The sequence below is a fragment of the Mesorhizobium sp. WSM4310 genome (assembly GCF_007003935.1).
Lineage (GTDB): Bacteria > Pseudomonadota > Alphaproteobacteria > Rhizobiales > Rhizobiaceae > Mesorhizobium.
Window position 1 is genome coordinate 57,672 of sequence record NZ_VFTA01000005.1, and the last position, 55,842, is coordinate 113,513.

Genomic DNA, 55,842 nt, shown 5'->3' on the forward strand with positions numbered 1-55,842 from the left:
TCGCCATGTTGCGGACGGCTTCAGCATAAAGTCCCCTCGCCTGGCCTGCCGTCGCATGAATCCTGCGGTCCGGCGCGAGGTCGGCGTGGATCGTGACGCATTTGCGCTCGAGTGCGACCAGGCGCACGAGGTTCAGGAAGAAGGTCTTGCCGGCGCCGTATTCGCCGATCACGAAACGGATCGCAGCTCCGCCTTCGCAGATGCGGTCAATATCCCGTACCAAAGCTCCCACCTCGGCCGCACGGCCGACCTGCACGTGGCGAAGTCCTGTCTTCGGGACGACTCCGGCGGCGAGCGCCTGCAGGATGGCGTCGCGGTCGCGCGTCTTGATAGTCGTCACTGCCGTCATGCTTCCACCCTCGCTTGCTGCAGCTTGTCCCTGAGATGCTCGGCGACTGAAATACGTTCGTCGCCATCGACTATAGGTTCGTCGAACCTGTCGAAACCCCATTCGTTTATCGTTTCGATCGCGCCGTCGGGCAACAGCCGAAGCTTCCGTGCCTCGTCTTCGAAGGCTTGCCGATCAAGTTCGCCGCTCTCGGCCAGAACGCTCAGCAACCTGGCATGAGCGCCGTCGAGACCAGCGAACTTTCCTTCCGCAGCCACAGGTTCCCTGAGTTGAGGCGGAGGGGCCGGCGGCTCCTCCTCGATGAAGATGCCCGCAAGAAGCTCCGACACGGCCGTGGTCTCCGATTTGATCCGCTCCAAACGGCCATGATCTATCCTGACACCGCCAGAGCGGGATGCTTGAGGCTGCGGGGGGATCGGAATGCCGGTCGCCCGCGTCTCCGGAGCGACGGCGACGGGCTCGTCCAGCGCGACCTCCCCTCGATGTAGGGCGGAATACAGGTCCTCTACCGGGTAGCCGAGCGCCTTGTACAGCCGCTCAAGGAATTTCACTTCGTCAGGAGCCGCGTGACCATCAGCCAGGACTGCCGACATGGCAGCCCGGACGGCGCTGGCGCGGGCATCCGCACCGATGTTGCGCAACTTCTTGATGGCGGATTGCTGCGCCGCTGGGTCCCTGAGAAGCGTGCTGGCGTACGCCATCAGCCTCCCGCGCTCGACGCCGCCCACGCCGGGAAACGAACGGATGTCCGCCTTGATCGACTCGAATTCGCTGGGCTCGACCCTTCCGTCGGAAACGGCCGCCAGCGCCGCCACCTCTACCACAGCCCTGGCGGCAGCATAGGCGGAGGACTCGCCGTCCACGGGAGCCCCTTCCTTCGCCTTGAACAAAAGGATGTAGCCGTCGGCTTCCAGGCCGCGCGAGCCGTATCTGCGGTCCGGCTCGAAGCCAACATCCAGCTTGTCCATCAGGGCGCCGATCTGGTTGCATAGGCCAGCGCCGAGTTTTCCCTTGGGCGGGATTTCCATTCCCAAGGCTTGCGCCAGTCGCGTCACCTTGACCCCGGCGATCCTGTGTTCGCCAAAAAGATCGTCAACGCGCTTGAGCGCCGCTGCTCCGGTCCCCGAGCCGGACGTCAGGATCTCCTTAGGCAACAGGAAAGCGGCCTCGACGGTGCCCTTGGCCTCAGGTTTCTTCCCGAGCAGTCGGCTATAAGCCGCAAGTTCGTCGGTGCACGCGTTGAGAAGGTCTCTCAGTCCATCGATTGGCGCGGAAACGGCAGCGACGTCGGGAAGCGGTCCGAGCTCGCTATCCGACAGGTCCACCCTGCCCCCGAAGCCTCCGCTCGCCGCCCGGTATTCGATTTTGATCTTGGTCGTCGGCGAATTGACCTTCAGCCCGTCCGGATAGCGCGACGTGAACCGCACGTGCCAGAGTTCGGCGAGTTCCTCGAAGCATCTGGCTGCGGGCGTGCGGAGCTGCGTATCCGGAAGGGACAGTACCCAAAGAAGCCCATCAGTGCTGTCGAAAGGAAGCTTGGAGCTTAGCTTTCGTCCGAGATGGAGCCTTACGGACAGAGGCATCTCGTAGCCGCTCTTCAGATCTGGAGAGAGTGCCGGGCGGGAGATGTCCGGGTCCGCCATCAAATCCGCCACGTCCAAGAACTTCGATGCGTAGCCCTTGAAAGAATAGTTCTCGCCATGGAGCGCAAGTAGGCGCCGAACCTCCGCGGCCATCGCCGGCGCCTCGTTCCTAGCCTCGTCGATGAAGAGACGACGTTCGAGGCCATAGAAGAATATGAAAACGTAGCCTATGCCGATCGAAGGATCGTTTCTGCCCCCTGCAAGCCATTCGAGGAAGGTTCGGCGCGCTCCAGGGGAGATCGAATGGTATGATGGCCAGTAAGGCAACGTCCTGCCTTCAGGGTCACCTCTTATGGACCCGACCTGACAAGTTGGATCAACCAGCCAGTTCTCGGCTCCGGATTTCCCGGTGAAGGACGCTCCGAGATAGAACATGCCTGAGTTGATCGAGACTCCTGCCACCCGAACGCCTTCTCCAGAAGGTATCCATTTTGCCGGAGCCTTGGGCAGACGACCGCTATCGCCTACGAGTGCGCTTGCCGTAACCGGGCGCCGCTCCCACTGGTTGCTTCCATCTGTGAAGCGCCTGCCAGGACGAGATCGTGGGTCCTGCCAAGGCTGCTGCGGCGACGCAGTCCGTTCGCTCAGCGGCGCAGACCGTTCCTGCATAGTTCGGCGTGAGCGCTGCGGCGCCTCTTCTGCGAGCCTTTGCTTGCGTCCCAGATAGATCAGCCACGCAACCAACGCCGCGCCGATCAGGAACCATTCCATAGTCGTCCCCCCGGACCCTCAGGATATTCCGCTGACATCATGGCATGGTCTGCGGGTATCGGACAGTCTTCGACCAAAGATTGCCGACGACGGCAAACAATTTCGACGTCGAAGAGCGCCTTCTTTGGTGATCACCGCCAAAGAGAACCAGCCAATAGCGTTGCGTGGCGACCACGCGATTACCACGCATCCCATTATCTTGCGGCTTCCGTGTACCGTTACGCGGCGAAAGTTTCTCCCGCTAGGGTTTATTAACGGCAGGGAATGGAAATAGGCTCCGTGGCAGCAATGGGGGACACGGTTATGCAGCTGGTTGCAGGCGAACTTCGGCTTAGCGCGAGTGACTTGGTAGGCCATCTAAGTTGCCACCATCTGAGCGTTCTTGATCGGGCCGTTGCGCAGGGACAGCTCACAAAGCCAACCTACTGGGACCCGCAGCTGGAGGTTCTGCGCGAGCGCGGCGCCGTGCACGAACAGAACTTCGTGCAGCATTTGATCGACAGCGGATTGGGATCAGCGCGGATCGACGGCATCGACGTCTCTGACGCAGCCGTTGAGGCGACCCTCCAGTTGATGGCAGCAGGCACCGAGGTCATCGTCCAGGGAGCGCTGCGTCACGGCCGTTGGGGCGGTCGGGCCGATATCCTGCGGCGTGTGGAGAAGCCAAGCAAGCTGGGCGCTTGGTCGTACGAGGTGCTCGATACGAAGCTTGCACGGGAAACGAAGGCCGGCACGGTACTTCAGCTCTGTCTCTATTCCGATCTGCTGGAACGAGCGCAGGGCCTTGCGCCGGATCACATGCATGTGGTCGCCCCGTGGTCCGATTTCGTGCCGCAGACGTTCCGCTTCGCCGACTATGCGGCCTATTATCGCCAAGCGAAGCGTCGGTTCGAGCAGTCACTCGAGCAGGAGAATGCTCCAGCCACGTATCCCGACCCGACCGCTCACTGCGACATTTGCCGCTGGCACGACACCTGCGATGGCAAGAGGCGGGAGGACGATCACCCCTCGCTGATCGCCAGCGTCACGAAAGTCCAAACCAGTGAGTTCGGGCTACACGGCGCCTCGACGATGGCTGGCATCGCAGCGCTTCCCCTGCCCCTTCCCTGGGGTCCCGAACGCGGGTCAGTCGGCTCCTACCAGCGCGTGCGGGAACAGGCGCGCGTGCAGGTGGAGGCGCGGGAAACGGGGCAGCGCAAATTCGAGATGCTTGAGATTGAGCCGGGGTTCGGACTGGCGCGCCTTCCTGAACCGTCCGACGGCGACATCTTCCTGGACCTCGAAGGTGATCCGTTTGTGGGAGAGCACGGTCTCGAATATCTCTTTGGCTACCTGTCCAGCGACGATCAAGGCGAAAACGTTTATCGCGGCGAATGGGCTCTCAGCCGATCCGAAGAGCGACAGGCTTTCGAGCGGTTCGTCGATTTCGTCATGGCGCGCTGGGAGGCGTACCCGCACTTGCACATCTACCACTACGCCCCCTATGAGCCAGCGGCCCTCAAGCGTCTGATGGGAAGGTACGGCACTCGAGAAGACGAAATCGACCGGATGCTGCGCGCGGAGCTCTTCGTCGACCTTTATTCGGTAGTTCGCCACGCCGTTCGTGCCAGTGTCGAGAGCTACTCCATCAAGCGTCTCGAACCCTTCTATGGCTTCGCAAGGCAGGTGCCGCTCCCGGAGGCGAACAGCGCGCTCACGAATTTCCAGGCCAATCTCGAGCTCGGCGATGTCGCGTCCATCAGCGAGGAAACCCGCGCGACCGTGCGCGGCTACAATGAAGACGATTGCCTCTCAACGGCTGCCCTACGCTCATGGCTCGAAGATCGACGAACCGAATTCATCGCCGCCGGCGTGGAGGTGCCGCGGCCTGCAGAGGGCGATGATGGTGCACCGAACGAGAACGTCACGGCCTGGCTCGCACGTATTGCTCCCGTCATCGAGGGTCTTCTGCATGGCATTCCCGACGATCCCGCAGTTCGCTCGGACGAGCAGAAGGGGCGCTGGTTGCTGGCCAATCTGCTGGACTGGCATCGGCGGGAACTCAAGGCTGCATGGTGGGAGCTCTTCCGCCTTGCTGCAGTGTCGGCCGAAGAGTTGCTCGACGAGCGGGCGGGGTTGTCAGGCCTTGTGTTTGTCGGGGAAATCGGCGGAACAGCTCGCGCCCCTATTCACCGCTACAGCTACGCTCGGCAGGAGACATCCCTGCGCGGTGGCGAAGACCTCCGCAATTGCGGCGGCGACAAGTTCGGAAAAGTGGAGGCGATTTCGCTCGAGGAACGAACCGTCGATATCAAGAAGCGTCAGGACACCGCCAGCCTTCATCCTGAAGCCATTTTTGCCCACAAGGTCGTCGGCGCCGAGGTCATCGCGGAAGCTCTCCTCCGCATTGGGGAATATGTTGCGGCGAACGGCGTCGAAGGCCCAGGCCCGTTCCAGGCCGCAAGAGATTTGCTGTTAAGGCGTCCACCTCCCATCGGCGAGCATCCTGTGAGGGACGCCGGCGAGAGCACACTGGATGCCGCGCTACGGTTGGCGGAGCATCTCGGCGAAGGCGTTCTGCCCGTGCAGGGACCGCCGGGGGCGGGAAAGACCTTTACGGCAGCGCAGATGATCTGCGCCCTCGTCCGGCAGGGCAAGACGGTCGGGATCACCGCAAATAGCCACAAAGTCATCCGAAACCTCATAGACAAGGTCATCGACGAAGCCGACGATCTCGGAATCGACCTCCAGTGCGGCCATAAAGCTGATGAAGTTGAGGACGGCCAACATCGCTTGACATTCGCCCGTCGGAGCGAAGATCTGATCGCGGCGATCGGCCAAGACGTGAACGTCGGCGGCGGGACGGCTTGGCTCTGGTCTCGTCCTGACGCATTTGAAGCGGTCGATGTGCTGTTCGTAGACGAGGCGGCACAGATGGCCCTCCCCAACGTGCTCGCCGTCTCGCAGGCAGCGAAGACGCTTGTCCTCGTCGGTGATCCTCAGCAGCTCGACCAGCCGATCCAGGGCAGCCACCCTGACGGGTGTGACGTGTCCGCCCTCCACCACATCCTCGATGGCGCCCAAACCATCCCGCCGGACCGCGGCCTGTTCCTCGACGAAACATGGCGGCTGCACCCCGACATCTGCGGGTTCACATCCGAGCTATTCTACGCGGGGGAGCTCCGTCCTCGCCAAGGGCTGGCGGGCCAGTCGATTGGTGGCTCGACACGCCTGTCCGGTGCGGGCTTGCGGTGGCTGCCTGTCGTGCATAGCAGCAATCAGAGCAATTCGCCGGAAGAGGCGGAAGCCATTGCGGACTTGGTGAAGGAAGTAACCGCCGTCGGCACTGATTGGACGGATCGCCTTGGGAACGTCCGTCCGTTGACGCTCGACGACTTCCTCATAATCGCGCCTTTCAATGCCCAGGTGTTCGAGATTCAGAAGCGCTTGCCGGGCGCGCGGGTCGGTACGGTGGACAAGTTTCAGGGTCAGGAGGCGCCGATCGCTATCTATTCGACAGCAACATCGAGCCCCGCCGATGCCCCGCGTGGGATGGAGTTCCTCTACAGCCTCAACCGCTTGAACGTAGCGACGTCCCGGGCGAAATGCGTGTGCGTCCTGGTGTCGTCCCCGGTACTCTTCCAAGCTGAGTGCAGAACGCCGCGCCAGATGCAGCTAGCAAATGCACTTTGCCGCTACTTGGAGCTCGCGAGGCCAATTTGACCTCGTCGCAACCGGTCGGGTGAGAGATAGGTTGCAACGGACATTATTAGCATTAGCTTTGCGAGGCCGAGACGGTTTCGCCAAAGAAAAGCCGGACCGACGAAGTCAATCTGAAGGACGTTACCAGACGGTTGTCCGCCACGCAGAGCGACAACCCATTCGACGCTAGCCGCAGCCGCGCCAGGACGGCCGGGAAAACATTTCCCGGCCCCGCGTTCCGCCCCAAGCGAACGTCTATCTCAATCGCAAAACGACCGAGATGGCCGCGAGTGAACTGTCTGCTAATACAGTGTTTTGTGCGCAAGCTGCCGTCTGCCCTAACCGAAATTCTCGTGCAACCGCGCTCCGGTTCTTGAATTTGGCATGTCAGAAAAGCGACAACGCGTCGCTCGTTGCAGAGCTTTGTTTCTACGAATTGTCACAAGACTGCTAGTGCTTCAGAACGCGCGCTAAAAACGCCCGCGCGCGGTCGTTTTTCGGATGGTCGAAGAACGCCTCCGGCTTGCCGATTTCCATAATGGTGCCCTGGTCGATATAGACGACCCGGTCAGCTACCTCGCGGGCGAAGCCCATTTCATGGGTGACGATCATCATTGTCATGCCGTCTGCGGCGAGTTCGCGCATCACGTCGAGCACTTCGCCGATCATCTCCGGATCCAGCGCCGACGTCGGCTCATCGAACAGCATCAGGTGCGGCTCCATGGCGAGCGACCGCGCGATGGCGACCCGCTGCTGCTGTCCCCCGGATAGCTGACCCGGATACTTGTGGGCATGCGCCGACAAGCCGACCCGTTCGAGCAGCTTGAATGCGGTGGCTTCGGCCTCGGCCTTCGGCTTCTTGCGCACACGCATCGGCGCTATCGTGATGTTCTCGACGACGGTTTTGTGCGGGAACAGGTTGAATTGCTGGAACACCATGCCCACGCCCTTGCGTATGGCAGCTAGTTCGCGCTCCCCGCCCAGCAGGCGGTCCTGTGCGACCGGCATGTCGTAACCGTCTACGCGAAGCCGACCCTTCTGGTACACTTCCAGACCGTTCACGCAACGGATCAGCGTCGATTTCCCAGAGCCGCTGGCGCCGATCACCACGACAACCTCGCCCCGCGTAACCGAGAGCTCGATGTCTTTCAGGACATGGTGCTGACCGTAGAACTTGTTCAGGCCCGACATTTCAACGATTGCGTTCATCGCGAGGCTCCTAGGGAATTGCGGCCGTCATCGGCTGCCGCGGGCAAGATGTGCTTCGAGTTTGCGGGCGAGGAAGGTAATGATCGAGCCGACCAGGAAGTAGGTCAGGAACAGGAACGAGTAGACCTCATAGGTGCGATCGCCGTAAGCCGGATTGGCGAGAATCATCTGCCCCGCGCGCAGAAAATCCGTAAGGCCGATGATGAACACCAGCGGCGCCGCGTTGAAGATGTCCAGCACGTTGCCGACCAATGCCGGCACCACCACGCGCAACGCCTGCGGGAGTACGATCGAGCGGTTGATGTCGAACTCACTCATGCCGACCGAGCGCGCAGCCTCGACCTGGCCGCGCGGAACCGCCTGCAGCCCGCTGCGGACATACTCGGCGACATAGGCGGAATAGAAGATCGTAAACCCGATCATGCCACGTGCGACGTCTGCCAGGCTGAGTTGAGGGGTCAGCACGGGCACGAGAATCCAGATCCAGTAGACGACCAGGATCAGCGGCACCGAGCGCATCACCTCAACGTAGCCGGTGCAGATCAGCCTTACGCTCGAGAACCGGCTTCGACGGCCGAAGGCCAGCAGGATACCGATCGGCAAGGTTACGATCGACGTAACCAGCGTCAAGAGCATGCTGAGCAGAAGGCCACCCCAGAGGCCGACGCCCGGGGGCGCCATGACCGCGAAGATTGCGATGATTACCACACCGGCGCCGGGGATCAAAAACTGCCGTGCGGCGACGAAAGTGGACATCGCATACCAGGCCGCACCAAAGGCTGCCAGAACGGCTGCAACATATCCGCCGGATGCGAACCCAAACGCGGCGCTCAAAACAACGCAAATCGCGGCCAGGGATGCAAAGAGCAGACCGTGTCGGCGCTGGAAAGCAAAAATGCAGCCAAGACCGGCGCCAAGAAGCAGCGCTATCAGCAGGACCGCTGTCCAGGCACGCCAGATCTGGTCCGCTGGAAAAATACCCGTCATGAGGACGCGGAAGCTGATAGGGATGATGTCCCACTGCGCGGTGGTGAGAGCCCATCTGACGGCGCTGAAAATCAACCAGATTACAGTCGGAATCACAGTCAACGACAGCAGAGCGTCAAAGGGCCTGCCGAAGAGGTTGTGCCGCGACCATCTGAGCGAATAAGCGATCATCGCACGGCTCCCAAGCGGTTGAGGCGGCGGTCCACCAGCCCGACGAGCGCGCTGACGATCCAGCTCAGGATCAGGTAGGTAAGCATCACGATGATGATGCCTTCCAAGCTGTGGCCGGTCTGGTTGGCGATGGTCCCGTAGATGTTGAAGAGGTCCGGGTAGCCGATCGCGATGCCGAGCGCGGTGTTCTTGGTCAGGCTGATATACTGGTTGCCAAACGACGGCAGGACCACGCGGAACACCTGCGGCAAAACGATGTCATTCACGGTGTTCTTGCGGCTCAAGCCTAGCGCGGCCGAGGCCTCCCACTGTCCCTTTGGCAAGGCGTCGATGGCGCCGCGGACGATTTCCGCGATATAGGAGGCACTGTTGAAGACGATGCCGAGAAGCAGCGCGGCCATCTCCGGGCTCACGTTCATACCGCCGCTAGCCTTGAACTTGTTGGCGACGGGGAAATCCACGGCCACAAAGCCACTGACCAGCAGGGCAACCGCCGACGCGACTGCCACGGCAGCGCAGATCCAACGGGCGCGGTGGTCGAAAAGAAGGCCGAGCAGGGCCACGAACAAAGCCGTCAACAAAGCCAGCGGCAGCATGCCCTCTCCGCCTTGCCAGGCCAGGGCGGGTAGATACAAACCCTGTTGGCTGAGGACGACGCCATAAAATTTGGCGGCGTTGGCAATAGGCGGAAATTGAAGGACCACCGCGAAATACCAGAATACGATCTGGATCAGCAGGGGGGTGTTCCGAATGAATTCAACAACCCAGAAGCAGAGGTTGCGGACAACCCAGTTGGTTGACAGCCGCCCGACCCCCAGCAGGGTGCCAAGAATCGTGCTGAGAACAATGCCAAGGATCGCGACCTTTAAGGTGTTGATCAGGCCGGTTACGAACGCCTGGGCAACGCTCAGGTCCGGTGTGAAGTCCATAAACCCAAACGGATTCAGCACCAGGGTCTTGCCCTCGCTGATGTCAAAACCGGCTGCATTCCACAGAAAGGCATAGGTAAAACGGATGCCGCGGGCGGCAAGGCCGTTGTTAACGGTAAAGCCGAACAGGACCACCAAAGCGATGGCCGCGATGACCACCGCCCATTGAGTAGCCTCATAGCGAATGCGATTGCGGCGGCGACGTGCGGCGAGCGAAACTTCGTCCGCGGCCGGTGTGCCCGCCTCTGTCTGATGCAGCGTCATCGTCATGTCCCGGGCCGCCTGTGATGGAGGTCGGGGCGAACCATCCGCCCCGACCGGTTCGGCAGGTTAGTTCCAGAGCGGGGAGTAAATCGCGCCACCCTGGGTCCAAAGGGCGTTCGCGGTGCCTTTGCGATCCAGGTACATCTTGGTTTTGGGGCCGAGATTCCGGTCGTAGATCTCGCCGTAGTTGCCGACAGCCTTGACCGCCTGCGCATTGAAATCGTCCGGCAGGCCAAAATCCTTGCCGAAGCCGCCGCCTGCGCCCAGGAACTTCTGGACGAATGGGTCGTCGCTTTTCAGCTTCTCCGCAAGGTTGGCCTGAGTGATGCCCGACTCCTCGGACTGGAACAGGCCGAAGCTGATCCAACGCAGCGCGTTGCGCCACTTGGAATCATTCGCGGCGACGAAGCCCGCAAAAGGCGATTTGTCGAGAATGTCCGGCAGGATTACGAAGTCCGCCGGACTGGCTGAGTTGCCTGCCCAAGCGGCAAGCGCCGAGCGGTCCGTGCTCATGGCGTTACAGCGTCCTGAGTTCAGGGCCGCGAAGAGCTTCTCGAGGTTTTCGTAGGTCAGGACCTTCGAGCCAGTCCAGCCGCGCGCTTTGAAAGCGGCACTGAGGACGGTCTCGGTGGCCGAGCCTTGGGTGGTGCAGAAGGTAGCGCCGTTAAGCTCGTCGAACTTCGCTATTCCGGCCTCCTTCTTCACCATAACGCCCATGCCGTCGTAGAAATTGATCGGCAGGAAGTCGATCGCGATGGCCGATTCACGCGCAGGCTTCATGGTCGTGTGGGCGAATACGACGTCGACCTGGTTAGTGGTTACAGCGTCGAAGCGGCTCTTGTCTGTCACGGTGACGAATTTGACCTTCGAGGCATCACCCAGAACGGCGGCGGCGACCGCCTTGCAGAAATCGACGTCCAGGCCTTCCATCTGACCGGTTGCTGTATTGAGGTAGCCGAAGCCTGGCGCAGTGTTGTCGGTGCCGCAGTTTAGTGTTCCGCGTTCCTTGACGGTATCAAGTATCGACGCAGCCGACGCCTGGGTGGCACCGATTGCCAGACCGGCCAGCGCTGTTGCCGTGAACAGTGTCAGAAATTTCATCGCATTCCCCTGTGGTATATGCTCCACCGATCGCGGAGCTCCCATGTTCGTACCGATGCGACGGGTGGAAGCCGGGGCTTTCTTTGAACCGATGTATCTGCCAGGCTCCGGTGTTCGGGAGCTGCAGGGCTCTGCCCATCTCACTCGGTCCTGAAACCGTAGGAATGCGCTTCATTCAGGTCTACTTAATTCTCCTGTACTATTAGATTAGCAGAAGTGGCGGATAGCCAAAATGCTTCGGCCTTTCGCGATCACGATGCTGCCGGCGGCGACAAGGGCCAGTTCGTCGCGACCTGCGCCTGGACCTGGCTTATGAAAGCCTGCAGGGTCGGACTCCGCTTTTCACCCTGACGGAAAGCAAGGAAAATGCGGCGCCGGATCTCAGGAGCAAGCCTGCACACCCAGACATCCTCAAGGTCATGGCTCGCGCGCAAACCAGGCAGAATCGAGATAGCGCACCCCTCGCGGATAAGGGCCACGGTGACCTCAAATCCCTTGCAGCGCGCCGTGATCTGCGGGGTGAAGCCCACCGCAAGGCAGGCGTCGGTGAGCATCTTGGTGTAATGGCTGGACGCCGTGTCGATCACCCACCGCTCCTCCTTCAGATCCTCTAGCGTGACGGTCGGCCGATCGGCCAGACGATGCTTCTGCGGCACCATGACGTTGAAGACATCCTCGATGAGCGGGACGGTTTCGACATTAGGGTCGAGCGCTCCGGCCGGAACGTTCAGGTCGTCGATGATCGCGACGTCCGTCTGCCAGCTCCTCAGCGCGGCCAGGCTCTCCTCCGGCTCCATCTCATCGAACTGGATGGTCAGCCGCGGATAAAGACGCGAAAGCTCCCTGATGGTGGAGGGCATCAAAGCCGCTGCAACCGAAGGGAACGCGGCCACGCGTAGCTCGCCAGCGATGATTTTTTTGATCTCCGCGATATCGGCGCGGGCGGCTTCGAGCTCGGCGAAAATGCGGTTCGCGCGCTGGACCAGTTGCTCGCCGGCAACGGTGAGGCTGACACCACGCCCCCGGCGCTCGATCAGGGTTGCCTCGAGCTCCTGCTCCAGCAAGGCAATCTGCTGCGACACCGCGGACGGCGACACCAAAAGGGCTTCGGCTACCGCCGCCATGGTTTTGCGTACCGATAGCTCACGAAGCGCGCGCAGGCGGCTGAGGTCCATGGATAACTCCCGTCGACACTAATACGTTAGCTGCCCTAATGATATATGCAAGGAGTATTCACTTTATCTGAATGAAAGCTGCAGCTACCGTCTTGGGTAGCCGCCTATGGAGGATCTCGATGACGATGCCGCAGCGCACTCACCAATACTTCCACGCCAGCCTCGCCGAGCGCGACCCGCTGGTGTTCAACGCGCTGGAGGGCGAGAAAAAGCGCCAGCAGGGGCAGATCGAACTGATCGCCTCCGAAAATTCGGTCAGCGCTGCCGCCCTCGAGGCTCTCGGCTCGACGATCACAAACAAGACCGTCGAAGGCTATCCTGCCAATCGCTTCCACGGCGGTGCGGACTTCGCAGACGTCGTTGAAAACGCGGCCATCGATCGCGCCAAGAAGCTCTTTGGCTGTGCTTTCGCCAACGTCCAGCCACATTCAGGCACCCAGGCCAATCAGGCCGTCTTCTTCGCTCTTTTGCAACCCGGTGACGTCGTCCTGAGCCTGGATTTGGCCGCCGGCGGCCACCTTAGCCATGGCGCGAAACCGAACCAGTCCGGTCGCTGGTTCAACATCGTATCTTATGGTGTGGATCGCGACACCGGCCGGATCAACTACGACGATGTCCAGAGACTTGCCGAAGAGAACAAGCCGAAACTCATCATCTCTGGCGGCTCGTCTTATCCGCGTGAATACGATTTCGCCCGCATGCGCGCCATCGCAGACAGCGTGGGCGCCGTCTACCTGGTGGACATGGCCCATTTCGCTGGTCTGGTCGCCGGCGGCGTGCACCCCTCGCCCATTCCAATTGCCGACATCGTCACCTGCACTACCACCAAGACTCTGCGGGGCGCACGCGGCGGTCTGGTGCTCACCAATCGTGAAGACCTCGCCAAAAAGATACAGTCGGCCGTGTTTCCGGGTGTTCAGGGCAGCGCCCACCTCAACGTCATCGCAGGCAAAGCGGTCAGCCTGGGCGAGGCGCTCACGGACGAGTTCAAGACCTATGCTGCAAACGTCAAGGCCAACGCTCAGTTGCTGGCGGCAACGCTCCAAAAGCGTGGGGTGGCGATCATCAGCGGTGGAACCGACACGCACCTGGTCCTAGTAGACGTATCGTCGAAGGGCCTTACCGGACAGCAGGCGCAGGACCTGCTGGGAGCGGTCAGCATTACGTCGAACAAGAACCCAATCCCGTTCGACAGTGCACGGCCATCCGAATGGAAGGGCCTCCGCCTCGGCTCGTCGGCAGGCACGACCCGTGGCTTCGGTCCGGCAGAATTCGAGGCCATCGGCAACATGATCGCCGATCTCTTCGACGCCGAGGCAGCAGACACGAGGGAGGCCACGGCCGCGAAGGTTCGGCACACCGTCGCCGAACTGTGCAAGGCCTTCCCGACCTACAGCTGAAGCCAGTCCTTCGCTCCACACGATCAATCAGAGGCATGGGTATGAATATCCGACTCCCTGATGACCCCGCTAGGTCCGACGTCCTGGCAGCCCGCCCTACTCTATGGCTCAATCCGAACCTGGTAGCGGACGGTATTGCGTCGTCCGCATTGCCTGTTCGGCAGTGGCAGGTGACCGAGGCGCAGGGGAATTGGGAACGCCTGGCGCCCGTGCTGCAGAGGCTTTTCCCCGAACTCAAGCAAAGTCAGGGCCGGATTCGCTCCGACCTGATCGATGCCAGAGAGCTGGCTGACGCCTTGGGTGATGACGAGGCAACGTTGGGGCGTCTGTTGATCAAGGCCGACAACAATCTGCCGGTCGCGGGGTCGATCAAGGCCCGCGGCGGAATCTACGAGGTGGCGATGCATGCCGAACATCTCGCCCGTGAGCACGGCGTCGTCCGAGGTGACGGGCTAGACTCTCTGACTGGGGAAAAGGCGCGCGCCTTGTTCGCCTGGCATACAATTGCCGTCGGTAGCACCGGCAATCTGGGCCTAAGCGTCGGCATCGCCGCCCGCGCGCTAGGTTTCCAGGCGGTGGTGCACATGTCGTCGGATGCCAAGGCATGGAAAGTCGAACGGCTACGACGCCTTGGCGTCCAGGTTGTCCAGCATCCCTCAGACTATACCCAAGCTGTCGAGCGCGCACGCGCGGAGGCCGAGGCAGACCCGCTTGTCTATTTCGTCGACGACGAGCGGTCGCAGCATCTGTTTTTCGGATACAGCGCCGCCGCCCACGAGCTCGCCGACCAGCTTGCTGCACGCGGCGTCGACGTAGATGCTGAGCATCCGCTTTTTCTGTATCTGCCGTGCGGCATTGGCGGCGCGCCGGGTGGCGTGACTTACGGCGCCAAAGCGGTATTCGGCGACAATGTCCACTGTTTCTTCGTCGAACCGGTTCAATCACCCTGCGCGCTGGTGCACATGATGAGCGGGTCAGACAAGCTGGTATCCGTCTACGATGTTGGCCTGACCAACAAGACCGAAGCAGACGGCATGGCGGTGGCTCGTATGTCGGCTTTCGTTGCCGAGGTCATGCGGCCGCTGCTTTCGGGTATTTTTACAGTCGACGACGACGACCTGTTTCGTTGGCTGTATCTCGCGAAGACCAGGCTGGCTATCCAGCTCGAGCCCTCGGCGACCGCGAGCTTCGCCGGTCCGGGTTTCATCGCCAATTCGCCGGCCGGCCGGACATACCTGAGCAAGCACGTGCTGGAGGCCAGCCTGCCGAACGCGACCCATGTCCTTTGGACCACGGGCGGTGCGTTCGTTCCTGCCGAGCAGTTCGAGATGTTTCTCGAGCGTGGCGCGCAGCTGACCCAGAACCCCTAACCCATCTCGGATATAACGATGCACCAGTCCTTCGGCGCCGCACTTATTGACGGCAAGGGTTTTGCCGCCAGGCTCCTGGCCCGGCTGAACCACGATGTACAGCTGCTTGAGAAAGAGACCGGCACCGTGCCGGGCTTGGCGGTGGTGCTGGTGGGGGAGGATCCGGCCAGCACCATTTATGTGGCTTCAAAACGCCGCCAGACCGTTGCGGCCGGTATGCGATCGTTCGAGCACCGGTTGCCGACCACCGTGACTGAGAGCGAGCTCCTCGCCCTTATCGCAAGCCTGAATGAAAACCCAAGCGTCCACGGCATTCTCGTGCAGCTGCCGCTCCCTGCCCACCTCAGCGCCGGCGTCGTCATCGACGCTATTGATCCGGACAAAGACGTCGACGGCTTCCATGTCGCGAACGCCGGACGGCTCGCCACCGGTCAAGAAGGGCTGGTTCCCTGTACCCCGCTCGGCTGCTTGATGCTCTTGAAGGAGCAGCTCCTTGATCTGGCCGGCCTCAACGCGGTCGTGATCGGCAAGTCCAACATCGTCGGCAAGCCGATGGCTCAGCTACTGATGGCTGAGAACTGCACGGTCACCGTGGCGCACTCGCGAACCCGGGACTTGGCGCAGCTTTGCAGGATGGCGGACATCTTGGTCGTGGCCGCAGGCCGGCCCGGCCTGGTGCGCGGTGACTGGATCAAACCCGGCGCCACCGTCATCGACGTCGGCATCAACCGTGTTGAAGAGACCGCTGGCCGGCCCGTCATCGTCGGAGACGTGGCGATCGAGGAGGCCGGCCATGCCCGTGCCATCACGCCTGTGCCGGGGGGTGTGGGACCCATGACCATTGCCTGCCTGCTTGCCAACACCGTGACCGCGTTCCGCCGTCAGCAGCAGATAGGGAGCTAGGAAAATCCCGATGGACAAGTTCCCCAAAATCACACTCCGCGTGACCTGTCATTCGGTACGCGGCATCTTTGCGGCCATCGGCGCGTTCCTCAGCGAAAACGGTTGCAATATCCGCGATTGCGCGCAGTTCGACGACTCCGAAACCGGCCGCTTCTGCATGCGCCTAAGTTTCCGATCTGAATTGGGGCGCACACTCGAGGAGTTGCGCGAAGCTTTCGAGCCGGTCGCTGCTAAATACAGCATGGAGGCGGAATTCCTGGATGAAGCCGCCAAACGCAACGTTCTCATTCTGGTGTCACGCTTCGGCCATTGCCTGAATGACCTGCTCTACCGGACGCGGATTGGCGCGCTGCCGATGAATATTGTAGGCGTGATCTCGAACCATCTCGACTACCAGAAGGTGGTGGCCAACAACGACATTCCCTTCCACCACATTCGCGTGACAAAGGAGAATAAACGTGAGGCGGAGGCGGCACAGATGCGCATCGCGGCCGAGTCAGGGGCTGAGTTGATCGTCCTCGCCCGCTACATGCAGGTTCTGTCCGATGAGATGTGTCAGAGGTATTCGGGCAGGATCATCAACATCCACCATTCCTTCCTGCCCAGTTTCAAGGGTGCGAATCCCTATAAGCAGGCGTTCGAGCGCGGGGTGAAGCTGATCGGCGCCACCTCCCACTATGTCACCGCGGATCTCGACGAGGGTCCGATCATCGAACAGGACATTATCCGCGTCACTCATGCCCAAAATGGCGAAGACTACGTCAGTCTGGGTCGCGACGTGGAAGCTCAAGTGCTGTCCCGGGCCATCCATGCGCACATCCACGGCCGTGTATTCCTGGATGGCAACAAGACGATCGTGTTCCCCCCGTCGCCCGGATCCTATGCATCAGAACGTATGGGTTAACGGCGCTGACCTTAGGGGCCAAGAGGAGATCAAAATGCCCTCACTTGCAAAGAGACCATGGGTACCCGTAGCGAGCGAGGAGTACGTCCAGCGTCTTGGGCGCGAGGTCAGTTCGCAGCGCGCCGATGCGATTGCCTCTGCCATCCAGGCTGCGATCGATGAGAACCGGACCATACATGTCCACGACTGTATCAATCTGAACCCGGCCACCAACATCATGAATCCGAAAGCCGAGGCCGCATTGAGTGCGGGGCTCGGCTCGCGGCCTTCGCTTGGCTATCCCGGAGCCAAGTACGAGATGGGGCTGGAGGGTGTCGAGAAGATCGAAGTCATCGCGGCCGAACTAGCTGCAGAGGTTTTCGGCGCTCGCTATGCGGAGATCCGGGTCGCGTCGGGTGCCATCGCCAACCTCTACGCCTTTATGGTGGCCGCCAAGGCGGGCGACAGCATCATCGCGCCGCCCCCGTCGATCGGCGGACACGTCACCCATCACGCGGCCGGCAGCGCCGGCATGTATGGCTTGATCACACACCCCGCACCGGTGGACGCCAAAAATTACACGGTTGATGTGGAGGCTCTGCGCGATCTGGCACGCAAGGTGAAGCCGAAGATGATCACCGTCGGCGCCAGCCTGAACCTCCAGCCGCACCCCGTCCGGGAGATCCGTGCCATAGCCGACGAGATCGGTGCGCTCGTGCTGTTCGACGCCGCGCACCTCTGCGGCCTGATCGCCGGGAAAGTCTGGCCACAGCCGCTGGAGGAAGGCGCACATCTGATGACGATGTCGACCTACAAGAGCCTGGGTGGACCTCCCTCCGGTCTGATCGTGACCAACGACGCGGCTATCGCGGAAAAGCTGGACAAGATCGCATTCCCCGGGATGACGGCCAACTTCGACGCTGCGAAATCGGCATCGCTCGCACTCACCCTGCTGGACTGGAAAACCCATGGTGTGGCTTACGCCACGAAAATGGTATCGACCGCGAAAGCCCTCGCCGCAGCACTGATAGAGCGGAACGTTCCGGTGTTCCAGGCAGCGAACGGTCCGACACAGTCCCACCAGCTGGCGATTGAGGCAGCGGGGTTCGGCGGTGGCCAGACCGCGGCAAGGCGGCTGCGCCGTTCTAATATGCTGGCATGTGGGATCGGACTGCCGGTGGGTTTGATCGCGGGCGACATGAACGGGTTGCGGCTGGGAACACCGGAAATAGTGCGCTGGGGGATGACCGAAGCTGACATGCCAGCGCTGGCGTCACTAATTGCTCGCAGCCTGCTCGGCAACGGGCTACCCGAAGACATCGCACACGATGCAACTGCGTTCCGCCGACGTTTCGTGCAACTGCATTACGTCAATTGAGCGGCTCCATCGCTGTGCGCCAGGCCGTGGGCTAGCCAGCTCCGGCAGATCGCTACCGCGTGGTTTCGACCGTGCGGACAATGTCTGCTTAGAGCCGACGCAAATCTGACCTCAAGGTCCGATATTAGGCGCGGAGCTGCCATTCGCGCCAAAAATTGCCGAACTCAGCCTTCAGAGGCCAGTCAGCGCTCCATCTGATGCTGCGCGGCGAGATCTCGGCCCTCGCTGCGCTCCGCGAGCGGCTCGGCACGAATCGCAGCGAGTGGTGAGCGGGCCGGCGCAGCAGCAGCCTTCCCGCTACGGTACAACGGAGCAAAGGTGCCGAAGCGTCAGTGTGATGGGTACAGCGGAAATCGCGGCTAGACTGCTCGCGAATGCGCTGCTGGAGCGCCTGCAAATCTGCGATTAGGAAACGCGGGTAAGTGCGATCAGATGGCCTTCGGCCACGAACCGCTGCAAGCCCGCTAGCCTGAACCTGAGCAATCCACACGCTATCGCCTTTTCTTCCGCGGGTCGCAGCCGCAGTCAAGTGCGTCCTGGTCCCGCTCGGAAACATACGGCTCAACCGACCTCTAAGCCGAGGAGAGACAGAGACGTGGCTTCCGCGGCGGAACGCCGTCCATCCAAGGATCGGAAACTGCCCCCGAAAACCTTCGCGGGACACTCAAGGTTACAACTTTGCGTCTGGGAGAGTCACAACTTTGGGTGTGGATTTTCTTCCTAAAAAATTCCCCAGGGATTTCAATAAGATCCAAAGGGGCAGAGTCACAACTTTGCCTCTCGTATCAATTGAGCCCAAAAGTCGTAAATGCAACGACGCCGACAATCCTAGATTTCGGCGTCGTTGAAAGCGGCATACGGGAACGTGAGAGCGCCAGCGTCTCGCGCAGCGATGCATTCACTAGACTTACGTTAGAAACTGTCTTTGGGCTACCTCAACCAGAAGTCGATGAGTATATCGTTGACGGCTTTGATGACCGTGGCATCGACATTGTCTATATCGACCACGACAATCGTGTAATAAATATCGGGTCATGCAAGACGGTTGTCTCATATAAAAATTCCCGTAAGAATTTCCCCGGCGATGAAATTGATAAAATAATCTCTTTTGTTGAAGACGTCGTTCTTAATCGCGAGGATATGCTCAAAACATGCAACGGCCCTCTAGCTGCAAAAGTTAGGGAAATATGGGATATTTTTGCAGAAGAGAGTTATCGGATTTCGGTTCATCTCTTTTCAAACCAGGCCACGCTTCAAAGAGATGCTCACAACCGACTAGTTGAAGCTCTGAGCCGTCACGAAATTTCCCTGTTCGAATATGGATTATTCGAGCTATCTCATGGTGTCGTAAAGGCCACTAAGCCTCGGTTCAAGAAGAAGATCGTTCCGTCAGATGATGCCGCGTTCAGCGTAAAAGAGGCCAACAAGCGGGCTGTCATGCTGAAGGTCTCGTTGAAGGAACTGACTCAGTTTCTCAGCGCAGAAAATCAAACATTCGACGAGCGATTAATCTGGCAAAACGTTAGATATTTCCTTGGCTTGGATAATGAGGTCAATAGGGAAATCCGCGAAACATTACTGTCCGGACAGGCAAGCGATTTTTGGTTCTTGAACTCCGGTCTTACAATCGTTTGCGAACAGATTGTTTCAGTAGCGAACGGCCGACACCCTATCACGATGGTAAACCCTCAGATCGTGAATGGCTGCCAAACAGCGACTGTAGTTCATGCGGTTTCGACCGGAACCATGGCCGACCTAGACGACGGCTATGTTCACGTGAAAATCATCGAAACGAACGATAGTACATTTATCGAGCGGGTTGCCCTCGCAAGCAACACGCAGAGCCGCATCTTGAATCGCGACTTGCGAGCAAACGACAACATACAGCGCCAACTTGTTGAGTGTCTTCGGCCTCACAACTATTTCTATATTAGAAAGCGCGGAGAGAACGCACCTCGTCCAGGAATGAGGATGATCGATGCGGCGAGAGCAGGCCAGCTCGTCCTGGCGTACCTTTGCGGCGAACCGACGAAGAGCAAAACTAATTCGAATGATATATTTGGCGACCTATATGAGGAGGCATTCAATCCTCATGCGGTAACGCCCGAGATAATTATCGCGGCGCACGAATGTTATTCCGTGATCGAGCGTCGCAGAAAAGAAATCCTGGCCTGGCAGGCATCGGTTACTCGAAATTCTTTTGAAGAATCATGGCTGATCGAAGGCCATTTTCATTTGCTATTCGTCATTGGGGAACTCATGCGCCGGGCTTCCATTCCGTTGTCAGAGACGACAATAGCCATTGGCTTGATTGAGAAGGCAAGCAGCATCTTGAGGACCTTTGTCGAGCGGAATCAAAAAGTTGCAAACTATCGACTCTTCCGTTTGGCTAGATCTCGGGAGGAAATCCTGAAGATCATCGACAATAACTCCAAGCCGGATGAGGCTAACCCAGTTCAGATCGAGCTGTTCTAACATTTAGGATCGGCTCAGCGCCTACTGCACCCGCAGCGTCTGCTCGTCGAACAACGGTTCGTCCTGCCCGACCCGGACAAGCAGCATCCTTCCGCCCCTCACCCTCCGGCACCTCGAAATACTGGATGCCGTCGGCCATCCCGCCCCAGTCGCCGCAGGGTGGCTCCGGGACCTGATCGGGGTTGGCAAGCGCTTCAGTTCTTTCGCATAGGCGGCATCGGGGCTGGATGTGCAGCGCTTGACGCCGGCAGGCATGGTGCCTTCCGTGTAGGGCGCCGGTACGCAGCGGGCGCTGACGGTCTTATCGGTCTTCTCCAGGAACAGGCGCTGCACGGCGGCCTCGGCGGTTTCGCCTGACTTGATGTCGAACACCTCGACCAGCGGGTCGGCCGCGCCGCCATCGCTGTATTTGATAGAGAGCGCGTTGCCGGCGAATTCGAAATGGATCTGGCGGAAGCCGAAGTCGCAGCGGTGCGCCCAAGCGGCAAGGCCGATCGTCTTGTCGCCCATATTTTCCCAGACCACGCGCATTTTATTGTGAGAGCGTTGTGAACCTTCGGTCCCGTTCTGGCGAGGCTGAACTCATGCAAACGCACGATGATTTAGCCCGAAGCGACAAGCACTATCGATAGGCGCTCGATAGACCTCTCTGTGACGCCGAAGCCTTGGGATCAGGCTTTTGGTCAGGGTCAAAGGGCCCTGTATGACGAGGAGGGGCAATGGAAATGGTTGGCAACACCAACTCATCGCGCCTGGCATCACTCGACCTTCTACGATTGATCGCAGCCTTGGCGGTTGTGTGCTTTCACTACCTTTATCGGGGACCGATTGCCGGAGATGTCGACGCTGGATATCCTGTGGCTGCCCCGTTTGCCATCTATGGCTATCTCGGTGTCAATCTGTTTTTCCTGATCAGCGGTTTTGTCATCACGTGGTCGGCTGAGGGGCGAAAGTGGCAGGATTTCGCCGTCGCGCGCTTCGTGCGGCTTTATCCTGGATTTCTGCTCTGCATGACCTTGACGTTTGTCGTTCTCTCGATCGCCGACAACCCTAGATTTCCGACAGATTTTTCGACCTATGTCGCCAATCTTTCCATGTTCGCCCGGGCATTCGGCAGGCCGTCCATGGACGGTGTCTACTGGTCGATCATGCTCGAGATCGTATTCTATGGCTGGGTTGCGATGCTTATTTTTGCGGGTGCCTTCCAGCGTTGGAAGTTGGCGATCGTTGCCATCTGGCTCGTGATTTCGGCAGGAAATGAGCTCTTCTTCGGGAACACGGCGATACGAATTTTGCTTATCACAAGCTACGCGCCTTTTTTTGCCGTCGGCATTTTGGCCCAACAGGTTGTCGCAAAAGGTCGTTCGCCGGCAGCGCTCATCCTTCTTGTCGCAGCGTTCCTGTTGTCGTGCCAGACGATCACATTCAATCAGGGCTGGATGCAGGAACATTACGGAACGGCCATTCCCTATCCCGCTCTCCTGGTCGCCAATGGATTTGTCTTTGGGATTTTCGCAGGTGCACTCCTGATCCGCTCCCGCGTGGCCCCTTCGAAGACCGTTCTGATGCTCGGCGGATTGACTTACCCACTTTATCTTCTGCACCAGTACATAGGTTATCTCTCTCTCAACGCGCTGGCCCCGTTTATCGGCAAGAACGCTGCGTTCTTTGTCGTTTTGCTCGCGGTGCTCCTTGCCTCCTTCTTGATCTGGCGCTTTGTCGAAACGCCGCTACGCAAGCCGCTTATCCGCGGTTTGACGTCCGCCATCGATCACATCGCATCGGCAGGATCCGCGCACGCCAGAAGGAACCGCCCAGTGGCGCGGACTTAGCGTAACCTTCGCAGGCGAGACAGGAGGTGGGTCGCCAGCGGCAGGAGCACTGGTCTAGGCGCCTGCACGCAACGCAACCTGATCGATCTCACGACGCTAGTCATCGCTGCACCCTGTCAGAATGAAGGCATCCCAGGCCGAGCCGTCCGGATTGGCGTTGGCGAAATCGGCCCATTCGGTGAAAGCCACACCGAAATCGGGCAACAGCAGCCCTTTCGGCGCCGGCGTCGCTTCGCGCGAATTCAACTGTTCGGCCCCGCCGCCGGTCAAGGCATAGACCTGACCGTCCCATATCCTGCACAGTCCGCTGCTATCCTGCAGGCCCGCTTCGCGATCATCGTCGGTGCAGGCGTGGCGGATGGTGCCGAGCGGAAAGGAATTCTTGCCGTTGGTCCAAGTGATATCGGCCGGCAGGTTTTTATCGGTGTTTGGCACGCTCAGCGAGAACACCTGCGCCGTCAGCGCCGCCGGCTCACTGTCCAGCGGCCGGAATTGCAGAACCGCGCCTGAGCGCGGCTCGCGGTAGGTGGCGTGGCTCAGCAGGCATTCCTTGGCATTCGTCACCTGGATCGGGCCGAGCAGGCCCAAGAAAACGCAAGCCAGTTTGCGAACGATCACTGGATGTCTCCGGGAAAGCGTTGTCGAAGCCAAAAATTCGCCCTCACACCAGCCCGACCAGAAAGGCGGCGCCGCCGAGAAATCCTGCCGAACAGACCCACAGCAGCCAGAGCCCGCGCACCCGGCATTCGAGCACCGCCGAGCCAGGGTTGGCGGGATCATAGTGCACGTCGACCTTGCTGCCCTCGGCATAGCTTCGTGCCTGGCCGCTGACGAGGCCGGGCAGCGAAGCCGTGACCGTGGCGCCGAAGGTGACGCGGTCGGCGCTGTAGCGCTGGCCAGCGACGCCATAGCTGTAGACGATGCGGGATTTGAAAACCGAGCGCCAGGGTTGATAGCTTGAATGGGTCCGCAGCGCCTGCAGGCCTGAGGCATCGATGCGGCCGGCGGCGACCGGCCATTTTGCCGCCTGCTCGGCAAGCGACTTCTGGGCAAAGCCCATGCGCAGAGCGAACAGGCCCATGAACAGCAGCAATGCGCCGGCGCCGAGGTTTTGCGGCTTGGGCAGATGCGGCCGGATCGCCTCAAGCACGCCGCCGATGGAAAACACCAGAACCGCCGTGCCGATCGCCAACCCGGCCGAGAGCTGGAACATGAACTTGAAGGCGCCGTCCGGCATGGTGCGCTCGATCACGGCCTTGCTCGGATCGGCCGGATTGTAAAAGACGGTCACCTCCGCATCGCGGGGAAACTGCGCAAGGGTTTCGCGGACTTCAAAGTTCCCCAAATTTTCCTTCACGCTGTAGCGCGAGCTTTGAAATTTCTTGCCGCCGACCTTGTATTCGAAGGTGATGGCCGGGAAATTGCGCATCTCCGTGGTATCGATGCTGTCCGAGCCAGCGCCCGAGCTTCTGACCTCACGCGCCTCGACGCGCGACGAGATGATCTTTCCCGGCGTCGGCAACCAGCGGCTCAGCGCCTGCACCTCCCGCCATTTCACGATAGTGATGAGCGACAGCATGCCGGAGACCGCGCAGGCAAAGCCGACAAGCAGAAATTTGAGTTCCAGCTCCACCCTGATCCCCCCCGGAGTGCAGGAACAGGCACTAGACAGCACTGCGGCGGCAATGTCTCGCTTATTCGCAAAGTCGAGAGATGAGCGGCCGGGCGTAACGCGCGCCCTCTCCTTCTCCCCTTGCAGGAGATGGAAGAAGATCCCTTCACGACGGCCTGACAGCCAGGAAGGTGTTCCATTCCTCGCTGTTGCGGCCCACGTTGAAATCGTCCCTGAGAAGGACCAGCCCGGCGGCTTCGAGACGGGCCGCGAAGTCGTCCCGACGCCACAAGACCGTATGATAGCTGCTGTCCGTCTCGCCATCGCCGTTGCGCATCGATACGAGGAAGGCGCCGCCTGGCCGCAGCGACCGAGCTATCCTGGCAAGCACCTGGTCGGTCTGGTCGCGCGGCACATGGATCAGGACGGCGAGCGCCAGGACGGCGTCATAGGGGCCGCCGAGATCGTCGGTGAGGAGATCGAGAAGCTCACCATGCTTGCCGCGCGTGGCCTGCAGCTCGAGAAACCGTTTTGTCGCGTCGGTGCGGCGAACCTTGACACCCAGGCCCTCCAGAAAGTCCGCATCGTAGCCCGCTCCCGACCCGACTTCCAGAATCCGGCCTGACGTGCCAGCAATCGCCGCAAGGCGCTTCAGCGATGCCTGCTCTCTGTCGTTGGGAACATGCCGCACGATGGCATCGTAGTGATCCGCATAATCCTCGTAGGCACTAATCGTTTGACGGCTCTTCGCCAGGGCCTGCGACAACACATCCATCTTGCCCTTCCTTGTATCCATGTGCGCCAAAAAAGCTTCTTCAGCGAATGGTGCCGGGAGGCTCGTGTCCGTCGAGGACGCCGATGTCGCGCAGGAAATGATCCGACAGCGAACGCTGGTCAAGCAGGCCGCGCCTGCGGGGCCTGAACGGAGCGGTGAAGAGATCGAGCATCGGGCGACGAAGCGTGTCGTAGAGGGTGGTGGTCATTGCCCTGTCCTTTCGTGTTGGAGTTGATGACCAGAGCATGCCTGTTCGCGGCCTTGGCTTCCAATCGAACGTCGCGTACCATGCATCAGGAGGACTGATGCGTCATGAGTTGGGAACTACCACCATTGGGGGCTATCAGGGTGTTTGAAGCCGCCGCGCGGCTGGGCAGTTTCACCAAGGCGGCCGAAGAACTCGGCATGACCCAATCGGCGGCCAGCTATCAGATCAAGGTTCTGGAGGAGCGCGCCGGAACGCCACTTTTCATAAGAAAAACAAGGCAGATTGCCTTGACCGTGGCCGGACAACAGCTGGCGCCGCATGCATCCGGGGCGTTCTCGGCCCTGGCCGATGCATGGGTCGCCACAAAGGGCGGAGCGACCGGAGTGCTGTCGGTGACGACCATGGAAACCTTCGCGACGAACTGGCTGGCCGTGTGGCTTGGAACATTCCAGCTGATGCATCCAGACCTTGCCGTGAAGGTCAATACATCGCCCCGGCTGGTCGATTTCACACGCGAGGACATGGACATCGGGATCCGGACCGGCGCCGGAAATTGGCCCGGTCTGACCGCGCACTATCTGTTCAAGGCCGACTACACGCCCATGCTCAGCCCAAGACTGGCCGAAAGCGTGGGCGGCATCCGCCAGCCCGAGGATCTCTACAAGGTGCCGCTGTGCTGCGCCGACGATCCTTGGTGGAAGATCTGGTTCGAAGCCGCCGGCCTACCCTTCGAGCCCGATCGCGTCATCGCAGGTCCGATGCTGGGGTCGCAGGCCTACGACGCAATGGCGGCTTTGACCGATCGGGGCGCGGCCATCCTCACCCGCAATATCTACAGCGCCCTGCTGGCGAAGGGCCAGTTGATACAGCCCTTCGAAGTCGTCGGATCCGACGGCGACGGTTATTGGCTGGTGCACCTGGAAAGCCGACGCAACGTGCCGAAGATCAAGGTGTTCCGGGATTGGGTGCTGGCCCAGACCGCCGAGATTCGGGCGCAGGAAGAGCGCCAGACTTAGCTTACAAGGTTCACGCGCAACAGAGGACCAGATGATCGATCACATAACCATCGAAGTGTCCGACCTGGAGAAGAGCAAGCTCTTCTACGAACGCGCTTTCGCGCCCCTGGGCTATTGCCTGTCCTTCGGCAAGGAGGGCGTGTTCTGGGCTTTCGACGTCGGCAGTGGCTGCCTGTTCGAGATCCAGCGAACAGGCGAGGCGCCGCCGCTCACCCATCTGCATGTTGCCTTCCGCGTCCGCAGCAAGGCAGAGGTCGATGCGTTCCACCAGTCGGCGCTGGCAGCCGGCGCCCAAGACAATGGCGCGCCCGGCCCGCGTCCCGATTATGCGGAGAATTACTACGCCTGCTTCGTACTCGACCCCGATGGCTACAACATCGAGGCAATGATCAACGAGACCGCGGCTTCATCCAAGGGCGCCAATACGAGTCGAGGATGACGGGCATAATGAATCTCGCCTCTCTGCGCCCTCGGCCACGGTCACCTGCGCACGGCATCTGCCGATCGGTTGATCCAGATCAACGCGGATGCATCGCCCGTGCGGTCTCCTTGCTCCTTGGCCATCGTCCCAGGGAGAACGAACGTGTCGACTTACGACCTCATGGTTATCGCCGCAGTCCTGTTCAGCTTCGCATCATTTTCCGCGGTTCTGGCTTTTGCCACCTTCGACGAATCGCGTCGCCGTCGTCCAAAATAAGGCGGTCGGACCGGTTGGATGGGCGACCATTCACACGACGAAGTGATATAGGTGCAATTTGACGACGGATCGGATCGAATGAGAACGTCTGGAAGATAGCAACCGGAAAACGGACATGAGCGACGAAAACGAGGACGACACCGACATCGTCAACCAGCTCGCCTATGTCAGAGCGGATCCCACCCAGCACGATACGATTACGCTTCTCACCATGATCGATGCCGCGATTGCCGAGATCATGGCGTTGCGGAGAAAGCTGCGGCTGAGCGAGGACAGGAATGGCGGGAGCAACCAGCTCCAATAGGCGGCAGGACCTGAACGGATGGCGACGCGAACCCTAATCCGCGTCGGCCATCATCTGACGGCCGCCGCCGCCGGCCCAGGCGCGCCATTGCCGCTCGTCGCCATGGAAGACGTTGAGGTCGACGCGGCCGGTCACGCCGTGCGACAGGCCAGATCCGGAATACTGCCAGAACAGCCATTTGCGGCCGGGATAGACCTTTGACGGGTGCCGCGCCACCGCGCGCAGCCAGAACGGGTAGTCGAGGAAAGCGCCCTGGAGGTTGTCGCGATAGAAATCGGGGGCGGTGTATATGATCGGGCGCTGACCGTAGTGACGTTCAAGCTTGTCCATGAACACCTGCATCTTCTCCAGCACCTTTTCACGTGACGGGCGCCGCTTGCAGCTGGAGTCGCCGTTCCATTCGACGTCGATCACCGGCGGCAGGGCGCCATCGACCTTCGGCACGTTGCGGATGAACCAGTCGGCCTGCTCGCCGGCGGTGCGGCACCAGTAGAAGAAATGATAGGCGCCGCGCTTCAGCCCGGCGGCATCGGCATTGCGCCAGTTCCTCATGAACATCGGATCGAGATGGTCGCCGCCGTCGGTTGCCTTGATGTAGGCGAAGTTGGCGCCCTGGGCGCGCAGCTTTTCCCAGTTCACGTCGCCTTGCCAGCGCGACACGTCAACCCCGTGCACGGCAAGGTGCCGGGGCGAGGCCCGGCCGAAATTGATGGGCTTGGCATCGCGAAAACCGTAGCGCGTGACGGGGCCGGCAAGCATCGCCGGTGCGGCACGCGACAAAAGTTTCGGTGGCGAGACCAGGGCCGCGGGCTCGACGGGCGGATCGACATTGTCCGGCAATTCGGGCGCCGAAAGCGCCACGGTTTCTTCCTCCGCCAGCCCAAAGGGCCGATCAGGAGCGTCCTCAGGCGCGGCCTCGGCCAGCTTGCGAGCATTGCTGGCCTTGCTCACTGGAACGGATGTGATCGGTGCGCTTGGCCGCACCACCGAACTGGTGGTTTCATTCGACGGCTTCTGCATGTCGAGCGCGTCCATGCCCGATGTCGAAGAGCAGCCGGCGAGGCACAGCGATGCGATCACGAAACTGATGGCGCCTGGTAACCGCATCTGGACCTGTACTCAAAACACAACAGACCGAAGGCAACGACCGACGGACAACAGCGCCAGTTATGAACGAGAAATTACCAATAAAGTTTGAATCAAGTTTTTTACCATGACTATGACCCGTTTCAGACATTCCCCGGCGACGCGGCCGGGCCAGCCTTGACAGTGCCATGATGTGGCTGTTGAGACGGGAGGCTGCGTTTGCCGCAGGCATTTCCCACGATTTCTTCAAAGGCGTCCGATGGCAAGGGCCGCAAGTTGCCGGTCGAGAATTATTACGGCTGGCTCGTCGACGACAAGCTCGACGAACTCAGAAGCCTGCTCGACAGCGGCAGCTGAGAAACGCTTTTAAACAGGAGCTTGCGTGCAGGCGTTCATCGACCAGAGCGTTTGTTTCATCGAGAACCATCAGGCGTGGGCCGGGATCGTGGTCGGGCTGCTGGCCTTCGGCGAGTCGCTCGTGCTGGTCGGCATCCTCTTGCCCGGCACCACGGTGCTCATAATCGTCGGCGGCCTGGTCGGGGCCGGCATCGTACAGCCTTTGCCCGTCCTTCTGGCCGCGATGATCGGGGCGGCGCTCGGCGATACCATCTCCTACTTTCTCGGCAGATGGCTGGGGCGCGGTGTCGTCCATAAATGGCCGCTGAACCGTTACGGCCGCGAGGTCGCCAGGGCGCGGCTGTTCTTCCATCGTTATGGCTTCGCAGCGGTTTTCGTCGGCCGTTTCTTCGGCCCCGTCCGCGCCACCGTGCCGCTGGTCGCCGGCATGATGGGCATGCACCGGCGCCGCTTCCAGGTCGCCAACATCCTGTCAGCGATCATCTGGGCGCCGGTCGTGCTGTCGCCGGGTTGGCTGGTGGCCAAGGGCGCCGGCAGCATCCCCGAGCTCGACGTGACCAGCCTGTTCGGGCTGGCGGCGATCGGTGTGGCAGCCCTGATCATCGTAACAGTGATCGCGCTCAAGCTCCGGAGCAGGCGAGCCGCCCGCGTCTAGCCGCGCTTCCTGAACACGCCGATCATCGGCCCCAAATTCCAGTAATCTTCGTTGCGGCCGATGGCAGGCGCGAACAGGCTCGATATCGTGCCGTCGAGAAACAGCGCATTGTCGCAGCCGAGCGCATCGCGGAACAGCCGGGCAAATGCATGGAAATTCACCGTGCCGTTCGAAATGGCAAAGACCGCGACGCCGTCCTTGCGCACCCCGACGCCATCGCGGGTCTTGCGTGAGGTGCCGTCGGACTGGAATTTCGGATGAAGCTGGCCGTCGACCACCAGCATCGGTCCCGATTGCGTGGCATAGTCGGTGGACGGCCGGTTCCGGACGAAGTCCCAGGTCGCGCGGACCGCTGCCTTGCCGCCGCTGATGTAGAAGATGCCATTCGGCTGCAGCGAAAAATTGCCGCTTCCCGATCCCGTCTTCACACCGGCCATTTCCTGGCCACGCTCGACATAGAGGCCGACCGGCCTGAGGTCCGGATGATACATGCCGGCGTTGACGGCGAACAGCATGGTGCGGCCGGCCGCGCGCTGGGCAGCGTCGAGATTGTGCAGCGACTGAAATGGCTTGCCGGCCGGATCCTTCCAGAACAGCTCGATCGAATACAGTTTCGGATCGACCTCGCAGATGAGATAACTGGTCGCCTCGAAAGCAAAGTCGCGGCATGGCGGCAGCGACACGAACCATTGGCTGAATGCCATCGTGCCGGCGACGGCCTGTGGCAGCGTGGCTTTGACCAGGCCCAGCAGCAGGGGCGCCGAGTTCAGAAGTGTCAGAAAGTCCATGTGCCCTGCGGATGCCAGCTTCAATCAGTTGTGGTGGTTATCACCACTTGCCGGCACCATGGAAGACCGGCACGAAAGGATCGGATCGAAGAGGTTCATGCTCGGACGCGGCGGAGCCGACCCGACTATTTGACGGCGCTGACCAGCTGTTCGTCGCCACCCAGAATCGAGACCCAGTGACCGGTGTTGTCGCTCGCCTGCCGCTTCAGGTAGCGATAGCTCGTCTGGTTCCAGAGGCGGACCTTGTCGGTCAGATTGTCGAGGATGAAGTCGCCCTTGTCGGTGCGCACCGTCAGCACGGCGTGACCCTCGCCATCAGGCTTGCGAACCACCGTCATCAAAAGATTGGCTATGGCAATGCCCAGGCTGTTGAGCTCACGCCGCTTTTCCAGCGCGTAATCCTCGCAGTCGCCAAGACCGTTTTCCGGATAGGCCCACCACTCGTCCTTGCCGTAATTATCCATGTCGCTCATCGGCTTGACGCGCGTGTTGACGGAGAGGTTCACAGCCGAGATATCGTGCAGCAGCTTGCTGGTCAGGCGTTCCGGCACGCTGTCGGGCGAGCGGATCGAACATTCGGCGACATGGATCCTGCAAAAATCATAGTGGCCGATCGGCTGGGAGGTCGAGCCGCCGACAACCATGGAGGCAGGCGCGGCAAAGGCCGACCCCACCACCGAACCGAAGACGGTCACGGCAACCGCCAGCCCCTTCGCCTTGCGGCGCCAACCCATCGAGGATGCCATCCGGCCCCACCCACCTGTTTTGTTAACAGAATGTTAAGGGCGGTTACATTCCGAAGTCAATCAACCCTAGCGATCACATCTCCTAGGGAGCGACTCATGCGCCCAACTGGTGCCGACAGGCAACACTGGGCCCGCTAAGCCAGCCATCCCATCGCAAGGCCGAGCAACAGGACGACGCCGAGCAGGCCGCGATAGATGACGAAAGGCCAGGCGGAGAAGCGTTCCAGCACCCGCATCAAGCCCCAAATGGCAAAAAAGGCGGAGATCGAGGCGACGACCAGTCCGGTGGCAAGAACCGACCAGCCATGGGCGTCAAGATGAACCTTGTGTAGTTCCCACAGTTCCTTGAGGCCGGCAAGCGCGATCGCAGGCAGCCCGAGCAGGAACGAGAAGCGCGCCGCCTCGGCCCGCTTGAAGCCGAGCCCCAGCGCCGCCGTCAGGGTCGAGCCCGAGCGCGAGACGCCGGGGATCAGCGCGCCGATCTGGGCGACGCCGACAAGCAGCGCATCGGCGAGCGACGCTTCTGCGATGGTGCGCTTGTGGCGGGCGAAAATCTCGGCCAGAGCCAGCAGGATCGCCATGGCGATGCACGACCAGCCGATCACGCTCAGGCTGCGCAGCGGCGAATTGCAGGCATTGAGAACGCCCGATAGCGCGACGCCTGCAATGACGATCGGGATCGTCGCCAGCACGATCCAGGACGCCAGCCGGAAATGCCGGTCGGAAAAATCGCGGCGCGCGAGCGCGTCTAGCGAGCCGAACAGGAGATCTCTGACATCGCCCCAGAAATAGCTGATCACGGCCGCAAGCGCGGCAAGCTGCATGGCGGCGGAGAAGGCGGAGCCCGGGTCTTGCCAGCCGAGTACCGCCGGCACGATGCGCATATGGGCGGTCGAGGAAATCGGCAGCAACTCGGTGATGCCTTGCACCAAGCCGAGAAAAGCGACCTTGGCATATCCCAGGCCGACAAAGCCCGTATCCACGCCCTGGGTGCAGATGTCAGCCATGTCGAGCCTTTCCGTCGGAGAATCTTGAAGAGCGATCCGCGCGAGCAATAGACGCGCGATGCGCGGAATCCAATTTACCGATTTGTAAGGCGTCTCCCCGGTTGACAAGTCGCGCATCAACATTATGATCTGCTAACCTTACATTGTAAGTTTGGTGATGGAGGAGCGCCATGCAGACCGCCCTGTCAGAATTGCAAGCGCCAGCCGAACCCCGCCCGCCAGCCATCGCGATCGAGAATGTCTCGCGCGACCTCAGCCGTATCATCGAGCGCGCCGAGGTGAACGCCTGGCTCGACCTCTATGCCGCAGCACCCGCCGATTTCGCCGCAAGGCAAGGCCTTTCAATAGCGGGAGAAGGCGACCTCGCATGGACCACCTGCACGACGATCCCGTTCGTCCATTTCAATTGCGTGAAGAATTTCGGCGTCGACAGCCCGGCCTCGGAAAGCCAGCTCGACGCACTGCTGGCGCACTACCGCGCCGCCGGCATTTCGCGGCCATGGTTCTATGTCAATCCACACACCGAACCATCTCGCCTCAGATGCTGGCTCGAGGCGCGCGGCCTGCAGCGCCAGGGCGGCTGGGAGCGGATTTATCGCGAGGCCGACCCGCTGTCGTCGGAGCTGCTTTTCACGATTGATGGGGTTTCGGTCGAACGCGTGACGAAGGCATCGGCAAGCGAATGGGCCGGCTTCATCGACAAAAGCTACCGGCTGCCCACCTCACCCTGGCTACTGGCTCTGGTCGGCCGACAGGGCTGGCATCACTATATGGCCAAGCGGGACGGCGCCGTGGCGGCGGTGCGCTCGTTGTTCATCGGTGCCGACGGCGCGGCCTGGAGCGGCATCGAAGCACCGGTGCCGGGCATCATGGCGCCGAGCTTCGATCTCGACGCGGTGCTTGGCGAAGCGTTGGTGCGCGACGGGATTGCGGCCGGCGCCAAACTGTTTGTCGCCGACATCGAGGCGCCGCACGAGCAGCGCGACGGCCCGGCCTATCGCAACTATGCGCGTCTCGGCTTCAAGATTGCCTATTTCCGCAGCCACTACAGCTATCTGCCGGCCAGTTCCAACTGACCGCGCCTAACTGCGCAGCCATTGCTGGAAACAACTTCTGGCCACTATATGGGCCGGCGGAACGACCGGCTGATCGGCGCGTGCGTCATCGGGCGCGCGGCTGCGAACCCGTTCGAGCAGCATGCGCACCTGTTCCGGGCGCACACGGTCGCGCTCCATGACAAGCAGGACCATCGGATCGCTCAAAAGCTCGTCCAGGGTGCTGATGCTGTCGTTCATCCGTCGTCTCCTCGAATGCCGGCCCGCGCAGCATAGATAGGAGGACAATGATGGCCCGCCAATGACGTTTTGCCGGCTATCGCGTGATGATTTGGATTAATTTTTGGTCATGGTCGCGCGCTTCCCTTCTCCCTTGTGGGGAAGGAAGACCTAGCCCGGCGGCGGAGCGCCTTCATGTTGCGGCAGGCCGTCATCGAGCACCACCCAAGGCTGTTTCGAGGCGGTGAAGATATGCATCTGCGGCCTGAAGACCGTGGGATCGTCAAGCGAGCCGGTGGTGATGCCGATGATGCCGGCGGAGTCGCGGCGCGAAAACATCGTCGTGCCACAGCTCGGGCAAAAGCCGCGCTTGAGATCGGGCGACGTGTTCACGGCCGCCAGCGGCCCCTCGATGGTCACATCATCGATGCGAAACAGCATGCGCGCGTTGAAGGCGGCGCCGATCGCCTTCTGGCAAAGCCGGCAGTGGCAGATGCGTTCGTTGATGGGCGCCGCGTCGGCGCTATAGCGCACCGCCCCGCACAGGCACCCGCCCTGATGTTTAGCCATATCACCGTGATCCATGATGAGAGTGTGCGGCCGAGGTAAATGGCAGGACTGATTGGGTCAATTGAAAAGCTTTGATACTGTTTCATCGATTACCGTGATGGGGGGAGCCGTGACGCAAGACATCGAAACCATCGGCATCGCGGACCTGTTCGGGCCGCCCTCGCCCGGCCGCGACCGCGCCGACGCCCGCATCATGGCCGCCGCGTCGGGAATAGGCTTCATGGCGGTTCGGGATTTTCCCGGAGACGCTTGGCTGACGCCGGAAAGCCGGGCGCAATTGCTGCGCATCTTCGCCCTTCCCGACACCGAGAAGCAGAAATTGCTGCGCTGGAATTTCGACCGGACCAGGAAGAATGTCTATCGCGGCTGGTTTCCGCTGCAGCCGACGGCCGTTTCCTATAAGGAAGGCATCGACATGGGGCCGGATATCGCCGCGGCGGCGCGTGCTTTGCCATCGGACGATCCGCTGTGTGAGCCGACGCCTTTGCCGACCGAAGGCGCCCTGCCCGGCTGGCGCGCGGCAGCGGCGAACTACTACCGCGCGATGGAGACGATCGGCAACGCGCTGATGCGGTCGATCGCGCGCGGGCTTGGCCTGCCGGAAACGATCTTCGATCCCTATTTCGATCACGGCATCTCCACCTTGCGCCTGATCCGCTATCCCCTGCGCGACGCCAATGCCGGCATCGATATCAGCGGGCCTGACTTCTCGGTCCTCCACAAGGGAGAGACGCGCACCATCATCGGTCGCGAGCATGCCGATTCCGGTTTCGTAACCTTGCTGGCGCAGGACGGCGTCGCGGGCTTGCAGGCCAAGAACCTCGCCGGCGAATGGATCGACGTGCCGCCCGCCGACGGCACGCTGGCGGTCAATTTCGGCCAGTTGCTGGAGCGCTGGACCGGCGGGCGTGTGCGGGCGACGCGGCATCGGGTGATCGCACCGAAGACGGCGCGGTTCTCGATCCCTTTTTTCTATGAACCGCGTGTCGACGCCGAGATCGCGCCGCTGTCCCTAAGCGGCGCCGAGCCTTTCGAGCCGTTTTTCTATGGCGACTATCTCTGGGAGGCGGCGACGAATTTCGTCGAGATGAGCGGCATCAAGCATCTCAGGCAGCCGCGCCGCGCCAACGCTTCCTGAGCCTGGACGCGACCGTCGGCGGAGCTGTCCTGTATCAAAGCGTCCTGGCAATCTCTTCGAGCTGGTCGGTGCACTGGCCCCAGCCCGCATCAAAACCCATCTGTTCATGCTGTTCGCGGCCGGCGACACTCCAGTGGCGGACGCGCGCGATGTAGCGGGTCCGGCCCTCGCCTTCGTCCTCAAAGGTCAGCACGACGGTCATGAACGGCTTTTCGGATGGCTCCCACGCCTGCGTGTAGGCATCGGTGAAGACGATCTTCTTGCCGGGAATGACTTCCAGGAAGACGCCCGGGTTGGGGAATTCATTGCCGTCGGGGTCGGCCATGATCACAAGGCTCGACCCGCCCGTGCGCGCATCCATTTCGGCACGCGGCGTCGTCCAAGGTTTCGGAGAGAACCATTGGGTCAAAAGCCTGGTGTCGGTCCAGCAGCGATAGACGTTCTCGCGCGGCGCATCGATGATGCGGGCGAGAACCAGTTCGCGGTCATTGGCGGGGGCGATGTCGAGCTTGGTGGTCAAGGTGGTCTCCTCGGTTTGATCTGGCTTCCGTCCCAAGGACGAGCCGACAGAACGCAACTCGACAAGACCAGTGAAAAAAATACCGGCAGGCTTTCAATAACGCGAGGACGAAGGAGGTGTCAGTGACGCTTGGCTTGCACCAGATAGGCGTCGATCTCGGTCTCGCCGAGCCACTTGGCCGCTTCCAGCCGGTGCAGGCCTTCGACAAGGATATGGCGCTTGCCGTCGTGGCGGACCTGGATCGGCATCTTCATGCCGTTCTCCAATATGTCCTCGGCCAGATGGCGGACGGTCTCAGGGTGCAACGTCTTCTTGCGCGCCGTCGGCACGTAAATCTCGTCGACCTTGACCTTTTGCACTCTCAGCATACTGGCTCCCCAGGCGGAACATACCGCCTCGCCTGAAATAGTCGCTTTGCCGGGTGCGGCCAAGGGCGGCTAAGCAATTGCTGGCCCGATCGTTTCCATTTGACGCTTGGCCGGCAGATGGCCGAAATGGCGGCCTTCGATCCTTTCCGGTGCTCATGACCCATCTGCCGACCGAATTCCCCGATTTCGGGCTGACGCCCGAGCAGCGCCGCCACGCGGTGCGTGGCCATTACTATGAGTGGCCAGGCATGGATGGCGAGCGTGGCGAAATCTGGTGCTACTCGGATCGCTTTTGCTATCGCGCCGGCGAGATGGTGACGCTGCGTGTCAGCTCGACAGCGCCGTCCTTCAGCATGGCAATCATCCGGGACGGTGGAACCGAGACGAAAGTGTTCGAGAAATCCGGCATTGCGGCGTGCTGGCAGGACACGCCCGACCAATGTTCCGCCGAGGGTTGCGGCTGGGAAGCGTCTTTTGAATTCCGTGTCGGGAGCGACTGGCCGTCCGGTGCATATCGGGTAACGCTGACTTCCGTTGGCCATGACGGTAGGCCGATCCATGGCTACCACCTCTTCATCGTCTCGCCCCAAACCGGCAAGAAGCCAGGCCGTGTGCTGCAGGTGGCGGCGACGGGCACCTGGCTTGCCTACAACACTTGGGGCGGCTCCAACCACTATCAGGGCATCACCGGGCCGGACCGCAACCAGTATTCGCCTGTTGTGTCGACGCAACGCCCCTGGTGCCGCGGCTTCGTCGTGCTGCCAAAAGATGCGCCACGCGTGCCGCTCGAGGTCGCCGTGCCGCCGAAGACGGTACCACGTTACCCCCACATGGAATGGGCGCTCGCCACCGGTCATTCGAAGAAATACGCCTCGTCCGGCTGGGCGAGCTATGACAGCCACTTCTTCCGCTTCGCCGAGCGGGCCGGCTATCATGTCGATCTTGCCAGCCAGCACGATCTGCATGTCTCGCCCGACATTCTCGACGGCTACGACTGCGCCGTCTTCGTCGGCCATGACGAGTACTGGACATGGGAAATGCGCGATGCGGTCGACAATTATGTTGAGCGCGGCGGGCATGCGGCGCGTTTCGCCGGCAATTTCATGTGGCAGACGCGGCTCGAGGACGAAGGCCGGCGGCAGGTCTGCTACAAATACCGCGCTCGCGCCGAGGACCCTGCCTATCGCGGCGGCGACGTCACCCGTGCCACCAATTCCTGGGAAGCGCCGGAAATCGGCCGGCCGGGTTCGGCGACCTTTGGCCTCAACGCGACGCGCGGCGTCTATGCCGGCTGGGGCGGCTGCGCGCCGCGTGGTGTACGCGGTTTTCCGGTCTACCGGCCGGAACACTGGGCCTTCGCCGGCACCGGCATCTACTATGGCGACCTGCTCGGCGCCGACAGCCATGTCTATGGCTATGAGGTCGACGGGCTCGACTTCGAGATCCGCGGCGGCCTGCCCTACCCAACAGCGACCAGCGGCGCGCCGGATGGGCTGCAGGTCCTCGCCGTCGGAATGGCATCCCAGGTCGAGGAAAGCGCTGATATCCCGATCGAGGACCAGTTCCTCACCGACGAGGATGGCCGCTTCACCGCCGAGACTTTGTTCGGCGAGGCGAGCGACGCCAATCTGGAAAAAGTCAAACGCGGCAATGGCATGATCGTCAATTTCCCGCGCGGCAAGGGCGAAGTCTTTCATGCCGGAAGCTGCGAATGGGTGGCCGGCCTGCTAAGGCAAGACCCGATGGTCGAACGCGTCACCCGCAATGTCCTCGATCGCTATCTCGGAAAGTCCTGACATGTCGAAAGTCCAGCCTGCCGCTCCAGAGGCCGAAGCCCGCCGCCAGTCGCACCTGTTCTATCTCTCCAGCCTGCGTCGGCCGCTGATCGACCGCGCCGAGGGCATCTATATGTGGACACAGGACGGCCGCCGCTTCATCGATGGCTCGAGCGGACCGATGGTCGCCAATATCGGCCACTCCAACCGCAATGTGCTGGATGCCATGAAGCGGCAGATGGATCGCGCCACCTTCGCCTATCGGCTGCATTTCGAAAACGAACCAGCGGAGGAACTGGCGCGGGAACTGGCAGGCAAACTGCCGGAAGGCATGGACCGCATCTTCTTCGTCTCGGGCGGCTCGGAGGCGACGGAATCCTGCATTAAATTGGCGCGGCAATGGGCCGTTGCCACCGGCCAGGCCAGCCGCTGGAAGGTGATCACGCGCTTCCCCTCCTATCATGGCGGTACGCTGGGTTCGCTCTCGGTCACCGGCGACGACGCCCTGGCAGAGACCTTTGAGCCGATGATGCGGGTGATGCCGACGGTGCCCGCGCCCACCGCCTGGCGCGACCGCGACAATCTTTCAATGGAGCAGCGCGGCGTCCGCTATGCCGACATGCTGGAGGACAAGATCGTGGCCGAAGGGCCGGAAAGTGTCGTTGCCTTCATCATGGAGCCGATCGGCGGCGCCGCGACCTCTGCGCTTGTCGCGCCGGACAGCTACTATGCGCGCATCCGCGAGATCTGCGACCGCTACGGCATCCTGCTGATCCATGACGAAGTGATGAGTGGTGCCGGCCGCACCGGCAAATTTCTCGGCGGCGATCACTGGAACTGCAAGCCCGACATCGTCGCGCTGTCGAAGGGGCTGGGCTCGGGCTATGCGCCGCTCGGTGCACTGGCGGCACCGATGCGGCTGGTGCAGCCGCTGCTGGCCTCCGGGGGCTTCCAGCATGGCCATACCTATGCCGGCAATCCGCTCGCCTGCGCCGCCGGCCTTGCCGTGCTCGGTGAAATGGACCGGCTCGACCTGATCGCCAATGCCGCCGCCATGGGCGACGTGCTGATGGACGGGCTGAAGGGGCTGGCGAAGCGCTTTCCCTTCATCGCCGACGTGCGCGGCAAGGGCCTGCTCACCGGCGCCGAGATGGTCGCCGATCCGGAGACACTGCGGCCGATCGACCAGAACAAGAAAGCCACGCAGCGCCTGCTGGACCTCGCCTATGAGCGCGGGCTGATCATCTATGGCCGCCGGGTCAAGGGTGGCATCGACGGCGACAATTTCATGGTCGCGCCGCCGATGATCGTCACCAGCGAACAGGTCGGCGAGATCGTCTCCATCATCGGCGACTCGCTGGAGGTTCTGGCATCGGAGCTCGACCTTCCGGTCGAAGGCCGGGGGTAAAGAATGGCGCCGCGAAAAGTCATCATCACCTGCGCCGTCACCGGCTCGGTGCATACGCCGTCCATGTCGCCCTACCTGCCGGTGACGCCGGACCAGATCGCGACCGATGCCATTGCAGCCGCTGAGGCCGGCGCGTCGATCCTGCATCTGCATGCCCGCGACCCCAAAGACGGCCGGCCGACGGCCGATCCGGAGGTGTTCATGCAGTTCCTGCCGCGCATCAAGCAGGCAACCGACGCGGTGATCAACATCACCACCGGCGGTTCTTCGCTGATGACGCTGGACCAGCGATTGGCAGCGCCGCTGCGCGCCGAGCCCGAAATGTGCTCGCTCAACATGGGCTCGATGAATTTCGCGCTGTTCCCGATGCTCGACAAGCCACGCGAATGGCAGCACGAATGGGAGCCGAAGCTGCTGGAAGCCACGCGCGACACCATCTTCAAGAACACCTTCGCCGATATGGAAGGCGTGCTTGAGAGGCTGGGCAAGGGCTGCGGCACGCGCTTCGAATTCGAATGCTACGATGTCGGCCATCTCTACTCGCTGGCGCATTTCCGCGACCGCGGACTGGTGTCGGGGCCGCTGTTCATCCAGTTCGTGCTGGGTATTCTGGGCGGCATCGGCGCCGATCCGGACAATCTTATCCACATGAACCGCATCGCCGACAAATTGTTCGGCGACAGCTACCAGTTCTCGGTGCTGGCTGCCGGCCGTCAGCAGATGCCGCTGATCTCGATCGCCGCGGCGATGGGCGGCAATGTCCGCGTCGGGCTGGAAGACAGTCTCTACGATGGCCGCCAGTTGGCGAAATCCAACGCCGACCAGGTGCGCCGCATCCGGGGCATTCTCGACGGCCTGTCGCTGGAGGTTGCCACACCTGCCGAGGCACGTGAGATGCTGGCGCTGAAAGGTGGCGACCGGGTGGCGTTTTGAGGCAAGACCGTGACCAAATCCAGTGACGTCCTGATCCGCCCCGGTCGCATCGATGACGCTGAAACGATCCACGCCGCGCTTCTCAAACTCGGCACCCATATCGGCGCGCATCAGGAGATCACCTCAACATCAGATGATCTCCGCCGCTACGGTTTTGGCGAAAAGCCCGCCTTCTCCACCCTGATCGCCGAGGTCGACGGCGGATTCGCCGGGCTGTGCCTGCATTTTCCGATCTTTTCGACGTGGATGGGGCGGCCCGGCGTCTATGTGCAGGACCTCTATGTCGAGGACCGGTTCCGTGGCCGCAAGATCGGCGAGCGGCTGTTGCGGCGAGTCGCTGCGGAATGCCGCAAAGAAGGTGGCGTCTATCTCAGGCTGTCGGTCGACACCGACAATGAAGGCGCCAAGGCCTTCTATGAAAGGCTGGGTATCGCCTGGTCGAGTTACGAACAGACGCAGAAAATCGTCGGCGAAGCCTTTTTTGCCTTCGCCGACGCGCCGGTCAATGGGGAGCAGGAATGAAGGCCTTTTACGCCGAAGAGCAGAAGCGCCACGACCCGAAGGCCTTTCTTTCCAGCGGTGCCGCGCAGCCCAATCCGGAAAAGCCCGAGCGGATCGAAAGATTGTTAGCCGGCGCAAAATCTGCCGGCTGCACGATCGAGCGGCCACGCAATCACGGGCTTGGCCCGGTCTCGGCGGTGCACACGCCCGAATATCTCGACTTCCTCGAACATATTTTCGAGCGCTGGCAGCGCATCGAGGGCGCCTCGGCGGAAGTGATCCCCAACATCCACCCGATCGCGCGCAACGGCTCCTATCCAGCCTCGGCCGTCGGCCAGGCTGGTTATCATATGGCCGATACCGCTTGCCCGATCTCGGGCGAAACCTGGCAAAGCGCGCTGTGGAGTGCCTGGAGTGCGGTCGAGGCGGCGGAAACGGTGATGGCTGGCGCGCCGGCAGCCTATGCGCTGTGCCGTCCACCCGGCCACCATGCCTTTGCCGACGTCGCCGGCGGCTTCTGCTTCATCAACAATTCGGCGGTCGCTGCGCAGGTGCTGCGCAAGCAGGCGGCGCGCGTGGCCATTCTCGATGTCGACCTGCACCACGGCAACGGCAAGCAAGGCATCTTCTATGCCCGTCCTGACGTACTCACCGTTTCGCTGCATGCCGACCCGGTGCGCTTCTATCCGTTCTTCTGGGGTCACGCCGACGAGCGCGGCGAAGGCCCCGGCCTCGGCTATAATTTCAACCTGCCGCTGCCGCGCAAATCGGCCGACGCGGCGTTTCTGGAGGCGCTCGAAGTGGCGTTCCAGCGTATCGGCGCCTTTTCGCCGGACGCGCTGGTGGTCGCGCTCGGCCTCGACGCCTTCGAGGGCGATCCGTTCGGCGGGCTTTCGGTGACGACGCCCGGCTTCTCACGTATTGGCGAGGCGATTGCCAAACTCGGCCTGCCGAGCGTCATCGTCCAGGAGGGCGGCTATCTCTGCGACGCACTCGGCGACAATCTCACCGCCTTCCTCACCGGCTTCGACGGCAGGATGCGGTGACGGTTTCTCCTGGCGTCAGGAGCGCTGCTGCCTGAGCATCGCGATGACCCGGTGCACGCTCTCCAGCGTCTCTTCGATTTCGGCCCCAGTGTTGTAATGCGCGATGCCGATGCGCACGACCCCCTGCTCGGCCGGAATGCCGAGCTGGTGGACGATTTCCCAGGCGTAGTTGTGGCCGGACCACAGGAAGATGTTTTCGGCGTTCATCTGCCGCACGATCGTCTCCGGCACGATGCCCTCGACAGTAAAGGAGACCGTCGGCACGCGATCGGCGAGCCGCTTGCGATCGGTGATGCCATGGATGGTCAGGCCCGGAATGTCGGACAGGCCATCGATCAGCCTCTCCGCCAGCGGGTTTTCATAGGCGATCGAAACCTCGAAGGCCCTGGCGATCTTCTGCCTGCGCGAACCACTCACACCCGCTGCCGCACCCAGCCCGGCAAAGTAGTCGACGGCCGCCGTGAGGCCGGCCATCAGCTCGATCTGCGGCGTGCCAAGCTCGAACCGCTCCGGCAGGCCATTGGACGAACAGCGGCATTTGTAGGGTTTCAGGTCATTGATGATTTCGCGCCGTCCCCACAAAACGCCCATATGTGGACCGAAGAACTTGTAGGCCGAGCAGATCAGGAAATCGCAGCCGAGCTCTTGCACGTCGATCAGGCCATGCGGTGCGAACTGCACGGCATCGACATAGACCAGGGCGCCGGCCCGTTTAGCGATGGCAGTCAGGGACCTGACCCGGTTGATCGAACCCGTCAGGTTCGAGGCATAATTCAACGCGACCAGCCGTGTCTTGTCGGACAGCAGCCCGGCCAGCGCCTCCCCTTCGACCCGCCAGCTCTTTTCATCGAATGGCAGCCAGCGCACCACGAGGCCAAGATCCTCGGCCAGTTGCAGCCAGGGCGACACATTGCCCTCATGGTCCATGCGGGTGAGGATGATCTCGTCACCTGGCTTCAGCGTGCGGCCGAGCGTGCGTGACATGTGATAGGTCAGCGTCGTCATGTTGGCGCCGATGATGATTTCCTCGGGGCTCGCCGCACCAAGGAAATCGGCCATCGCCTGATGCGCCTCGTCGACGACGGATTGAGCCGCGATCGTCGTTTCGAAATAGCCCCCGAGATTGGCGTTGGTCGTGAGCAGGCAGCGCGACACCGCATCGACGACGGCCTGCGGCACCTGCGTGCCTGCGGGATTGTCGAGATAAATGCGACGGCGGCCCTTGTCGGTCAGGGAAAGCGCTGGAAATTGTCCGCGCACGGCCTCGATCGAAAAATCCGCCATTCTCTCCACCCCTTTGTTATTCCATGATAATTCTATCCCCGCCGATCAGGGACAGGGATTGCCGACCCTCTGATGGATCGCGTCCACCGCCTTCTGCATCTCCTCGGTCCAGACGACGTCCACCGAAGACAACGCCATTTCGAGCTGCGGAATGGTCGTCGCGCCGATGATATTGGAGGTGACGAAGGGCCGGCTCGACACATAGGCATTGGCAAACAACGCCGGCTCTATGCCGAAGGAGCGCGCCAGTTCATTATATTCGAGCAGCGCTTCGGCTGCATTCGGCGTCTCGTAACGCTGGCCGCGATTGAACAATTGCGAGCGCGAGCCCTGCGGTCGGGCGCCATGGTCGTATTTGCCGGTCAAATAGCCCTGCGCCAGCGGCGAATAAGGCAGCAGCGACACCTGTTCGCGCTCGCAGACCTCGGCAAGGTTCACCTCGAAGGTGCGGTTGACGAGATTGTAGGCGTTCTGGATCGACGCCACGCGCGGGCCAACGCCTTTGTCGGACTCGGCAAGAAACCGCATGAGGCCCCAGGAGCTTTCGTTCGACAGGCCGAAATGGCGGATCTTTCCCGCCTTCACCAGCTCATCGAAGACGCCGAGCGTCTCGGCGATCGGCGTTTCGTCGGCCGGTGCGCCGTCGGCATCGGCCCGCCGCCCCACGGCGCCGATGCGCGTCGGGTTGGCACCCCAGGGGATATCCCGTTCCGGCCAATGGATCTGGTAGAGGTCGAGATAGTCCGTGCCGAGCTTGGCCAGGGATTTGTCGATGGCGTCAAAAATATCGGCGCGCACCAATTGCGACGGCCTGTCGCCGCGAAACCAGGTGTTGGCGGTGCGGCCGACGACCTTGGAGGCAAGGATCACCTTGTCGCGGTTGCCCTTGGCCTTCATCCAGCTGCCGATGATCTTTTCCGTCCGCCCCTGCGTCTCCGCCTTTGGCGGGATCGGGTAGAGCTCGGCGGTGTCGATGAAATTGACGCCGCGCGAAAAAGCCAGATCCAGCTGCGCGTGGCCTTCGGCCTCGGTGTTCTGCTGGCCCCAGGTCATCGAACCAAGGCAGATCTGGGTAACAAGAAGATCGGTCCGACCGAGACGGCGTTTGTGCATGGAATTCTGCTCCGGAGGGAAAGTCTGCGCGGGAGGGAGGCTGCATGTATAGGCAAAGCCATGCCGCACTCCAAGCCTCGCCAGGCCGACTTTTGCGTGAACCAGCGATGTTGAGCTAGCGGCGGGCGCCGGCCACGGCGCGGCGCTTGGCCTCGTCGATCAGCATGTTGGCCACCTGCATGCGGATCATGGCGCGCTGGCGCAGATGCGGGGCGACGCGATCGGGATGGTTGGTGAAGGCAAAGCTGCGGCGCATGCGACCGAAATCGGCGGCGCTCTTGGGCTGGTTCAGTCCCAGTTCGGCCGCGATCGATTCCGGATCGATCGGCGGCAGCTTTTCCTCGGGCTTCGGGTCCTCGGCAGCCAGCGCCAGCTTGGCATGTTCGAGTAAGGCGGCGAATTCGCTCGCCAGGTCGGCACCGGCCTCGCGATATTCGGCGGCGGATACCTTGATGCGGCCGGAATGGAGCTCATCGGCGACCGAGAGATAATCGAACGGAATCGACGGACGCGCGCCGGCCTCGTCGCCCCCGCTACCGTCACCCTTGTCGGAGGCAACGAAGAGGTCGTCGAGCAGCGAAGCGAAATCACGCTTGGCGCTGGTAGCGATGTCAGCCTCCCTTGCCTGACTGTCAGGTTTCCGGACCATAGAACCGGCTCGTTAAAAATACATACCACCGATCTTAATGAATTTAGCCATTCGAGGATCGTGGCCGGTCCCTCAAAACAAAAGCCGGACTGCACTTTCATGCAGTCCGGAAATTCGCCAGGAGTGGCGAGGAAAAACTGGCCACGGGCCAGTGTCGAAGCCTACGGTTCGTGCGGCGCGGAAGTTTCAGCGGGCCGCAAAAAAATTCTAGGAAACTTATCCGGACATGGCAGGCATGCAAATGCTGCACTGCACAATTGTCACGATTCGCCTATATTGGCTGGCGTGGAGGACCAACCAGGAGCCTGATTCATGGGTTTCTTCACGGAAATGTTTGCCCGGCCGCGCCCGCAGGAACATCTGCGATATCGCGCGGCGCTCGCATTGCTTCATTCGATGAGCAATGCCGACCGTGCCGATATCGGCATCAAGCCCGCCGATTTTCCGCGCGTCGCCCGCGAAATGTCCATTCGCTAGATGCGTCTCGCGAGATGTCCCGGACGGATCCGGGACATCTCGGAATGCTTGCGCCTTAACGCGATCCCAGGAATGTCGCCTTGCCGAGTGGCACGCCATTGTGGCGAAGAATGTCGTAAGCGGTGGTGAGGTGGAAATAGAAATTGGGCATGGCCACATGCAGCAGATACTGCATGCCAGCCAAAGTCGTTTCGCGTCCGCCGAGTTTCAGTTCGATCACCTTGTTGTCGGAGCCGTCGATCTCGGCGGGCGAGAACGTCGCCAGAAGCGCGAGCGTCTTGGCGATCCGCGCCTCGAGTTCGGCAAAGCTTGCTTCATTGTCCTCGTATTTTGGCACCTCTCGGCCGGCCAGCCGCGACGGCGCGCCCTTGGCGTGGTCGGTGGCGATCTGCACCTGCCGGGTCAAAGCGAACATGTCGGGTGCGAGCCGCGCCGTCAAAAACACCTGCGGGTCGATCTTGCGGTCAAGCGCGTTCTGTTCGGCAGCAGCCAGCACATTGGAAAGTGCTTTCAGCCTGGTTGAAAACACGGGCACGGATGCCTCATACATCGATATCGTCACGTCAAATCTCCTGTCCGGTCGGAACGCCGGCGCAGCGAGGTAGCGCCTGCGCAAACGATTCTTCAAGCGCCGTCGGCTCCGCGTCACCACGCCGCCGCAATCGCCATGGTAGAATTTGCGTTATCGAGCGGAGATTCCCGATGAGATGCGTCCTTCTCGCAGCGACTGCCCTTCTCTCCCTTGCCACATCCGGCCAAGCGGCGCTGGCCGCCGATGACGCGCCCGAAGCACCCTATGTCGACGACCGATCGAGCGCCGAGGCGGTCATTCGCTCGCTCTACAGCGCCATCAACCGGCACGAATTCGCCCGCGCCTGGGGTTACTTCGGCGACACAAAGCCGGCTAAGGATTTCGACAGTTTCGTCAAGGGTTATGACGGCACCGACAAGGTCGAGGTCGCGACCGGTGCCATTTCGGACGACGGTGCCGCCGGCAGCATCTTCTACAATGTCCCGGTCGCCATCCGTGCCACCGACAAGAGCGGCAGCGAAAAGGTCTTTGCCGGCTGCTACACGCTGCGACAGGTCAATGCCCAGATCCAGGCGGCGCCGCCCTTCGATCCGATCCATATCGAAAAAGGCGCGCTGAAACCCTCCACCGCCGATTTCGAAGAGGCGCTGCCGCCAAGCTGCGGCGACGGCCCGCCGCCGCCGAAGAAGGATACGGCACTCGAGCAGGCCAAGAAAGCCTTCCTGGCGACCTATGGCGACCAGTGCGACAAGCAGTTCCTGGCTAATGAGCCGGAGGTGTTTTCGATCAAGTACAAGGACAAGGATGCGCAGCCCGGCGATCCCGACAAGGAAACACTGCTGTTCCATTTCTCCTGTTCGGCCGCGGCCTACAATGAAAGTTCGGTCTACTACATGACCGACGAATTGTCGGCCGTGAAGCAATTGCAGTTCGCCGAACCCAAGATGGACATCCGCTATGAGAACAACAACAGCGACGGCAAATTGCTGGGCATGAGCATCGTCGGCTTCGAGACGACCGGTTGGGCGGTCAATTCCGACTATGACGCGGAAACCCATACGATCACCACCTTCGACAAGTGGCGTGGCGTCGGCGATGCCTCCGATTCGGGAACCTATCTGTTCCGGAACGGCGATTTCTCCCTGGTCCAGTATGACGTCGATGCGTCCTATGACGGCGAGGAGAACCCTCAGACGGTCGTCGACTACAACACCGCGCCCTGAGGGACGTCGGGGCAGCGCCGATCAAGGCGCCTTCGACAGCATCCAGTTCAGCGTGCCACGCCAGTCGACCATGCGGATTGGCGTGCCGTGCGTGCCGGTCTCGAAGCGGACGAAGCGGGTCGGATAGGGATAGGCCTTCGACCTGGCGATGATGGAGCGGAAGAAGGCTTCCTGGTTCGCTACGGGAAATACCACGTCATGGCTGCCCTGGCCGAAGAAGACGGGGACATGGCGCCTGAAGGCGGGACTTGCGAGGAAACTCTCGTCCCATAGCGATCCGAGCAGCAGCAGCCCGTTGATGCGCCGGCCGGTATCGTTGCGCGCGGCAAGCTTCCAGCACAGCGCGCCGCCCATCGAGCCGCAGGCGACGAAGATTTTCGCGCCTGGGGACTGTTCGGCATAATGATCGATCAATGCCGCGACCTGTGCGGCCCCCTTGTCACCGAAATCCGGGAAATCCGGCGAGAGATAAAGCCCGCCATTGCCGGCCATCAGGTTCTTGAGCCGGTTGAAATTGCCGCCGAAAGTGAAATCGTCGACGCCCTGCTTGCGACTGCCGCCCTGCCCGTGCAGGTAGAGCACGATGAGGGCAGCTCCTTGCGTCTTGCCGACGGCGACGTGCCTGACATCGCCGGCGTCCGTCTTCAGCATCAGATCCTGCTGCACCTGGCGCACGCTGGTGTCGGTGTATTGCGGATGCACGCGCTTTTCGGGCACTTCGTCGCGCTTGTTGATATCGCGCATCTCGCGGTAGTCGATGACGGTGTAAGCGCCGCCGTCGCCCGTCGACAAGGTCGCCGGATAGGCGAAGAGATCGTCCTTGAAGGGTTTCAGTTCGAGGGCATCGGCCTGGCCGGCAAGGCCAAGAACAAATAAAGCAGCCAGAAAGGCATGGAGTGGGGAAAGAAAACGAAAGGCCATACCGCAGGCTTGCGTAATTCGGCCCGGGTTTGTCAATCCTGCAGCACGCCGCCTGCACCTTCGAGCGCCTCGCGGGTGTCGACATCGACAGACGCGCCCTCGCCGATCTCGACATCGATGACATCGAGCCCCTCGGCCTCGACCAGATGGCGTGCGCCGGTATCGCCTTCGAGATGGGCGATGGCCGGGAACAGCGCGCGCGGCAGGAGCACCGGGTTGCCGCGCTTGCCCTGATGCGAGGCGCGGACCACGGAATTGCCTCCGGCCTTGCGGAAGGCATCGATCAGCCGGTCGAGATCGCCTGATACGACGCCAGGCATATCTCCCAGAACGATCATCACGCCGGCGGTGTCCTCGGGCAGATAGGCAATGCCGGCCTTCAGCGAGGTCGACAGGCCATCGGCGAAATCGGGATTGTCGGCGAAGGTCACATCCAGCCCCGCCAGCGCCGCACGCACGCGCTCGCGCTGATGGCCGGTGACGACGATCGTGCCCGAAGCCTTCGAGCCGAGCGCGCGCTCCGCGGTGCGGCGCACCAGCGGCTTGCCGTCGAACAGCGCCATGAGCTTGTTCGGGCCGCCCATGCGGCTTGACCGGCCAGCCGCCAGAAGCACTATGGCGACCTTGAGCCGGCTCTTGGCCGGCAGCGGTTCGCGCGGCTGCGGCCGCGTCGGGATTTCCATCAGCAGCCCGCCGACCCCCATGCCGGCGATATCCTTCGCGGTGACGTCGAGGCCGGCAACCAGGCGGTCGAGCACCCAGTCGAAGCCGTTTTCCTTGGGACTGCGGGCGCAGCCGGGCGCGCCGATGACTCGCTTGCCGCCGAGTGTACCGAGCACCAGCAGATTGCCGGGATCGACCGGCATGCCGGCGCGGACAACGGTTCCGCCGGCCCTCTCGATCGCCGCGGGAACGACATCGGCGAAATCGCTCATTGCCGAGGCGCCAAAGATCACCACCAGGTCATTGTCGCGCGCCAGCGAGGCGGCGGCCTCCGCCACGGGCGCGATCTCGTGCGGCGTGCGGCGTTCCGCCGTCAACCTGCCGCCCGAACGCGCCAGCCGCGCTTCGGTGACGCGCAGCGTCTTGTCGAGCACGCTGGGCTTGATGCCCGGCAGGACCGTCTGGATGACGCCGACGCGCACCGGCTGATAGGCGTTGACGGCAAAGATCTCGCCGCCGGCGCAGATCTTCATCACGGTGTCGACCAAGGTCGAAGCGACCGCGAAGGGGATGATCTTCACAGTCGCCACCATCTGGCCTTTTTCGACCGGAGCATGCTGCGCCAGCGTGGCAATGGTGATGGCGGGATCGACGGCGTTGATGGCGTCGATCATTGCCGCGCTGACCGTGAAGATGCCGGATGCCTTGGCGTGGAGATTGACCCGGCCAGTGGCCGCCGGCCTCACCTCGATGCCGCTGAACCTCATGCTCTCGGCAATTCTTTGCGCCGCGGCGTCCTCGCCGAGATCATCCGAGGCCAGCACCGCCGCAACGACCTGCGAGACGCCAGCCCGCTTGAGTACGGAAACATCTTCGGCGCTCAGCCTGTGCGCCTTGCGAAAGCGCTTTTCACCAGCGGTGGTGGCATGCGCCAGCACCGCGCCTTCTGCCTCTTCAATCGCAATCGGACCGAATTTCACGCTACCGCGCCTTTGGCATCGAGGCCGCGCGAGCGGAAGGCGTGGATGGTCTGCGCGAGAACGGCCACGGCGATCTCGGCGGGGCTCGCGGCACCGATATCGAGCCCGATCGGCGCATGGATACGGGCGATCTGGTCGGCAGTTGCGCCCAGCGCCAGCAGGCGCTCGACGCGCTTGGCGTGCGTCTTGCGGCTGCCAAGCGCACCGACATAGAAGCAATTGGCGTCTAGCGCGGCCTTCAGCGCGAAATCGTCGATCTTCGGGTCATGGGTGACGGCAGCAAGTGCGGTATAGCTGTCGAGCGGCTGGCGTTTCAGTACATCTTCCGGCCACTCGGCATGCAGAGCGACATCGGGAAAGCGGTCCGGCGTGGCAAAAGCGGTGCGCGGATCGATGATCTCGACGGGATAGCCGGCGATTTTCGCCATCGGCGCCAGCGCCTGGCTGATATGAACGGCGCCGATCACCACGAGGCGCGGCTGCGGCAGATGCGCGTTGAGAAAGAAGGTCCGCCCTTCGGCCTCGACCGAACCGGAATTGCCCGATCGAAAGGCCTTGGCGATCGCGGCTCCGAGATCCCCGGCGACCTGATCGCCCTCACGCACGATGCGGTCGCGGGCATCACCGAGATCGGTGACGAGGATCGCCGCACGGCGGGCGCGGCGCTCGGCATTCAAGGCTTTCAGCGCGTATGGATCCATCTGAGATCAGCCCAACCGCTCGACATACACCTTGATGCGGCCGCCGCAGGACAGGCCGACCTGCCAGGCGGTTTCGTCGGCGACGCCGAATTCGAGCATCCTGGCCTTGCCGGAGCCGATGACATCGATCGCCTCGGTCACCACCGCGCCCTCGACGCAGCCGCCCGAGACCGAGCCGTGAAAATTGCCTTCGGCGTCGATGACCAGATGGCTGCCGACAGGCCTCGGCGCCGAACCCCAGGTCTCGACCACGGTGGCAATGGCGACATCCTTGCCATCCTTCATCCAACCTTCCGCGATGATCAGCGGATCGCGGGCCTCATCGAGATAATGACTGTCGTTCATCGTTGCTTCTCTCAGGGTCTGTTTTTCCAGGGGGCCGGGAAACATATGGCTATGCGGCGTGCCTCGCGCCAGCTTCCATCCATCGCCGCGGATCGACGGACTGTGCCGACTTCTTGTCCAGCGACGCGCAGAGGTCGGCGAGCGCATCGAGATTGTGTACCGAGCGGAATTCATCGACATGCGGCAGCATCGCCTTGACGCCGCGAGCACGTGCCTGAAAACCGTCGAAGCGCAGCAACGGGTTCAACCAGATCAGCCGCCGGCAGGATTTATGCAGCCGCTCCATCTCCTGCGAAAGGCCGGCGACGTCGTCGCGCTCCAGCCCGTCGGTGATCAGAAGCACGACCGCGCCCTGTCCCAGCACGCGCCGCGACCATATCAGGTTGAACTCGGCCAGTGTGTCGCCAATGCGTGTGCCGCCGGACCAGTCCTTGACCGCCGCCGAACAATCGGCAAGGGCGGCATCGGGATCGCGGTGGCGCATCTGCCGGGTCAGATTGGTCAGCCGTGTGCCGAAGACGAAGGTGTGGACGCGGCGGCGTTTTTCCGTCAGCGCGTGCAGGAAATGCAGGAAGATGCGCGTGTACTGGCTCATCGAGCCGGAAATGTCGGCCAGCACCACCAGCGGCGGGTGGACTTCACGGGCCGAGCGGAATTTCGGCAGGATCAATTCGCCGCCGGTGCGCGCGGCCGAGCGCATCATGGCGCGCGGGTCGATGCGGCGGCCATGCGCATCCGCCTTGAAGCGCCGGGTCCGCACCATGTCGAAAGGCAGCCGCAGCTCGGCGATCGCCTTCTTCGCGTCCGCCATTTCGGTAGCGTTCATCTGGGCAAAGTCCTTGTCCCGCAACACCTCGTTGCCGGAAAAGGTGAAGCGGGCATCGACCTCGATCTCAGGGACCTCCTGCGGTGGCTGGTTTTTCTGATGGCCTTCGAACATTGCCTGGCTGACGCGGTTCTCGGCCGCGCGCGGCTTCTGCTTCTCCCTGACGTCGGGCGCCACGGGCGAAAACATCGCCAGCAGTTTCTCGATCAGTTCGCGCGATTTCCAGAACAGGCGGAAGGCCTCGTCGAAGACCGGGTGATCCTCGTGCCTGGACACCAGCACGGCATGCAGCGTCCAGTAGAAATCGTCACGCGAGCCGATGCCGGCGGCCAGCACCGCCTCGATGGCGTCCTTGACCGAGGCCGGCCCGACCCGCATGCCAGCCTTGCGCAAGGTGCGGGCGAAATAGACGATGTTGTCGGCGATGCGTCCGCCCGCCGTCGCCTCTTTGGGGTCGGAACGCGGCGCCTTCATCGCGTTACTCCGCCGCCGCGAGCTCGGCCTTGACCTCGTCGAGGATGCGCCGGCCCTCGCCCGTGCCGATGCGGGCAATGTCGTCCTGGTATTTCAACAGCACGCCGATCGTGTCGGACACGGTTTCCGGGTCGAGCGCCACCTTGTCGAGTTCGGTCAGCGCGCCGGCCCAGTCTATGGTCTCGGCGACTCCCGGCACCTTGAACAATTCGATCTGGCGCAGTTTCTGGATGAAGGAGACCACCTCCGCCGAAAGCCGCTGGTTGGCCCGCGGCACCTTGCGGCGCACGATCTCCAATTCGCGCTCGGCATTGGGATAATCGACCCAGTGATACAGGCAGCGCCGCTTCAGCGCGTCGTGGATCTCGCGGGTGCGGTTGGTGGTGATGATGACGATCGGCGGTTCTTCCGCCTTGATGGTGCCGAGTTCGGGCACCGTCACCTGGTAGTCGGAGAGGATTTCGAGCAGGAACGCTTCGAAGGCTTCGTCGGTGCGGTCAAGTTCGTCGATCAGGAAGACCGGGGCCGCTCCCGTCTTGCCAGTCAACGCATCGAGCACCGGTCGGCGGATCAGGTATTTTTCCGAGAAGACGTTGCGCTCCATGGCGGAGCGGTCGACCTTGCCGGCCGCCTCCTCCATGCGGATCTCGATCATCTGCGCGGCGTAATTCCACTCGTAGACAGCAGACGAAACGTCAAGCCCTTCATAGCACTGCAGGCGGATCAGCCGGCGGCCAAGCGCCTGCGCCAACACCTTGGCGATCTCGGTCTTGCCGACGCCGGCCTCGCCCTCGAGGAACAATGGCCGGTTCATGCGCAACGACAGGAAAAGCACAGTCGCCAGCGATCGATCCGCCACATAGTCCGCGCCGGTCAGGAGATCGAGCGTCTCGTCGATCGTCCGCGGTACGGGGCGCGGTTTCGTTTCGGTCATTCTTTCTCCGTGAACGCCGTCGCTCCGCTGTCCAGGACATGGTAGCCGCGGGCGTGATAGATCAGCGGCCGCAAATTATCGCCCATGCGAAGGCCTGTCACCTTGCCAAAAAGCACACGATGCGTGGCCAGGTCCTTGGTGCCGATCAGTTCGCAGTCGAAAACGGCCAGCGCCCCCTTCAGCGTCGGTGCGCCGGTGGAGATCACGTCCCATTCGCCGAGCGCGAAACGCTCCTCGACCGGCAGGCCGGTGATGCCGGAAAAGCCGACCGACAGCGGTTCCTGATGCGAAGCCAGCGTGTTCAGGGCAAACCGGCCGTTTTTCACGAACAGCTCATTGTTGGCGTTTTCGCGGTTGAGACAGACCAGGATGGTCGGCGGCGTGTCCGACACCGAGCAGGCAGCGATTACCGTCGTGCCGCGCTTGCCGGCGAGCCCGTCGGTGGTGACCACGTGAACGTGGCCGGCAAAATGGCTCATCGCGTCGCGATAGGCCTGCGGTCCAATGTCATTCTTCTTCAGCACCGGAAATTGTCCATAGCCAGAACCCTACCGCTATATATGGCCAGACATGACATGCCACAAGCGAAGTGCTTGGCCCATATCCCGAATTCGCGTGTTGCACCAAGGCCGGGCAGCCTTTAGGTCTTGGCGAGAATTGGCGCTCGCGCTGTTATCGCGGGCTTGGGAGGAACTCTTCGGCAGGATGCGACCCGGGGCAACGATATCCGCCGCGCTGGCCTGGCTGTTCTTGGCCGGCGCCGCCAGCGCCCAGACGCTGACGATCGGCGTTGCTGCTCCGTTGTCGGGACCGTCGGCCATCCTCGGCAAGCAGATCGGGGTCGGTGCCGGGCTCGCGGCGCAAGCAAACGGCGTCGAACTCAAGACCGAGGATGATGCCTGCACCGCCGATGGCGGTGCAGCCGCGGCCAGGGCTCTTGCCGCGGCCAGGGTCAGTGTCGTGATCGGCTTCCTATGCACCGAAGCCATCGAGGCGGCGATGCCGATCCTCAAGGACGCCAATATCCCGGTCATCACCGTCGGCGTGCGCACCGAAAGCCTTACCGATCGCCGCGCCAAAACCGGCTGGCCGGTCTATCGCCTGGGGCCTCGCGGCGACGATGAGCGCAACGCCGTTGCCTCCACCCTCACCCGTCTATGGCAGAACGAACTGTTCGCCATTATCGACGACGGCACCATCTATGGCCGCGAGATGGCCGAAACATTTCGCGCGGCGGCCGAGCAAGCGGCGCTGAAGCCGGTGTTCGTCGACACGTTCCGGCCGCAACTCGATAACCAGATAGGAATGATCGGTCGACTGAAGAAGGCCGGCGCCACGCATGTCTTTGCCGGCGGCGACGGCGACGACGTCGCCATTATGGGTCGCGATGCCGCACAGCTACAGGCCGGCATGGTCTTTGCCGGCGGCGAAAATCTGCGCACGCCGCCCGGAGACTTGGCCTATGCGACGGGCACGCTGATGATCGCGCCGCCCGAATGGGCCGATGTCGCCGACGCAAAGGCGCTGGAAAGCTTCTCCGCGCAAAAGATCGTGCCGGACGGCTACACGCTGCCGGCCTATGCGGCGGTGGAGATCGCCAAGGCCGCATCGACCTTGTCCCGGGGCAAGCCGCTGACCGAGGTGCTGAGCGGGCATGATTTCACCACGGCGATCGGGCCGGTCCGCTTTGACGCCAAGGGCGACCTCAGCCAGAGCCCCTACCGCGTCTTCCGCTTCGACGGCGCGCGCTTCGTGCCTTTGGAAAGCAATTGATGTTCCGCACCGGTCCTCGCAATCTGATCACCGACGTTGCCGGCCTGCGCGTCGGCAATGCATCCGACGCCCGGCTGAAATCCGGCGTGACGACGATCCTTTGCGACGAACCGGCGGTGGCCGGTGTCCAGATCCTGGGCGGTGCGCCAGGCACGCGCGAGACGGACCTGCTCGAACCGCACAATTCGATAGAGGCGATCCACGCCGTGGTGCTGTCGGGCGGTTCGGCTTTCGGCCTCGATGCCGCGTCCGGCGTGCAGGCGGCGTTGCGCGAGCGCGGCATCGGCTTCGAGGTGGGCGGATTTCGCGTGCCGATCGTGCCGGCGGCGATCCTGTTCGACCTGCGCAATGGTGGGGACAAGGAATGGGGCCGTTACCCCCCATATCGCGATCTCGGCTATGAGGCAGCACAATCCGCCGCCACCGATTTCCAGCTCGGCACGGTCGGTGCCGGCACAGGTGCGCTGACCGCCGGGCTGAAGGGCGGCCTGGGCTCCGCTTCGACGCTGCTGGACAGTGGCGTTACAATCGGTGCGCTGGCCGCCGTCAATCCGACCGGATCGGTGACCGTCGGGCGCACCCGCCATTTCTGGGCGGCGCCCTTCGAAATCGGCGACGAATTCGGCGGGCTCGGCTATCCCGCGCCCATGCCGGACGATGCGAAGAAGATCTTGCTGAAATACCGCGACAGACAGGCAGACAGGCAGATGGAAACCGGCGGCAACACCACAATCGCCGTCATCGCGACGGATGCGGTTCTCACCAAGGCCGAAGCGAAACGCCTGGCAATGTCGGCGCATGACGGCTTCGTGCGCGCCATCTGGCCGACGCACACGCCCGCCGATGGTGACCTCGTGTTCGCACTGGCGACGGGAACGAGCGGCATCCGGCTCGAGGCCGATGCGGCAATCGACCTCTATGCCGCGGCCGGGGCCACCATGGCGCGAGCCATCAGCCGTGGCGTGTTTGCCGCGACGCCAGCCGACAACGATCTGTTTCCCGTCTGGTCGTCGCGTTTGGGCTGAATCGATCAATCAGATCGGATCGGATTTTTCTTCCTCGAACGTCACCGCCACATCGGAATTCGCTGACAGCCACACCTTCTTGCCATCGACTTCTGCAACCAGGGCCAGAGGAATGTAGTGGTGATGACCTCTGTGAGCGCCCTCGCCGCTGTCGGCCTTGGTCAGCTTGATGCGCTGGCCGTCGATCTTGTCGACAGTGCCGAGATGCACGCCATCGGCGCCGACGACTTCCATATGCTCACGAATTTTGCTGGTGTCGGTCATGGTGGTTCTCCATTGGGACTGCCGACAATAACAACTGACGAGCCGATTGGATGCATCGGCTTTCGGCCCGCACGACGTTTTGATTTCGTCGTGCTAGGGATTGCAACGATCACGGCTGCCGGAGTGAAAAAGATGCGAGTGCTTTTCCTGTTTGCCGTTTGCCTGGCCGCGCAGCTCGGCGCGTCGATCGCCGTCCAGGCCGGCGATGTCGCCGATCTTGAAATCCTTGGCTTCAGCAAGGATGGCGGCGTGTTCGCCTTCGAGGAATACGGAGTCCAGGACGGGTCGGGCTTCCCCTATGCCAACCGCTATTACATCGACACCAGCACCGACAGCTTTCTCAAGGGCACGCCGATCAGGGTCCGGCTCGACGACGAGAACGCCAAGCTGGACGCGGCGCGCCTTCAGGCCCG

The 55,842-nt window shown here is 62.0% G+C and carries 56 protein-coding genes and 1 pseudogene (2 of these 57 running past the window's edge); 25 read left to right on the forward strand and 32 right to left on the reverse strand.

Translation table 11 applies throughout. From position 1 onward, the window contains the following. Both FJV80_RS07950 and FJV80_RS07955 read right to left on the reverse strand, forming a co-directional pair. Positions 1-349 carry the 5' portion of an ATP-binding protein gene (locus FJV80_RS07950; protein WP_142876060.1) on the reverse strand. Its footprint begins 971 nt before the window's first position, so only the first 349 of its 1,320 coding nucleotides appear in the window; it begins with the start codon at positions 347-349; its stop codon lies beyond the left edge, outside the window. Then, on the reverse strand, positions 346-2,703 hold the full coding sequence (locus tag FJV80_RS07955) for a TerB N-terminal domain-containing protein (protein ID WP_142876061.1): 2,358 nt from the start codon (positions 2,701-2,703) through the stop codon (positions 346-348). Before FJV80_RS07955 ends, FJV80_RS07950 begins: the two co-directional genes overlap by 4 nt. Positions 2,704-3,006: 303 nt before the next feature. Between FJV80_RS07955 and FJV80_RS07960 the strand changes: the two genes are divergently transcribed. Continuing rightward, positions 3,007-6,405, forward strand: coding sequence for a TM0106 family RecB-like putative nuclease (locus FJV80_RS07960; protein WP_142876062.1), 3,399 nt, complete (start codon positions 3,007-3,009; stop codon positions 6,403-6,405). Between the two features lie 429 nt (positions 6,406-6,834). On the opposite strand, the gene FJV80_RS07965 is transcribed toward FJV80_RS07960, so the two are convergent. The 5 genes from FJV80_RS07965 to FJV80_RS07985 form a co-directional block, all read right to left on the reverse strand. Then, on the reverse strand, positions 6,835-7,593 hold the full coding sequence (locus FJV80_RS07965; RefSeq protein ID WP_142876063.1) for an amino acid ABC transporter ATP-binding protein: 759 nt from the start codon (positions 7,591-7,593) through the stop codon (positions 6,835-6,837). 27 nt (positions 7,594-7,620) lie between these two features. Then, positions 7,621-8,751 (reverse strand): amino acid ABC transporter permease, encoded by a 1,131-nt coding sequence (locus tag FJV80_RS07970; RefSeq protein WP_142876064.1) that lies wholly within the window; start codon positions 8,749-8,751, stop codon positions 7,621-7,623. Then, the gene (locus tag FJV80_RS07975) at positions 8,748-9,950 is read right to left on the reverse strand and encodes an ABC transporter permease subunit (protein ID WP_246688927.1); all 1,203 of its coding nucleotides are present in this window, start codon (positions 9,948-9,950) and stop codon (positions 8,748-8,750) included. The genes FJV80_RS07970 and FJV80_RS07975 overlap by 4 nt, the downstream gene beginning before the upstream one ends. 60 nt (positions 9,951-10,010) lie before the next feature. Next, the gene (locus FJV80_RS07980) at positions 10,011-11,045 is read right to left on the reverse strand and encodes a transporter substrate-binding domain-containing protein (RefSeq protein WP_142876065.1); all 1,035 of its coding nucleotides are present in this window, start codon (positions 11,043-11,045) and stop codon (positions 10,011-10,013) included. A gap of 251 nt (positions 11,046-11,296) precedes the next feature. Then, positions 11,297-12,220 carry a LysR substrate-binding domain-containing protein gene (locus FJV80_RS07985; protein ID WP_142876066.1) on the reverse strand — a complete coding sequence of 308 codons (924 nt, stop codon included), beginning with the start codon at positions 12,218-12,220 and terminating at the stop codon, positions 11,297-11,299. A gap of 119 nt (positions 12,221-12,339) precedes the next feature. Between FJV80_RS07985 and glyA the strand changes: the two genes are divergently transcribed. The 6 genes from glyA (at position 12,340) to FJV80_RS08015 (ending at position 20,629) form a co-directional block, all read left to right on the forward strand. Next, entirely contained in the window at positions 12,340-13,620 is a 1,281-nt protein-coding gene (glyA, locus tag FJV80_RS07990) for a serine hydroxymethyltransferase (protein ID WP_185975159.1), read from the forward strand. 41 nt (positions 13,621-13,661) lie between these two features. After that, positions 13,662-14,990, forward strand: a complete 1,329-nt coding sequence (locus tag FJV80_RS07995; protein ID WP_142876067.1) for a D-serine ammonia-lyase — start codon at positions 13,662-13,664, stop codon at positions 14,988-14,990. Positions 14,991-15,008: 18 nt separating this feature from the next. After that, positions 15,009-15,893, forward strand: coding sequence for a bifunctional methylenetetrahydrofolate dehydrogenase/methenyltetrahydrofolate cyclohydrolase FolD (gene folD, locus FJV80_RS08000; protein WP_142876068.1), 885 nt, complete (start codon positions 15,009-15,011; stop codon positions 15,891-15,893). A 10-nt stretch (positions 15,894-15,903) separates the two neighbouring features. Then, a complete protein-coding gene (purU, locus tag FJV80_RS08005) occupies positions 15,904-16,797 on the forward strand; it encodes a formyltetrahydrofolate deformylase (RefSeq protein ID WP_142876069.1) in 894 nt (297 codons plus the stop codon). Between the two features lie 34 nt (positions 16,798-16,831). Beyond that, positions 16,832-18,154, forward strand: a complete 1,323-nt coding sequence (locus FJV80_RS08010) for an aminotransferase class I/II-fold pyridoxal phosphate-dependent enzyme (RefSeq protein WP_142876070.1) — start codon at positions 16,832-16,834, stop codon at positions 18,152-18,154. A 705-nt stretch (positions 18,155-18,859) separates the two neighbouring features. Next, entirely contained in the window at positions 18,860-20,629 is a 1,770-nt protein-coding gene (locus FJV80_RS08015) for an AIPR family protein (protein WP_142876071.1), read from the forward strand. A 21-nt stretch (positions 20,630-20,650) separates the two neighbouring features. Here FJV80_RS08015 and FJV80_RS08020 read toward each other — a convergent pair whose 3' ends face one another. Beyond that, positions 20,651-21,139, reverse strand: coding sequence for a hypothetical protein (locus FJV80_RS08020; protein ID WP_185975160.1), 489 nt, complete (start codon positions 21,137-21,139; stop codon positions 20,651-20,653). A 209-nt stretch (positions 21,140-21,348) separates the two neighbouring features. Between FJV80_RS08020 and FJV80_RS08025 the strand changes: the two genes are divergently transcribed. Then, on the forward strand, positions 21,349-22,461 hold the full coding sequence (locus FJV80_RS08025; RefSeq protein ID WP_142876072.1) for an acyltransferase: 1,113 nt from the start codon (positions 21,349-21,351) through the stop codon (positions 22,459-22,461). 96 nt (positions 22,462-22,557) lie between these two features. Here FJV80_RS08025 and FJV80_RS08030 read toward each other — a convergent pair whose 3' ends face one another. The 4 genes from FJV80_RS08030 to FJV80_RS34460 form a co-directional block, all read right to left on the reverse strand. Further along, on the reverse strand, positions 22,558-23,079 hold the full coding sequence (locus FJV80_RS08030) for a hypothetical protein (protein ID WP_142876073.1): 522 nt from the start codon (positions 23,077-23,079) through the stop codon (positions 22,558-22,560). Positions 23,080-23,122: 43 nt separating this feature from the next. Further along, positions 23,123-24,094 (reverse strand): DUF3592 domain-containing protein, encoded by a 972-nt coding sequence (locus FJV80_RS08035; protein ID WP_179295897.1) that lies wholly within the window; start codon positions 24,092-24,094, stop codon positions 23,123-23,125. Positions 24,095-24,239: 145 nt separating this feature from the next. After that, a complete protein-coding gene (locus tag FJV80_RS08040) occupies positions 24,240-24,869 on the reverse strand; it encodes a methyltransferase (RefSeq protein ID WP_246688928.1) in 630 nt (209 codons plus the stop codon). Positions 24,870-24,888: 19 nt separating this feature from the next. Then, positions 24,889-25,056 carry a hypothetical protein gene (locus FJV80_RS34460; RefSeq protein WP_185975161.1) on the reverse strand — a complete coding sequence of 56 codons (168 nt, stop codon included), beginning with the start codon at positions 25,054-25,056 and terminating at the stop codon, positions 24,889-24,891. 104 nt (positions 25,057-25,160) lie between these two features. On the opposite strand from FJV80_RS34460, the gene FJV80_RS08045 reads away from it, so the two are divergent. The 3 genes from FJV80_RS08045 to FJV80_RS08055 all read left to right on the forward strand — a co-directional run bounded on the left by FJV80_RS08045 (position 25,161) and on the right by FJV80_RS08055 (position 27,073). Beyond that, the gene (locus FJV80_RS08045; protein ID WP_142876074.1) at positions 25,161-26,072 is read left to right on the forward strand and encodes a LysR substrate-binding domain-containing protein; all 912 of its coding nucleotides are present in this window, start codon (positions 25,161-25,163) and stop codon (positions 26,070-26,072) included. 31 nt (positions 26,073-26,103) lie between these two features. Beyond that, positions 26,104-26,511 carry a VOC family protein gene (locus tag FJV80_RS08050; RefSeq protein WP_095788138.1) on the forward strand — a complete coding sequence of 136 codons (408 nt, stop codon included), beginning with the start codon at positions 26,104-26,106 and terminating at the stop codon, positions 26,509-26,511. A 373-nt stretch (positions 26,512-26,884) separates the two neighbouring features. Continuing rightward, positions 26,885-27,073, forward strand: a complete 189-nt coding sequence (locus tag FJV80_RS08055) for a hypothetical protein (RefSeq protein WP_095770320.1) — start codon at positions 26,885-26,887, stop codon at positions 27,071-27,073. 33 nt (positions 27,074-27,106) lie between these two features. Here the strand turns inward: FJV80_RS08055 and FJV80_RS08060 are convergent, their stop codons facing one another. After that, entirely contained in the window at positions 27,107-28,180 is a 1,074-nt protein-coding gene (locus FJV80_RS08060; RefSeq protein WP_095770321.1) for a GH25 family lysozyme, read from the reverse strand. A 240-nt stretch (positions 28,181-28,420) separates the two neighbouring features. Here FJV80_RS08060 and FJV80_RS08065 point away from each other — a divergent pair. Together FJV80_RS08065 and FJV80_RS08070 are read left to right on the forward strand one after the other, a co-directional pair. After that, positions 28,421-28,516, forward strand: a pseudogene (locus FJV80_RS08065) (DUF1402 family protein); the annotation flags it as partial. A gap of 25 nt (positions 28,517-28,541) precedes the next feature. After that, positions 28,542-29,171 carry a DedA family protein gene (locus FJV80_RS08070; protein ID WP_142876075.1) on the forward strand — a complete coding sequence of 210 codons (630 nt, stop codon included), beginning with the start codon at positions 28,542-28,544 and terminating at the stop codon, positions 29,169-29,171. On the opposite strand, the gene FJV80_RS08075 is transcribed toward FJV80_RS08070, so the two are convergent. The 3 genes from FJV80_RS08075 to FJV80_RS08085 all read right to left on the reverse strand — a co-directional run bounded on the left by FJV80_RS08075 (position 29,168) and on the right by FJV80_RS08085 (position 31,712). Continuing rightward, positions 29,168-29,959 (reverse strand): phosphodiester glycosidase family protein, encoded by a 792-nt coding sequence (locus tag FJV80_RS08075; RefSeq protein WP_142876076.1) that lies wholly within the window; start codon positions 29,957-29,959, stop codon positions 29,168-29,170. The genes FJV80_RS08070 and FJV80_RS08075 overlap by 4 nt on opposite strands. Before the next feature lie 125 nt (positions 29,960-30,084). Beyond that, positions 30,085-30,705 (reverse strand): transglutaminase-like cysteine peptidase, encoded by a 621-nt coding sequence (locus tag FJV80_RS08080; protein WP_095788135.1) that lies wholly within the window; start codon positions 30,703-30,705, stop codon positions 30,085-30,087. A gap of 134 nt (positions 30,706-30,839) precedes the next feature. Further along, positions 30,840-31,712 (reverse strand): undecaprenyl-diphosphate phosphatase, encoded by an 873-nt coding sequence (locus FJV80_RS08085; RefSeq protein ID WP_095788134.1) that lies wholly within the window; start codon positions 31,710-31,712, stop codon positions 30,840-30,842. Positions 31,713-31,882: 170 nt separating this feature from the next. Between FJV80_RS08085 and FJV80_RS08090 the strand changes: the two genes are divergently transcribed. After that, positions 31,883-32,788 (forward strand): hypothetical protein, encoded by a 906-nt coding sequence (locus FJV80_RS08090; RefSeq protein ID WP_095791531.1) that lies wholly within the window; start codon positions 31,883-31,885, stop codon positions 32,786-32,788. A 6-nt stretch (positions 32,789-32,794) separates the two neighbouring features. On the opposite strand, the gene FJV80_RS08095 is transcribed toward FJV80_RS08090, so the two are convergent. Continuing rightward, the gene (locus FJV80_RS08095; protein ID WP_095770326.1) at positions 32,795-33,007 is read right to left on the reverse strand and encodes a hypothetical protein; all 213 of its coding nucleotides are present in this window, start codon (positions 33,005-33,007) and stop codon (positions 32,795-32,797) included. Between the two features lie 150 nt (positions 33,008-33,157). Continuing rightward, complete coding sequence (locus FJV80_RS08100) at positions 33,158-33,556, reverse strand: GFA family protein (RefSeq protein WP_095791834.1); 399 nt, start codon at positions 33,554-33,556, stop codon at positions 33,158-33,160. A gap of 109 nt (positions 33,557-33,665) precedes the next feature. Between FJV80_RS08100 and FJV80_RS08105 the strand changes: the two genes are divergently transcribed. Continuing rightward, complete coding sequence (locus FJV80_RS08105) at positions 33,666-34,694, forward strand: isopenicillin N synthase family oxygenase (RefSeq protein ID WP_185975162.1); 1,029 nt, start codon at positions 33,666-33,668, stop codon at positions 34,692-34,694. 34 nt (positions 34,695-34,728) lie between these two features. Here the strand turns inward: FJV80_RS08105 and FJV80_RS08110 are convergent, their stop codons facing one another. Both FJV80_RS08110 and FJV80_RS08115 read right to left on the reverse strand, forming a co-directional pair. Beyond that, complete coding sequence (locus tag FJV80_RS08110; RefSeq protein ID WP_095770328.1) at positions 34,729-35,214, reverse strand: SRPBCC family protein; 486 nt, start codon at positions 35,212-35,214, stop codon at positions 34,729-34,731. Between the two features lie 119 nt (positions 35,215-35,333). Next, complete coding sequence (locus FJV80_RS08115) at positions 35,334-35,582, reverse strand: ParB N-terminal domain-containing protein (protein WP_095770329.1); 249 nt, start codon at positions 35,580-35,582, stop codon at positions 35,334-35,336. A gap of 155 nt (positions 35,583-35,737) precedes the next feature. On the opposite strand from FJV80_RS08115, the gene FJV80_RS08120 reads away from it, so the two are divergent. The 5 genes from FJV80_RS08120 to FJV80_RS08140 are packed head-to-tail and all read left to right on the forward strand — an operon-like array spanning position 35,738 to position 41,245. Beyond that, positions 35,738-37,378 carry a N,N-dimethylformamidase beta subunit family domain-containing protein gene (locus FJV80_RS08120; RefSeq protein WP_142876078.1) on the forward strand — a complete coding sequence of 547 codons (1,641 nt, stop codon included), beginning with the start codon at positions 35,738-35,740 and terminating at the stop codon, positions 37,376-37,378. A gap of 1 nt (position 37,379) precedes the next feature. Further along, positions 37,380-38,765, forward strand: a complete 1,386-nt coding sequence (locus FJV80_RS08125) for an aspartate aminotransferase family protein (protein ID WP_142876079.1) — start codon at positions 37,380-37,382, stop codon at positions 38,763-38,765. Between the two features lie 3 nt (positions 38,766-38,768). Further along, positions 38,769-39,698: a 3-keto-5-aminohexanoate cleavage protein gene (locus FJV80_RS08130; protein WP_142876080.1), complete on the forward strand. Its 930-nt coding sequence runs from the start codon at positions 38,769-38,771 to the stop codon at positions 39,696-39,698. A 9-nt stretch (positions 39,699-39,707) separates the two neighbouring features. Beyond that, the gene (locus FJV80_RS08135) at positions 39,708-40,220 is read left to right on the forward strand and encodes a GNAT family N-acetyltransferase (RefSeq protein ID WP_095770333.1); all 513 of its coding nucleotides are present in this window, start codon (positions 39,708-39,710) and stop codon (positions 40,218-40,220) included. After that, positions 40,217-41,245 (forward strand): histone deacetylase family protein, encoded by a 1,029-nt coding sequence (locus tag FJV80_RS08140; RefSeq protein ID WP_142876081.1) that lies wholly within the window; start codon positions 40,217-40,219, stop codon positions 41,243-41,245. Before FJV80_RS08135 ends, FJV80_RS08140 begins: the two co-directional genes overlap by 4 nt. A 15-nt stretch (positions 41,246-41,260) precedes the next feature. On the opposite strand, the gene FJV80_RS08145 is transcribed toward FJV80_RS08140, so the two are convergent. The 3 genes from FJV80_RS08145 to FJV80_RS08155 all read right to left on the reverse strand — a co-directional run bounded on the left by FJV80_RS08145 (position 41,261) and on the right by FJV80_RS08155 (position 44,291). Further along, a complete protein-coding gene (locus FJV80_RS08145) occupies positions 41,261-42,529 on the reverse strand; it encodes a cysteine desulfurase-like protein (RefSeq protein WP_142876082.1) in 1,269 nt (422 codons plus the stop codon). Positions 42,530-42,574: 45 nt separating this feature from the next. Beyond that, positions 42,575-43,642, reverse strand: a complete 1,068-nt coding sequence (locus FJV80_RS08150) for an aldo/keto reductase (protein WP_095770336.1) — start codon at positions 43,640-43,642, stop codon at positions 42,575-42,577. A 115-nt stretch (positions 43,643-43,757) separates the two neighbouring features. Beyond that, positions 43,758-44,291, reverse strand: coding sequence for a hypothetical protein (locus FJV80_RS08155; protein ID WP_245317945.1), 534 nt, complete (start codon positions 44,289-44,291; stop codon positions 43,758-43,760). 312 nt (positions 44,292-44,603) lie between these two features. On the opposite strand from FJV80_RS08155, the gene FJV80_RS08160 reads away from it, so the two are divergent. Continuing rightward, positions 44,604-44,768 (forward strand): hypothetical protein, encoded by a 165-nt coding sequence (locus tag FJV80_RS08160; protein WP_080511763.1) that lies wholly within the window; start codon positions 44,604-44,606, stop codon positions 44,766-44,768. Positions 44,769-44,823: 55 nt separating this feature from the next. Here the strand turns inward: FJV80_RS08160 and FJV80_RS08165 are convergent, their stop codons facing one another. Then, positions 44,824-45,330, reverse strand: a complete 507-nt coding sequence (locus FJV80_RS08165; RefSeq protein WP_095770875.1) for a DUF1993 family protein — start codon at positions 45,328-45,330, stop codon at positions 44,824-44,826. 140 nt (positions 45,331-45,470) lie between these two features. On the opposite strand from FJV80_RS08165, the gene FJV80_RS08170 reads away from it, so the two are divergent. Further along, entirely contained in the window at positions 45,471-46,523 is a 1,053-nt protein-coding gene (locus FJV80_RS08170; protein WP_142876083.1) for a DUF1176 domain-containing protein, read from the forward strand. Between the two features lie 21 nt (positions 46,524-46,544). Here the strand turns inward: FJV80_RS08170 and FJV80_RS08175 are convergent, their stop codons facing one another. From FJV80_RS08175 to FJV80_RS08205, 7 genes are read right to left on the reverse strand one after another with little or no spacing between them, the layout of a single operon-like run. Then, on the reverse strand, positions 46,545-47,444 hold the full coding sequence (locus FJV80_RS08175) for a phospholipase (protein ID WP_095770338.1): 900 nt from the start codon (positions 47,442-47,444) through the stop codon (positions 46,545-46,547). A 32-nt stretch (positions 47,445-47,476) separates the two neighbouring features. Continuing rightward, on the reverse strand, positions 47,477-49,087 hold the full coding sequence (locus FJV80_RS08180; protein WP_095770339.1) for a molybdopterin-binding/glycosyltransferase family 2 protein: 1,611 nt from the start codon (positions 49,085-49,087) through the stop codon (positions 47,477-47,479). Then, positions 49,084-49,788 carry an XdhC family protein gene (locus FJV80_RS08185; protein WP_095791539.1) on the reverse strand — a complete coding sequence of 235 codons (705 nt, stop codon included), beginning with the start codon at positions 49,786-49,788 and terminating at the stop codon, positions 49,084-49,086. The genes FJV80_RS08180 and FJV80_RS08185 overlap by 4 nt, the downstream gene beginning before the upstream one ends. A gap of 6 nt (positions 49,789-49,794) precedes the next feature. Continuing rightward, positions 49,795-50,133: an XdhC family protein gene (locus FJV80_RS08190; protein WP_095770876.1), complete on the reverse strand. Its 339-nt coding sequence runs from the start codon at positions 50,131-50,133 to the stop codon at positions 49,795-49,797. A gap of 49 nt (positions 50,134-50,182) precedes the next feature. Then, positions 50,183-51,433: a VWA domain-containing protein gene (locus tag FJV80_RS08195; protein WP_142876084.1), complete on the reverse strand. Its 1,251-nt coding sequence runs from the start codon at positions 51,431-51,433 to the stop codon at positions 50,183-50,185. Between the two features lie 4 nt (positions 51,434-51,437). Then, entirely contained in the window at positions 51,438-52,367 is a 930-nt protein-coding gene (locus tag FJV80_RS08200; protein WP_142876085.1) for a MoxR family ATPase, read from the reverse strand. Then, on the reverse strand, positions 52,364-52,891 hold the full coding sequence (locus FJV80_RS08205) for a flavin reductase (protein WP_142876086.1): 528 nt from the start codon (positions 52,889-52,891) through the stop codon (positions 52,364-52,366). The genes FJV80_RS08200 and FJV80_RS08205 overlap by 4 nt, the downstream gene beginning before the upstream one ends. 181 nt (positions 52,892-53,072) lie before the next feature. On the opposite strand from FJV80_RS08205, the gene FJV80_RS08210 reads away from it, so the two are divergent. Both FJV80_RS08210 and FJV80_RS08215 read left to right on the forward strand, forming a co-directional pair. Continuing rightward, positions 53,073-54,140 (forward strand): ABC transporter substrate-binding protein, encoded by a 1,068-nt coding sequence (locus tag FJV80_RS08210; RefSeq protein WP_142876087.1) that lies wholly within the window; start codon positions 53,073-53,075, stop codon positions 54,138-54,140. Beyond that, entirely contained in the window at positions 54,140-55,165 is a 1,026-nt protein-coding gene (locus tag FJV80_RS08215; protein WP_142876088.1) for a P1 family peptidase, read from the forward strand. The genes FJV80_RS08210 and FJV80_RS08215 overlap by 1 nt, the downstream gene beginning before the upstream one ends. Before the next feature lie 9 nt (positions 55,166-55,174). Here FJV80_RS08215 and FJV80_RS08220 read toward each other — a convergent pair whose 3' ends face one another. Next, a complete protein-coding gene (locus FJV80_RS08220) occupies positions 55,175-55,429 on the reverse strand; it encodes a DUF2171 domain-containing protein (RefSeq protein ID WP_095791543.1) in 255 nt (84 codons plus the stop codon). A gap of 132 nt (positions 55,430-55,561) precedes the next feature. Between FJV80_RS08220 and FJV80_RS08225 the strand changes: the two genes are divergently transcribed. Continuing rightward, on the forward strand, positions 55,562-55,842 hold the start of the coding sequence (locus FJV80_RS08225; protein WP_095770877.1) for a DUF2259 domain-containing protein. 445 nt of this gene lie beyond the right edge of the window; only the first 281 of its 726 coding nucleotides appear in the window; the start codon lies at positions 55,562-55,564; its stop codon lies beyond the right edge, outside the window.

Coding starts and splice junctions, on each gene's coding strand:
- FJV80_RS08085 (WP_095788134.1), bottom strand. CDS start 31,712: ATGGCTGACATCTGCACCCAGGGCGTGGATACGGGCTTTGTCGGCCTG.
- FJV80_RS08170 (WP_142876083.1), top strand. CDS start 45,471: ATGAGATGCGTCCTTCTCGCAGCGACTGCCCTTCTCTCCCTTGCCACA.
- FJV80_RS08055 (WP_095770320.1), top strand. CDS start 26,885: ATGAGCGACGAAAACGAGGACGACACCGACATCGTCAACCAGCTCGCC.
- FJV80_RS08160 (WP_080511763.1), top strand. CDS start 44,604: ATGGGTTTCTTCACGGAAATGTTTGCCCGGCCGCGCCCGCAGGAACAT.
- folD (WP_142876068.1), top strand. CDS start 15,009: ATGCACCAGTCCTTCGGCGCCGCACTTATTGACGGCAAGGGTTTTGCC.
- FJV80_RS08125 (WP_142876079.1), top strand. CDS start 37,380: ATGTCGAAAGTCCAGCCTGCCGCTCCAGAGGCCGAAGCCCGCCGCCAG.
- FJV80_RS08185 (WP_095791539.1), bottom strand. CDS start 49,788: ATGGATCCATACGCGCTGAAAGCCTTGAATGCCGAGCGCCGCGCCCGC.
- FJV80_RS08090 (WP_095791531.1), top strand. CDS start 31,883: ATGCAGACCGCCCTGTCAGAATTGCAAGCGCCAGCCGAACCCCGCCCG.
- FJV80_RS08025 (WP_142876072.1), top strand. CDS start 21,349: ATGGAAATGGTTGGCAACACCAACTCATCGCGCCTGGCATCACTCGAC.
- FJV80_RS08080 (WP_095788135.1), bottom strand. CDS start 30,705: ATGGCATCCTCGATGGGTTGGCGCCGCAAGGCGAAGGGGCTGGCGGTT.
- FJV80_RS08190 (WP_095770876.1), bottom strand. CDS start 50,133: ATGAACGACAGTCATTATCTCGATGAGGCCCGCGATCCGCTGATCATC.
- glyA (WP_185975159.1), top strand. CDS start 12,340: ATGACGATGCCGCAGCGCACTCACCAATACTTCCACGCCAGCCTCGCC.
- FJV80_RS08040 (WP_246688928.1), bottom strand. CDS start 24,869: ATGGATACAAGGAAGGGCAAGATGGATGTGTTGTCGCAGGCCCTGGCG.
- purU (WP_142876069.1), top strand. CDS start 15,904: ATGGACAAGTTCCCCAAAATCACACTCCGCGTGACCTGTCATTCGGTA.
- FJV80_RS07970 (WP_142876064.1), bottom strand. CDS start 8,751: ATGATCGCTTATTCGCTCAGATGGTCGCGGCACAACCTCTTCGGCAGG.
- FJV80_RS07980 (WP_142876065.1), bottom strand. CDS start 11,045: ATGAAATTTCTGACACTGTTCACGGCAACAGCGCTGGCCGGTCTGGCA.
- FJV80_RS08145 (WP_142876082.1), bottom strand. CDS start 42,529: ATGGCGGATTTTTCGATCGAGGCCGTGCGCGGACAATTTCCAGCGCTT.
- FJV80_RS08020 (WP_185975160.1), bottom strand. CDS start 21,139: ATGGGCGACAAGACGATCGGCCTTGCCGCTTGGGCGCACCGCTGCGAC.
- FJV80_RS08130 (WP_142876080.1), top strand. CDS start 38,769: ATGGCGCCGCGAAAAGTCATCATCACCTGCGCCGTCACCGGCTCGGTG.
- FJV80_RS07985 (WP_142876066.1), bottom strand. CDS start 12,220: ATGGACCTCAGCCGCCTGCGCGCGCTTCGTGAGCTATCGGTACGCAAA.
- FJV80_RS08215 (WP_142876088.1), top strand. CDS start 54,140: ATGTTCCGCACCGGTCCTCGCAATCTGATCACCGACGTTGCCGGCCTG.
- FJV80_RS07955 (WP_142876061.1), bottom strand. CDS start 2,703: ATGGAATGGTTCCTGATCGGCGCGGCGTTGGTTGCGTGGCTGATCTAT.
- FJV80_RS08210 (WP_142876087.1), top strand. CDS start 53,073: ATGCGACCCGGGGCAACGATATCCGCCGCGCTGGCCTGGCTGTTCTTG.
- FJV80_RS08140 (WP_142876081.1), top strand. CDS start 40,217: ATGAAGGCCTTTTACGCCGAAGAGCAGAAGCGCCACGACCCGAAGGCC.
- FJV80_RS08200 (WP_142876085.1), bottom strand. CDS start 52,367: ATGACCGAAACGAAACCGCGCCCCGTACCGCGGACGATCGACGAGACG.
- FJV80_RS07975 (WP_246688927.1), bottom strand. CDS start 9,950: ATGACGATGACGCTGCATCAGACAGAGGCGGGCACACCGGCCGCGGAC.
- FJV80_RS08075 (WP_142876076.1), bottom strand. CDS start 29,959: ATGGACTTTCTGACACTTCTGAACTCGGCGCCCCTGCTGCTGGGCCTG.
- FJV80_RS08095 (WP_095770326.1), bottom strand. CDS start 33,007: ATGAACGACAGCATCAGCACCCTGGACGAGCTTTTGAGCGATCCGATG.
- FJV80_RS08150 (WP_095770336.1), bottom strand. CDS start 43,642: ATGCACAAACGCCGTCTCGGTCGGACCGATCTTCTTGTTACCCAGATC.
- FJV80_RS07965 (WP_142876063.1), bottom strand. CDS start 7,593: ATGAACGCAATCGTTGAAATGTCGGGCCTGAACAAGTTCTACGGTCAG.
- FJV80_RS08220 (WP_095791543.1), bottom strand. CDS start 55,429: ATGACCGACACCAGCAAAATTCGTGAGCATATGGAAGTCGTCGGCGCC.
- FJV80_RS07995 (WP_142876067.1), top strand. CDS start 13,662: ATGAATATCCGACTCCCTGATGACCCCGCTAGGTCCGACGTCCTGGCA.
- FJV80_RS08060 (WP_095770321.1), bottom strand. CDS start 28,180: ATGCGGTTACCAGGCGCCATCAGTTTCGTGATCGCATCGCTGTGCCTC.
- FJV80_RS08115 (WP_095770329.1), bottom strand. CDS start 35,582: ATGCTGAGAGTGCAAAAGGTCAAGGTCGACGAGATTTACGTGCCGACG.
- FJV80_RS08155 (WP_245317945.1), bottom strand. CDS start 44,291: ATGGTCCGGAAACCTGACAGTCAGGCAAGGGAGGCTGACATCGCTACC.
- FJV80_RS08010 (WP_142876070.1), top strand. CDS start 16,832: ATGCCCTCACTTGCAAAGAGACCATGGGTACCCGTAGCGAGCGAGGAG.
- FJV80_RS08050 (WP_095788138.1), top strand. CDS start 26,104: ATGATCGATCACATAACCATCGAAGTGTCCGACCTGGAGAAGAGCAAG.
- FJV80_RS08195 (WP_142876084.1), bottom strand. CDS start 51,433: ATGAAGGCGCCGCGTTCCGACCCCAAAGAGGCGACGGCGGGCGGACGC.
- FJV80_RS08175 (WP_095770338.1), bottom strand. CDS start 47,444: ATGGCCTTTCGTTTTCTTTCCCCACTCCATGCCTTTCTGGCTGCTTTA.
- FJV80_RS08100 (WP_095791834.1), bottom strand. CDS start 33,556: ATGGCTAAACATCAGGGCGGGTGCCTGTGCGGGGCGGTGCGCTATAGC.
- FJV80_RS08045 (WP_142876074.1), top strand. CDS start 25,161: ATGAGTTGGGAACTACCACCATTGGGGGCTATCAGGGTGTTTGAAGCC.
- FJV80_RS34460 (WP_185975161.1), bottom strand. CDS start 25,056: ATGACCACCACCCTCTACGACACGCTTCGTCGCCCGATGCTCGATCTC.
- FJV80_RS07960 (WP_142876062.1), top strand. CDS start 3,007: ATGCAGCTGGTTGCAGGCGAACTTCGGCTTAGCGCGAGTGACTTGGTA.
- FJV80_RS08120 (WP_142876078.1), top strand. CDS start 35,738: ATGACCCATCTGCCGACCGAATTCCCCGATTTCGGGCTGACGCCCGAG.